Annotated in this window: 56 protein-coding genes and 1 pseudogene (1 of these 57 only partly in view); 23 read left to right on the top strand and 34 right to left on the bottom strand. The window is 69.8% G+C overall.

Features of this window, described 5'->3' with window-relative positions; translation table 11 throughout:
• Positions 1-2,156, top strand: the 3' portion of a protein-coding gene (locus BM355_RS07595; RefSeq protein WP_091696842.1) for a S9 family peptidase. Its footprint begins 4 nt before the window's first position; 2,156 of the gene's 2,160 nt are visible here — the last part of the coding sequence; its start codon lies beyond the left edge, outside the window; it ends in the stop codon at positions 2,154-2,156.
• Between the two features lie 9 nt (positions 2,157-2,165).
• The gene (locus tag BM355_RS07590) at positions 2,166-4,385 is read left to right on the top strand and encodes an NADPH-dependent 2,4-dienoyl-CoA reductase (RefSeq protein WP_091696839.1); all 2,220 of its coding nucleotides are present in this window, start codon (positions 2,166-2,168) and stop codon (positions 4,383-4,385) included.
• Between the two features lie 6 nt (positions 4,386-4,391).
• On the opposite strand, the gene BM355_RS07585 is transcribed toward BM355_RS07590, so the two are convergent.
• From BM355_RS07585 to BM355_RS07575, 3 genes are read right to left on the bottom strand one after another with little or no spacing between them, the layout of a single operon-like run.
• Positions 4,392-5,552, bottom strand: a complete 1,161-nt coding sequence (locus BM355_RS07585; RefSeq protein ID WP_091696836.1) for a MalY/PatB family protein — start codon at positions 5,550-5,552, stop codon at positions 4,392-4,394.
• A gap of 39 nt (positions 5,553-5,591) precedes the next feature.
• Complete coding sequence (locus tag BM355_RS07580; RefSeq protein WP_091696834.1) at positions 5,592-6,380, bottom strand: DUF4259 domain-containing protein; 789 nt, start codon at positions 6,378-6,380, stop codon at positions 5,592-5,594.
• A gap of 42 nt (positions 6,381-6,422) precedes the next feature.
• Positions 6,423-6,764 (bottom strand): single-stranded DNA-binding protein, encoded by a 342-nt coding sequence (locus tag BM355_RS07575; protein ID WP_091696832.1) that lies wholly within the window; start codon positions 6,762-6,764, stop codon positions 6,423-6,425.
• Positions 6,765-6,889: 125 nt separating this feature from the next.
• Here BM355_RS07575 and BM355_RS07570 point away from each other — a divergent pair, with 125 nt between their 5' ends.
• Complete coding sequence (locus tag BM355_RS07570) at positions 6,890-7,309, top strand: GNAT family N-acetyltransferase (protein ID WP_091696830.1); 420 nt, start codon at positions 6,890-6,892, stop codon at positions 7,307-7,309.
• Positions 7,310-7,325: 16 nt separating this feature from the next.
• On the opposite strand, the gene BM355_RS07565 is transcribed toward BM355_RS07570, so the two are convergent.
• Together BM355_RS07565 and BM355_RS07560 are read right to left on the bottom strand one after the other, a co-directional pair.
• A complete protein-coding gene (locus BM355_RS07565; RefSeq protein ID WP_091696827.1) occupies positions 7,326-8,393 on the bottom strand; it encodes an LLM class flavin-dependent oxidoreductase in 1,068 nt (355 codons plus the stop codon).
• A complete protein-coding gene (locus tag BM355_RS07560; RefSeq protein ID WP_091697111.1) occupies positions 8,390-9,013 on the bottom strand; it encodes an isochorismatase family protein in 624 nt (207 codons plus the stop codon). The genes BM355_RS07565 and BM355_RS07560 overlap by 4 nt, the downstream gene beginning before the upstream one ends.
• A gap of 126 nt (positions 9,014-9,139) precedes the next feature.
• Between BM355_RS07560 and BM355_RS07555 the strand changes: the two genes are divergently transcribed.
• The 4 genes from BM355_RS07555 to BM355_RS07540 all read left to right on the top strand — a co-directional run bounded on the left by BM355_RS07555 (position 9,140) and on the right by BM355_RS07540 (position 13,622).
• Positions 9,140-10,114: a GlxA family transcriptional regulator gene (locus BM355_RS07555; protein WP_091696825.1), complete on the top strand. Its 975-nt coding sequence runs from the start codon at positions 9,140-9,142 to the stop codon at positions 10,112-10,114.
• Between the two features lie 587 nt (positions 10,115-10,701).
• Positions 10,702-11,832 carry a tyrosine-type recombinase/integrase gene (locus BM355_RS07550; protein ID WP_091696822.1) on the top strand — a complete coding sequence of 377 codons (1,131 nt, stop codon included), beginning with the start codon at positions 10,702-10,704 and terminating at the stop codon, positions 11,830-11,832.
• Between the two features lie 3 nt (positions 11,833-11,835).
• Positions 11,836-12,168: a helix-turn-helix domain-containing protein gene (locus BM355_RS07545; RefSeq protein WP_091696820.1), complete on the top strand. Its 333-nt coding sequence runs from the start codon at positions 11,836-11,838 to the stop codon at positions 12,166-12,168.
• The gene (locus tag BM355_RS07540) at positions 12,165-13,622 is read left to right on the top strand and encodes a recombinase XerD (RefSeq protein WP_143109448.1); all 1,458 of its coding nucleotides are present in this window, start codon (positions 12,165-12,167) and stop codon (positions 13,620-13,622) included. Before BM355_RS07545 ends, BM355_RS07540 begins: the two co-directional genes overlap by 4 nt.
• A gap of 195 nt (positions 13,623-13,817) precedes the next feature.
• Here the strand turns inward: BM355_RS07540 and BM355_RS07535 are convergent, their stop codons facing one another.
• The 8 genes from BM355_RS07535 to lspA form a co-directional block, all read right to left on the bottom strand.
• Entirely contained in the window at positions 13,818-14,498 is a 681-nt protein-coding gene (locus BM355_RS07535) for a metal-dependent transcriptional regulator (RefSeq protein ID WP_091697110.1), read from the bottom strand.
• 47 nt (positions 14,499-14,545) lie between these two features.
• Positions 14,546-15,787, bottom strand: a complete 1,242-nt coding sequence (locus BM355_RS07530) for an Nramp family divalent metal transporter (RefSeq protein WP_091696815.1) — start codon at positions 15,785-15,787, stop codon at positions 14,546-14,548.
• Positions 15,788-16,330: 543 nt separating this feature from the next.
• Complete coding sequence (locus tag BM355_RS07525) at positions 16,331-16,798, bottom strand: DUF4307 domain-containing protein (RefSeq protein ID WP_091696813.1); 468 nt, start codon at positions 16,796-16,798, stop codon at positions 16,331-16,333.
• A 298-nt stretch (positions 16,799-17,096) separates the two neighbouring features.
• A complete protein-coding gene (locus tag BM355_RS07520; protein WP_091696811.1) occupies positions 17,097-17,786 on the bottom strand; it encodes a vitamin K epoxide reductase family protein in 690 nt (229 codons plus the stop codon).
• 8 nt (positions 17,787-17,794) lie between these two features.
• Positions 17,795-18,559, bottom strand: coding sequence for a DsbA family protein (locus tag BM355_RS07515; RefSeq protein ID WP_091696809.1), 765 nt, complete (start codon positions 18,557-18,559; stop codon positions 17,795-17,797).
• A 50-nt stretch (positions 18,560-18,609) separates the two neighbouring features.
• Positions 18,610-19,527 (bottom strand): cation diffusion facilitator family transporter, encoded by a 918-nt coding sequence (locus tag BM355_RS07510; protein ID WP_091696806.1) that lies wholly within the window; start codon positions 19,525-19,527, stop codon positions 18,610-18,612.
• A gap of 145 nt (positions 19,528-19,672) precedes the next feature.
• Positions 19,673-19,867 carry an ArsR/SmtB family transcription factor gene (locus tag BM355_RS14860; RefSeq protein ID WP_342715251.1) on the bottom strand — a complete coding sequence of 65 codons (195 nt, stop codon included), beginning with the start codon at positions 19,865-19,867 and terminating at the stop codon, positions 19,673-19,675.
• A gap of 218 nt (positions 19,868-20,085) precedes the next feature.
• Positions 20,086-20,601 carry a signal peptidase II gene (gene lspA / locus BM355_RS07500; RefSeq protein WP_091697109.1) on the bottom strand — a complete coding sequence of 172 codons (516 nt, stop codon included), beginning with the start codon at positions 20,599-20,601 and terminating at the stop codon, positions 20,086-20,088.
• 181 nt (positions 20,602-20,782) lie between these two features.
• On the opposite strand from lspA, the gene BM355_RS07490 reads away from it, so the two are divergent.
• The 4 genes from BM355_RS07490 (at position 20,783) to BM355_RS07475 (ending at position 24,751) form a co-directional block, all read left to right on the top strand.
• On the top strand, positions 20,783-22,153 hold the full coding sequence (locus tag BM355_RS07490; RefSeq protein WP_177227885.1) for a phenylacetate--CoA ligase family protein: 1,371 nt from the start codon (positions 20,783-20,785) through the stop codon (positions 22,151-22,153).
• 90 nt (positions 22,154-22,243) lie between these two features.
• The gene (locus tag BM355_RS07485; RefSeq protein WP_091696797.1) at positions 22,244-22,621 is read left to right on the top strand and encodes an ArsR/SmtB family transcription factor; all 378 of its coding nucleotides are present in this window, start codon (positions 22,244-22,246) and stop codon (positions 22,619-22,621) included.
• Between the two features lie 229 nt (positions 22,622-22,850).
• Complete coding sequence (locus tag BM355_RS07480) at positions 22,851-23,600, top strand: cytochrome c biogenesis CcdA family protein (RefSeq protein WP_091696795.1); 750 nt, start codon at positions 22,851-22,853, stop codon at positions 23,598-23,600.
• A 128-nt stretch (positions 23,601-23,728) separates the two neighbouring features.
• Entirely contained in the window at positions 23,729-24,751 is a 1,023-nt protein-coding gene (locus BM355_RS07475) for an acyltransferase family protein (RefSeq protein WP_091696792.1), read from the top strand.
• 344 nt (positions 24,752-25,095) lie between these two features.
• On the opposite strand, the gene BM355_RS07465 is transcribed toward BM355_RS07475, so the two are convergent.
• Together BM355_RS07465 and cmtR (BM355_RS07460) are read right to left on the bottom strand one after the other, a co-directional pair.
• Entirely contained in the window at positions 25,096-25,695 is a 600-nt protein-coding gene (locus BM355_RS07465) for a cadmium resistance transporter (RefSeq protein ID WP_091696786.1), read from the bottom strand.
• Complete coding sequence (gene cmtR, locus BM355_RS07460) at positions 25,692-26,051, bottom strand: Cd(II)/Pb(II)-sensing metalloregulatory transcriptional regulator CmtR (RefSeq protein ID WP_091697108.1); 360 nt, start codon at positions 26,049-26,051, stop codon at positions 25,692-25,694. Before cmtR (BM355_RS07460) ends, BM355_RS07465 begins: the two co-directional genes overlap by 4 nt.
• A 947-nt stretch (positions 26,052-26,998) precedes the next feature.
• On the opposite strand from cmtR (BM355_RS07460), the gene BM355_RS07455 reads away from it, so the two are divergent.
• The 3 genes from BM355_RS07455 (at position 26,999) to BM355_RS07445 (ending at position 30,764) form a co-directional block, all read left to right on the top strand.
• The gene (locus BM355_RS07455; protein ID WP_091696784.1) at positions 26,999-27,973 is read left to right on the top strand and encodes a cytochrome c oxidase assembly protein; all 975 of its coding nucleotides are present in this window, start codon (positions 26,999-27,001) and stop codon (positions 27,971-27,973) included.
• 152 nt (positions 27,974-28,125) lie between these two features.
• Complete coding sequence (locus tag BM355_RS07450; RefSeq protein ID WP_245760666.1) at positions 28,126-28,734, top strand: copper resistance CopC family protein; 609 nt, start codon at positions 28,126-28,128, stop codon at positions 28,732-28,734.
• A 107-nt stretch (positions 28,735-28,841) separates the two neighbouring features.
• A complete protein-coding gene (locus BM355_RS07445) occupies positions 28,842-30,764 on the top strand; it encodes a bifunctional copper resistance protein CopD/cytochrome c oxidase assembly protein (protein ID WP_245760665.1) in 1,923 nt (640 codons plus the stop codon).
• Between the two features lie 120 nt (positions 30,765-30,884).
• Here the strand turns inward: BM355_RS07445 and BM355_RS07440 are convergent, their stop codons facing one another.
• From BM355_RS07440 to BM355_RS07410, 6 genes are all read right to left on the bottom strand, one after another.
• Entirely contained in the window at positions 30,885-32,852 is a 1,968-nt protein-coding gene (locus BM355_RS07440; RefSeq protein ID WP_091697105.1) for a heavy metal translocating P-type ATPase, read from the bottom strand.
• Positions 32,849-33,211, bottom strand: a complete 363-nt coding sequence (gene cmtR, locus BM355_RS07435; protein WP_091696782.1) for a Cd(II)/Pb(II)-sensing metalloregulatory transcriptional regulator CmtR — start codon at positions 33,209-33,211, stop codon at positions 32,849-32,851. The genes BM355_RS07440 and cmtR (BM355_RS07435) overlap by 4 nt, the downstream gene beginning before the upstream one ends.
• 407 nt (positions 33,212-33,618) lie before the next feature.
• Positions 33,619-34,716, bottom strand: a complete 1,098-nt coding sequence (ccsB, locus tag BM355_RS07425; protein ID WP_091696778.1) for a c-type cytochrome biogenesis protein CcsB — start codon at positions 34,714-34,716, stop codon at positions 33,619-33,621.
• A 3-nt stretch (positions 34,717-34,719) separates the two neighbouring features.
• Positions 34,720-36,462 (bottom strand): cytochrome c biogenesis protein ResB, encoded by a 1,743-nt coding sequence (gene resB, locus BM355_RS07420; RefSeq protein ID WP_091697101.1) that lies wholly within the window; start codon positions 36,460-36,462, stop codon positions 34,720-34,722.
• 147 nt (positions 36,463-36,609) lie between these two features.
• Positions 36,610-37,263 (bottom strand): TlpA family protein disulfide reductase, encoded by a 654-nt coding sequence (locus tag BM355_RS07415; RefSeq protein WP_091696775.1) that lies wholly within the window; start codon positions 37,261-37,263, stop codon positions 36,610-36,612.
• A complete protein-coding gene (locus tag BM355_RS07410) occupies positions 37,238-38,074 on the bottom strand; it encodes a class I SAM-dependent methyltransferase (protein WP_091697099.1) in 837 nt (278 codons plus the stop codon). The genes BM355_RS07415 and BM355_RS07410 overlap by 26 nt, the downstream gene beginning before the upstream one ends.
• A gap of 162 nt (positions 38,075-38,236) precedes the next feature.
• Between BM355_RS07410 and BM355_RS07405 the strand changes: the two genes are divergently transcribed.
• Positions 38,237-38,776, top strand: a complete 540-nt coding sequence (locus BM355_RS07405; protein WP_143109447.1) for a QcrA and Rieske domain-containing protein — start codon at positions 38,237-38,239, stop codon at positions 38,774-38,776.
• Here the strand turns inward: BM355_RS07405 and BM355_RS07400 are convergent.
• The gene (locus BM355_RS07400) at positions 38,773-39,693 is read right to left on the bottom strand and encodes an SURF1 family cytochrome oxidase biogenesis protein (RefSeq protein WP_245760664.1); all 921 of its coding nucleotides are present in this window, start codon (positions 39,691-39,693) and stop codon (positions 38,773-38,775) included. The genes BM355_RS07405 and BM355_RS07400 overlap by 4 nt on opposite strands.
• Before the next feature lie 651 nt (positions 39,694-40,344).
• Here BM355_RS07400 and BM355_RS15000 point away from each other — a divergent pair.
• Together BM355_RS15000 and BM355_RS07390 are read left to right on the top strand one after the other, a co-directional pair.
• Positions 40,345-40,548 (top strand): annotated as a pseudogene (locus BM355_RS15000) (four-helix bundle copper-binding protein); the annotation flags it as partial.
• 183 nt (positions 40,549-40,731) lie between these two features.
• Positions 40,732-41,100: a hypothetical protein gene (locus BM355_RS07390; RefSeq protein WP_091696770.1), complete on the top strand. Its 369-nt coding sequence runs from the start codon at positions 40,732-40,734 to the stop codon at positions 41,098-41,100.
• A 553-nt stretch (positions 41,101-41,653) separates the two neighbouring features.
• Here BM355_RS07390 and BM355_RS14330 read toward each other — a convergent pair.
• Positions 41,654-41,809, bottom strand: a complete 156-nt coding sequence (locus tag BM355_RS14330) for a hypothetical protein (protein ID WP_177227884.1) — start codon at positions 41,807-41,809, stop codon at positions 41,654-41,656.
• Between the two features lie 539 nt (positions 41,810-42,348).
• Between BM355_RS14330 and BM355_RS07385 the strand changes: the two genes are divergently transcribed.
• Together BM355_RS07385 and BM355_RS07380 are read left to right on the top strand one after the other, a co-directional pair.
• Complete coding sequence (locus BM355_RS07385; protein ID WP_091696769.1) at positions 42,349-42,726, top strand: ArsR/SmtB family transcription factor; 378 nt, start codon at positions 42,349-42,351, stop codon at positions 42,724-42,726.
• On the top strand, positions 42,726-43,679 hold the full coding sequence (locus tag BM355_RS07380; RefSeq protein ID WP_091696767.1) for a cation diffusion facilitator family transporter: 954 nt from the start codon (positions 42,726-42,728) through the stop codon (positions 43,677-43,679). The genes BM355_RS07385 and BM355_RS07380 overlap by 1 nt, the downstream gene beginning before the upstream one ends.
• 172 nt (positions 43,680-43,851) lie before the next feature.
• On the opposite strand, the gene BM355_RS07375 is transcribed toward BM355_RS07380, so the two are convergent.
• The 9 genes from BM355_RS07375 to arsB all read right to left on the bottom strand — a co-directional run bounded on the left by BM355_RS07375 (position 43,852) and on the right by arsB (position 51,397).
• Entirely contained in the window at positions 43,852-44,565 is a 714-nt protein-coding gene (locus BM355_RS07375; protein WP_091696765.1) for an OBAP family protein, read from the bottom strand.
• A 384-nt stretch (positions 44,566-44,949) separates the two neighbouring features.
• Positions 44,950-45,768, bottom strand: coding sequence for an AAA family ATPase (locus tag BM355_RS07370; RefSeq protein WP_091696763.1), 819 nt, complete (start codon positions 45,766-45,768; stop codon positions 44,950-44,952).
• Between the two features lie 20 nt (positions 45,769-45,788).
• Complete coding sequence (locus BM355_RS07365; RefSeq protein ID WP_245760663.1) at positions 45,789-46,139, bottom strand: hypothetical protein; 351 nt, start codon at positions 46,137-46,139, stop codon at positions 45,789-45,791.
• A gap of 47 nt (positions 46,140-46,186) precedes the next feature.
• Positions 46,187-46,813 carry an arsenate-mycothiol transferase ArsC gene (locus BM355_RS07360; RefSeq protein WP_091696760.1) on the bottom strand — a complete coding sequence of 209 codons (627 nt, stop codon included), beginning with the start codon at positions 46,811-46,813 and terminating at the stop codon, positions 46,187-46,189.
• 23 nt (positions 46,814-46,836) lie between these two features.
• Positions 46,837-48,297: an FAD-dependent oxidoreductase gene (locus BM355_RS07355; RefSeq protein ID WP_091696757.1), complete on the bottom strand. Its 1,461-nt coding sequence runs from the start codon at positions 48,295-48,297 to the stop codon at positions 46,837-46,839.
• Positions 48,290-49,315, bottom strand: coding sequence for a thioredoxin-disulfide reductase (gene trxB / locus BM355_RS07350; RefSeq protein WP_091696754.1), 1,026 nt, complete (start codon positions 49,313-49,315; stop codon positions 48,290-48,292). The genes BM355_RS07355 and trxB overlap by 8 nt, the downstream gene beginning before the upstream one ends.
• A gap of 14 nt (positions 49,316-49,329) precedes the next feature.
• Positions 49,330-49,779 carry an arsenate reductase ArsC gene (locus BM355_RS07345; protein ID WP_091696752.1) on the bottom strand — a complete coding sequence of 150 codons (450 nt, stop codon included), beginning with the start codon at positions 49,777-49,779 and terminating at the stop codon, positions 49,330-49,332.
• A 56-nt stretch (positions 49,780-49,835) separates the two neighbouring features.
• Complete coding sequence (locus BM355_RS07340; protein WP_091696749.1) at positions 49,836-50,288, bottom strand: arsenate-mycothiol transferase ArsC; 453 nt, start codon at positions 50,286-50,288, stop codon at positions 49,836-49,838.
• A gap of 29 nt (positions 50,289-50,317) precedes the next feature.
• Positions 50,318-51,397 (bottom strand): ACR3 family arsenite efflux transporter, encoded by a 1,080-nt coding sequence (arsB, locus tag BM355_RS07335; protein WP_091697093.1) that lies wholly within the window; start codon positions 51,395-51,397, stop codon positions 50,318-50,320.
• Positions 51,398-51,524: 127 nt separating this feature from the next.
• Here arsB and BM355_RS07330 point away from each other — a divergent pair, with 127 nt between their 5' ends.
• From BM355_RS07330 to BM355_RS07320, 3 genes are read left to right on the top strand one after another with little or no spacing between them, the layout of a single operon-like run.
• On the top strand, positions 51,525-51,902 hold the full coding sequence (locus BM355_RS07330; RefSeq protein WP_091696747.1) for an ArsR/SmtB family transcription factor: 378 nt from the start codon (positions 51,525-51,527) through the stop codon (positions 51,900-51,902).
• The gene (locus BM355_RS07325) at positions 51,895-53,064 is read left to right on the top strand and encodes an ArsO family NAD(P)H-dependent flavin-containing monooxygenase (RefSeq protein WP_245760662.1); all 1,170 of its coding nucleotides are present in this window, start codon (positions 51,895-51,897) and stop codon (positions 53,062-53,064) included. Before BM355_RS07330 ends, BM355_RS07325 begins: the two co-directional genes overlap by 8 nt.
• Positions 53,065-53,112: 48 nt before the next feature.
• Positions 53,113-53,538, top strand: a complete 426-nt coding sequence (locus BM355_RS07320) for a heavy metal-responsive transcriptional regulator (protein WP_177227883.1) — start codon at positions 53,113-53,115, stop codon at positions 53,536-53,538.
• Between the two features lie 203 nt (positions 53,539-53,741).
• On the opposite strand, the gene BM355_RS07315 is transcribed toward BM355_RS07320, so the two are convergent.
• A complete protein-coding gene (locus tag BM355_RS07315) occupies positions 53,742-54,377 on the bottom strand; it encodes a hypothetical protein (protein WP_091696744.1) in 636 nt (211 codons plus the stop codon).
• 234 nt (positions 54,378-54,611) lie between these two features.
• Entirely contained in the window at positions 54,612-55,229 is a 618-nt protein-coding gene (locus tag BM355_RS07310) for a recombinase family protein (RefSeq protein WP_143109446.1), read from the bottom strand.
• A gap of 486 nt (positions 55,230-55,715) precedes the next feature.
• Here BM355_RS07310 and cmtR (BM355_RS07305) point away from each other — a divergent pair.
• A partial coding sequence (cmtR, locus tag BM355_RS07305; RefSeq protein WP_091695440.1) for a Cd(II)/Pb(II)-sensing metalloregulatory transcriptional regulator CmtR occupies positions 55,716-56,028 on the top strand: 313 nt, incomplete at its 3' end.

The raw sequence follows: 56,028 nt of genomic DNA, 5'->3' as shown, positions 1-56,028 counted from the left end.
GTCCTGACCAGCTTGAGCTCATCGTCTCCACCGGCACCCCGTCCCTGTCCCCGGATGGTCGTCAGCTGGTGGTGGCCACCTCCCGAGCCGACTTCGGCACTGACGGGTACACCGGACAGCTCTGGCTGGTCCCCACCGACCAGTCGAGTCCGCCACGCCGGCTCACCCGTGGATATGCGGACACCAGTCCTCGGTTCTCCCCGGACGGGTCCATGATCGCCTTCCTGCGCAGCGCTCCCGGATCTGCGCCCCAGCTGGCTGTCCTGCCGGTGGGCGGCGGTGAGGCACGCATCCTGACGGATCGACACCTGGGCGTTCGCGGGTTCAACTGGTCCCCGGACAACTCGTGGCTGTGCTTCACCTCGGCCGAACCGGAGGAGGGACGGTACGGAACAGTGGAGGGGGTCAGCGCCGCGCAGGAGGACCCGCGGCTGGTCACCGGCCCCGACTACCGGATCAACGGGCTCGGCTACACTGCCGACCGGCTGCCGCGCCTGTTTGAGATCGCCGTGCCGGACCTGGACGAGGAGCCGGTCTTCGAGCCCCGTGGCAGGGCCGCGAAGGCACGGTCCGAGGAGAAGGACAAGGACAGGCACGACGACGGCCGGTTCCCGAAGGCGCGTCAGCTCACAGAGGGTGAGCGTGAGGCCCACGATCCGGTCTACGCCGCGGACTCCCGGCACATCTTCTTCACCACCACTCCGGCCGCCGGATTCGGCAGGGATCTGCGCTCAGCCGTGGCCGTCCTGGAGGCGCGCCCCGCCTCCGGCGGGGCGGACGCGGCAGGTGAGGGGCCGTCGTCGGGACCGGTGCGACTGGTGGCCGGCGGGACGGCGGGCACCCTCTCCTTCGACGGTCCCTGCGTCTCCCGCAACGGCGAATGGCTGTACCTGCTGGGATCCGATCTGGGGGAGTCCGGCCAGGAGTTCGTGGCCTCGAACACCGGTGTCTATGTGCTCTCGGCCGCGAATGCCGTGCGGCAGGCGGCCGAGGGGTGGGAGCAGCCGGCGCAGGGGCTGGCTCCCCGCCTGTTGACGGATCTGGAGACCATGAACTGCTCCGGCGGGCCGCTGCGCCTGTCCGGACAGGACAATGTGCTCGCGCTGGCCGAGGACCGTGGACGCACCGTGCTGGTGTGGATGACCCACCACGGCCAGCCTGAGGTGCTGGTGGAGATGCCCGGGTCCGTGGTGGGTGCCTCCGAGGCCGGTGGCACCCTGGCCGTCTCCTACGCCACCCCGGATTCGCCGGGCCAGGTGGGCATCCAGCACCGGGGGACCGGACTGACCACGCTGTTCGATCCGAACGGACCGCTGCGGGAGCAGACCACGGTGGCTCTGGGGCAGGAACGGACCTATGCCTCCGCGGACGGCTCGGGGGTCCACGGCTGGGTTTTCGTGCCGGAGGGGCAGGGGCCGCATCCGGTGCTGCTGAACATCCATGGCGGCCCCTATGCGCAGTACACGCACGACTGGTTCGATGAGACCCAGGTGCTGGTGGAGGCCGGGTACGCCGTGGTCATGTGCAATCCGCGCGGCTCCAACGGCTATGGAGCCGCCCACGGTGCAGCCGTGAAGCACGCCATGGGCACCGTGGACCTGCAGGACATCCTCGGGTTCCTGGACGGGGCCCTGGCCGAGTTCGGCTCGACCGGTGTGGGCGTGATGGATGAGAAGCGGCTCGGGGTGATGGGCGGCTCTTACGGTGGACTGATGACCGCCTTGGTCACCGCGCACGACCACCGGTTCACGGCAGCGATCGTGGAGCGGGGCTACCTGGATCCGCTCTCGGCGCTCGGCTCCAGCGACATCGGCTGGTTCTTCACCCCCGAGTACTTCGGCACGGACCGTGCGACCGTGGAGCGCCAGAGCCCTCTGGCCCAGGTCCACCGGGTCCGGACACCCACCCTGGTGATCCACTCCGAGGACGATCTGCGCTGTCCGCTCGAACACGCCCAGCGGTACTACCACGCGCTCTGGGCCCAGGGCGTGGAGTCTGAACTGCTGATCTTCCCCGGTGAGAACCACGAGCTCTCCCGCTCCGGCACCCCGTGGCACCGGCAGGCGCGGTTCGAGCATCAGCTCAGGTGGTGGGCTCGGTTCCTGCCGACCGCACGCAACGGCGGGGAGGCAGACACGTCGGTTACCAGTGAGTAACATAGCCGCATGACCTCCACCGCATACCCTCACATGTTCACACCCATCCGACTGGGCGGTGTGGAGCTGCCGAACCGTCTGATCATGGGCTCGATGCACATGGGCCTGGAGAACCGGGGGCAGGACTACTCCAAGCTGGGCGCGTTCTACGCCGAGCGTGCACGCGGGGGAGTGGGGCTGATCGTCACCGGCGGGTTCTCCCCGAATCTGACCGGTCTGCTGGATCCGACCTCGGGGACCATGAGCTCGGCACGCGATGCCCGCAAGCACCGGGTGATCACCGAGGCCGTGCACCAGGCCGGTGGGCGGATCGCCCTGCAGCTGCTGCACGCTGGCCGGTACGGATACCACCCGTTGATCGCCTCGGCCTCTCGCCGGAAGTCGCCCATCACCCCGTTCACTCCTCGGGCGCTGTCCACCCGCGGGGTGGAGCAGACCGTGAAGGACTTCGTGCGGGCGGCCGGATTCGCCCGGCAGGCCGGGTACGACGGCGTGGAGATCATGGGCTCGGAGGGCTATCTGATCAATCAGTTCCTCTCCCCTCGCACGAATGACCGTACCGATGCCTGGGGCGGCACCCCCGTACGGCGCCGACGGCTGGCCACCGAGATCGTCCGCCGCATCCGCGCCGCGGCCGGGCCGGACTTCCTGATCACCTTCCGCATGTCCATGGTGGACCTGGTGCCGGACGGTCAGACCCTGGAGGAGACCCTGGACCTGGCCCGGGGGCTGGAGCACGCCGGGGTGGACCTGCTCAACACCGGCATCGGCTGGCATGAGGCGCGCGTGCCCACCATCGTCACCTCCGTGCCGCGGGCGGCGTTCGTGGACTTCACCCGCCGGGTCAAGGAGGTCGTGTCCGTCCCGGTGGCCGCCTCGAACCGGATCAACATGCCCCAGACCGCCGAGCAGATCCTCGCCGAGGGCCAGGCCGACCTGGTCAGCATGGCCCGCCCGTTCCTGGCCGATCCTGACTGGGCGCTCAAGGCGCAGGCCGGGTCCCCGGAGCGGATCAACACCTGCATCGCCTGCAACCAGGCGTGCCTGGACCACACCTTCCAGCACAGGAACGCCTCCTGCCTGGTGAATCCGCGGGCCGGACGCGAGACCGAGGAGCCGTTCCGGAAGCTGCTGCCGGTGCGGCCGATCTCCGGCACACCGGCACCAAGACCCACGGGCCGCCGCATCGCCGTGGTCGGAGCCGGCCCGGCGGGTCTGGCCGCCGCCACCACCGCTGCATCACTGGGCCACCAGGTGGACCTCTTCGAAGCGGACGCACAGATCGGCGGCCAGTTCCGGCTGGCTCGGCAGATCCCCGGCAAGGAGGAGTTCGCCGAGACCCTGCGGTACTTCCGGCAGCGGATCGAGGACACCGGGGTGGCCCTGCATCTGGAGCGGCGCGTGACCGCTGAGGAACTCGCCGGGGGTGGGTATGACCATGTCATCCTCTCCACCGGGGTGCTGCCCCGCGAGGTGGATATCCCGGGCGCTGACCGGGCGAATGTGCACTCCTACGCGGACGTGGTGGACGGCAAGGCGGTGATCGGGCCGCGCGTGGCGATCATCGGCGCCGGCGGCATCGGATTCGATGTCGCAGAGCTGCTCACTGAACCGCATTCAGAGGACCGCCCGTTCCAGGCGCACACGTCCGCCCACGAACCCCAGGAGCTGGGGGAGTGGCAGCGCGACTGGGGCGTGGACGCCTCCTTCAGCACGGCCGGCGGAGTGCAGAAGCCGCATCCGGAGCCCTCACCGCGTCAGGTGTACCTCGTCCAGCGCAAGACCTCCAAGATGGGGGCCGGGCTGGGCAAGACCACCGGATGGGTGCACCGGGCGGCGGTCAAGGCTCGAGGCGTGGAGTTCATCACCGGTGCCACCTACGAACGGATCGACGATCTGGGGCTGCACCTGACGGTCCAGGCCGAGAGCTCCCGACGACGGCCGGCTGGCCTGGCAGGTCAGGCTCAGCGGGTGGTGGAGGCGGGCAAGGCGGCCATCGCCGATCTGCCGTTCGTGTCCGCTGAGTCTCTGAGCACTCCCGGCGAGGTCAGGGTGCTGGAGGTGGACGACGTCGTGATCTGTGCCGGTCAGGTCTCCTGCCGGGAGCTGACCGCAGGACTGGACCAGGCCGGGGTGCCGTACACCTTGGTGGGCGGGGCGGATGTGGCCGCGGAACTGGACGCCAAGCGAGCGATCGAGCAGGCCACCCGCGTGGCCGCCGAGCTCTAGGCTCGGTCAGTTCCGGTGGTCGGCCCAGGCGGTGCCCATGGCTGCGATGATCCGTTCGAGACGCTCCCTCGAGGTCCCTATGTTCAGCCGGACCCGGCCACGGCAGGAGGGGTCGAAGATCTCGCCGGGGGAGAGCATGACCTGCGCGTGGTCCAGGAAGAACTGCGCGGGGTCCTCCAGTCCGAGCGGGCTGAAGTCCAACCAGGCCAGGAAGCTGGCCTGCGGCGGGAGGCAGCGGACTCCGGGCAGATGCTTCTCGAGTAGGGCGACCAGGTGCTGGGACTGGTCTTCGAAGTGCTGCACGACCTCGTCCAACCACTCAGTTCCGTCCTGGAACGCGGCCTCGGCGGCCAGGACACCCCAGTGGCCTGCCTCGGTCTGAGTGATCGCCGGGTCCACCTGCTCTGGCCAGGGGCCCTGCGGAGAGCGCACGAGCAGTCCGCACTTCAGCCCGGCGATGTTCCAGGACTTGGACGCTGAATGGACGGCGATCCCGGTCGTCCGGGCCGCATCCGAGACGGTGAGGTAGGGGACGAACTCCACGCCCGAGTGGACCAGGGGAGCGTGGATCTCATCGGAGATGACCGTGGCGTGGTGCTCTGCGGCCAGCTCGGCCAGCGCGGCGAGCTCCTCACCGGTGTAGACCCGGCCCAGGGGGTTCTGAGGGCTGCACAGCAGGATGATCCGGGTACCGTCCTCCAGCGCCTGGCGCACACCCTGCAGGTCCATTCGCCCACCCGTGGCGACATCGAGCAGGGGAACCTCCACCGGGTGCAGTCCGGCGTGCTCCACCCAGGTGTAGAAGTTGTTGTAGACCGGAGGCATGATGACCACCCCGCGATCCGAGCCGGCCAGGTGGGACATGACGGTGGCAGAAGCACTGGCCACATCCACGTGGACGGTCACGTCCTCAGGGCGCGGAGACCACGTCCAACGGTCGGCGGCGAAGCGCGCGAAAGCCGACTGAAGGCCGGCTACCTCGCCGGGGTATCCGGTGTCATGGGCGTCCAGGGCCTGCTGCAGCCGCTGGGTGATGGCCGGGGCGATCTTCACATCCATCTCGGCGACCCAGGCCGGGATCACTTCCGATCCGACGGTGCCCCATTTGACGCTCGCCCGTGAGCGCAGCTGGACATCGGTCAGGTCGAAGAGGGGAGTGGCTGTCATGCGTCCATCGTGTCAGAGAGTCGGCGTGGTGCGGGTGCTTCAGCTGCCCAGGCGTTCCTGGGCGAACGAGTGTTCGAACTGCGTGGCGTAGAACGCCCAGTTCGCGAAGGAGTAATGGGCGTCGTCGACTGCCGTCCAGTCCTCCTGCCGACCCAGGTGCTGCAGGTCGATGCCCTGCCAGTCCGGGTCCTTCGTGCGGCCGCTGCCCGCGCAGATGCACCAGTCATCGACACTTCCGTCCGGCCTGGGGGCACCAGGATGGTCCGGCAGGGCCACCGCCTGGTCGAAGGTCGGTGCGGTGTGCTCGGACCAGTCCAGACGCTGCATGACCGGTGCCTCGAAGTGCCGGTTGCTCTCGACGCCGATGACCCGGAACACCAGGGTGGCGCCCTGCGCAGGGGTGTAGGACAGCAGGTCTCCGGGCACCAGGTCAGTGGTGGGCCGGTACGGCCGACGGATCTTCTTCCGGGACGGCTGGGGCCCGGTCAGCTTCGTGCGCAGGGCCTGCAGGGCGGCCTTGCGCTTCTTCAGGTCCGCCCCGTCACCGTCGTCGGCCTCCTCAGCCCAGTACTCCAGGCCCTCGCCGGTGTCGATGATCCGCAGTGCCTCGTCCCTGACCCGATCCTCGAGGCGTCCCGCCTGCTGCTGCGCGGCGGCCAGGGCCAGCCACAGGACATGCACCTCGTCGTCGTCGAGGTCCTGGTAGCGGTGGAGGATCCGCTGTGTGGCCTCTTCGTCCGGCACCTGGTCCTCGAGCAGCTCGCGGTACTCGCTGCGGATGTCGCTGGCTGTGTCGTCCGAGAAGATCGCTGGTCCCCATACACCCATCTGGCCAGGCTAGAGCAAGCTCAGCCCGAGTCAACGGGCCCGTCAACGCCGCCGGACCCGCACCGCCTCGACCTCGTAGCGGGAGGCCCGTCCGGCCCCGGTGGCGAAGAAGCGTCGGCGCAGGGCGCCCCTCACCTCCACCTGCAGTCCGTCGGTGAATCTCACTGCAGATGCGCGTGTGCGAGCCGTCCAACAGGCGATGTCTATGGTGTCCACGGAGGCGCGTGAGCCGGCGTCGGGCCCCTTCTTCCGCTGCGGGCGGGGGACCACCAGGCGGAACTGGACCAGAAGGTCCCCGCTGGGCAGCTCCCGTTCAGTGGGCTCGCCGCTGACCTTGCCGGCCAGGCGAACCTCGTTCACGGGTGGTGTCGGGTCAGATGTCATGGCATCAGCGTGACGCAACGAGACTGTGCGCGGGAGACGCGGAGGCGGAATTGGTGACCACTCCAGGTCGCCGGGACCCTGTGCAGGAAGGGCGGGCCGGGGAGTCGCCCGATACAGCGGCACCCATGACCTTCGCCCTCACCACTGACGCCCCTCCGATGGAGAGCGTCCTCGCCCGGTACGACTCCGTGGGCTGGAGTGCCTACACGAGCGATCCTGAGACGCTGGGTCGTGCGCTGCACGGTTCTTCGCACGTGGTCTGCGCGTGGGACGGGGACCGACTGGTCGGGCCGGCACGGGTGATCAGCGACGGCGCCACCATCGCCTACCTGCAGGACGTGCTGGTCCACCCTGGCCTGCACCAGCGCGGCATCGGCAGAAGACTGGTCCAGGCCGCGTTCGAACCCTTCGCCGCTGTGCACCAGAAGGTGCTGTTGACCGACGACGATGACTCCCAGCGCGCCTTCTACACGGCGCTGGGCTTCACCGAGACCCACGACGTCGGCCCGTCGCCGGTGCGTGCCTACGTCCGGTTCGACGGGTGAGACACCCCGGAGAGACTCAGTCCTCGGGCAGGCTGTAGTGGTCTGCGATCAGCTCGAGGGTGCGGGTGTGGACCTCACGGGAGTGGCCACCGGTCACCAGCATGACTTCATCCACCTGGGTGTGCTGATGCAGCGCCTCCAGTCCGTGGGCGACATCCGCTGCCGTGCCGTGCAGGGTGCGTTCCGTCCACTCCCGGATGAACTGTCCCTCGCGCACCCCGGAGGCCATCCTCTCCACGTCGTCCGGATGGGGGATGGAGAAGCCCTGGCCGAGGAACATCCGCATCATGCCCATGGCCGAGGTGGCGGCATGTCGGCGGGCCTCAGCCGGGTCGTCGAGGGCGATCGTCCCGATGCTGAGCAGGCTGTACGGCTCCTCCAGCACAGATGAGGCACGGAACTGCTCGCGGTAGATCTGCATGGCGCTCACCACGTCCGCACTGCCGAACTGCAGGGCGAACGCATAGGGACGTCCCAGCCGCGCGGCCAACTGGGCGGAGTACACCGAGGATCCCAGGATCCAGATCTGGGGGAGTGAGTCCGAGCCCGTGACATGGTTCTGCTCAGACTGCCAGGGCCCCGGCACCGCATGGACTCGCCCGTAGGGATGCCCTGGGGGATGCGTGTCCTCCAGGAAGGCGAAGAGTTCGTCCACCTGATCCGGGAACTGCTCGTTGGCTCCCTGGTGGCGACGCAGGGCCGCGGCGGTGGCACCGTCCGTCCCGGGAGCTCGGCCCAGTCCCAGATCGATCCGTCCGGGCGCCAGGGCCTCGAGCATGCCGAACTGCTCGGCGATCACCAGCGGGACGTGGTTGGGCAGCATGATCCCGCCGGCGCCCAGACGGATGCGCTCGGTCTCTCCGATCAGCCGAGCGACCATCAGCTGCGGGGACGACGTGGAGGCGCCCGGCATGGCGTGGTGCTCAGACATCCAGAACCGCTCGAAACCTCGACGGTCAGCGGCGCACGCCAGGTCGATCACCCCGGTGAAGGCCTCCTGCGCCGTATGGCCCTCGCCGGTGATCGCATTGTCCAGGACGGAGAGGACGAACGGAGCCGTGCCCTGCGGATGCGGCCGGATCATGCGCGACCCTGGGCAGCAGACTCGACCAGGTTGCTCGTGGCCAGAGGCGCACCGACCTCCAGGGCAGTGGCCCAGTCCGAGGTGGAGGCCACGGCGGCGAAGTTGGAGTGCAGGAGTGCCATCAGCGTGGTGTGGACGGTCTCTGCCTTCACCGCACCGGCGGCGTTGGCCAGATCGATGGCCCCGGTGGCGTCCGAGAGGACCTCCACGGCCAGGCCGTGGACCTCGGCGTCGCTGGCGGAGGCGATGATGCAGTTGTTGGTCATGTATCCCACCAGGGTGATGGTGTCGACCTCCTGCTTGCGGAGCCAGTCCAGCAGATCCGTCCCCGGGAAGACCGAGCCGAACTGCTTGACCACGGTCTTCCAAGCCTCCGATCGCAGCTGCTCGACGGCATCATGCAGCTGTCCCTCGGGCGCCTCCAGATTGAAGACCGGCGCGCCCGCACCTGCGAAGTGCTGGACCACAGCCACCGGGATTCCGTGCTGCTCGGCCGCGCGGATGGCGTCGGCGATCCGCTGGATCGACTCCTCCCGCGGTGGGTACTGGATGGGCAGCAGTCCGGTGAAGTACTCCTGCTGGGCATCGACCACGACTAGGGCGCGGCGGGGTGCAGTCATGGGGTGGGACCTCCAGGTCGTCAGGGTGCGGATCTCACGCAGTCCATCCAGCATCCCGGGGTCCACCCCCTGACTGCCAGTGGCACGCGTGCATACCTATGATGGATTCGGGCCACAGAGAGGGGAATGAGCGTGCGGATCGCGGTCTATGGCGTCGAGGGCGTGACGATGTTCCACCTGTCGGTGCCTCAGATGGTGTTCGGCGAGGTCGCACGTCTGGCGCTGGCCCCGTGGGAGACGGTCCTGTTCACCGAGGACGGCGGATCGATCCGCACGGCTGAGGGGTACCGGGTGGAGGGCCTGCAGGACCTGGGTGCAGCGGCGGCTGCCGACGTCGTCGTGATCCCTGCCTGGCATGAGGACCACAGGCCGCCCTCTGCCAGGTTGGCCCAGGCACTGCGTACAGCTCATGGCCGGGGTGCCTCCGTGGCGGGGCTGTGCCTGGGGGCCTTCGCCGTGGCCGAGGCTGGACTGCTGGACGGACGCCCGGCGGTGACCCATTGGCAGGCGCTGGAGGACTTCAGCAGTCGGCATGCTGAGATCGCAGTGGACCGGACCGTCCTCTACATCGACCATGGGGACGTGCTGACCTCCGCTGGGACGGCCGCGGCTATTGACGCCTGTCTCCACCTGGTGCGCACCCGGCTCGGCGCGGAGGCCGCCAATCAGGTGGCACGGAGCCTCGTGGTGGCACCGCACCGTGGGGGAGGGCAGGCCCAGTACATCGACCGCCCGGTCCTGCCGAAGAAGGAGTCCAGCCCGATCGCCGAGACCCTGGACTGGGCGTTGACGCACCTGCAGGACCCCCTGACGGTCGACGACCTCGCTGCCGCGGCCCACATGAGCAGGCGCACCTTCATCCGGGCCTTCAGGCAGGTGACCGGCACGACGCCGGCCGCCTGGCTGCGTGCCCGCCGCCTGGACGAGGTCCGGCGACTCCTGGAATCGACGGACCTGCCGATCGACCAGGTCGCGGCCGAGTGCGGGTTCTCCAGCCCGATCACCATGCGGCAGAACTTCGGTGCGGCCTTCTCCACGACGCCCTCGGAGTATCGGCGACGATTCACCGCCCGGTCTGATCACCGCAGGGATCCTGAGTGATCAGCTCAGCGTTGGCCATCCCAGCGCCCTGCGTTTGAATGATGTAAAGCTAGACGTGAGAGAACGCACCTGGCTGAGTGCAGAGCGAAGGGCAGGATGACCAGCCTGCCCCTTGAGGCGGTGCTGACGCTCGAATGGGCTGAACGCTGGTGAACCGCAACGTTCCTGACCGAGCGTTCGTATCGGCCAGGGCTTCACTCAGCGCCGCACGTCCGTGGAATGCCCCGGAGAACCACCCGGCCTGACGCGACCAGCACCCACGTCCACCAGGACGGCCGCCCGTCACTCGCACTGCATCAGCAGACCACCGCGACACACTGGTCCACCCAGCCCCTGTCCGGACCCGTTCCCAAAGGCCGATAATCGACATTACGTCAACTTGACCATGGCATGTTGGCGATGTCTGCGAATCCGCCGGTTGGGACGACTCCCCCATGACGGAGCGCTGGAGATCGGTTTCTGAGCGGGCCGCGGAGCACTTGCAGTACACCGATGTCCGGACACAGGGGCCAAGAACACCGGGCTGACCAGCGGTTTACGGCAAGCATTGACGGTGGTTCGCGGTTAGTGCGAAGATTTCGCTCATTATGCGAACGCCTGAGGTGGGTCCGGTCGGCAGTGTTCCGCCGGTGCTGCGCTGCGGGACGGGCGTGCTGAACGAGGCCGAGACGGTGTGGGTGGCGATGCTGGACGGGTGGGCGGCCCAGCAGTTCGCCCGGAACCTCTCGGCGGGCACGGTGGAGGGCCGCCGGTCCACGGTGATGCGGTTCCGGCGGTTCGCCGAGGCCTATCCGTGGCAGTGGACGGCCTCGGTGGTGGACGAGTTCTTCCTGGAGCTGCGGGCGGTCAAGGGTGCGGCCCGGTCGACGGTGCTGGGGTACCAGAACGCGCTGAGGATGTTCTTGGAGTACCTGACGGACCCGGCGTATGGGTGGGGCGAGCAGTGCTGGGAGCGGTTCGGTGAGCACCCGGCGCAGGTCTTCCACGAGTGGAACACCGCCCGTCACGCCCAGGATGCGGTGGCCACCCCGGGCAAGCGCCCGTACACCCGGGACGAGCTCGAGGACCTCTTCGACTGCGCCGATGACCGGGTGCTGCGCATTCGCCAGGCCGGGGCCAAGGGGTGGATCCCGGCGTTCCGCACCGCGACGATCATGAAGGTCGCCTACGCGTGGGGGCTGCGCCGCAACGAGGTCCGCTGCCTGGACCTGGTCGACATCGCCACCAATCCGCGGGCACCTCAGTTCGGCAACGCGGGAATTATCTACGTCCGGCACGGCAAGGCCATGCGCGGTTCCCCGCCGAAGCGGCGCAGCGTGCTGACCGTGCCGGAGTTCGACTGGGCCGTGGAATGCCTGCGGCAATGGACCGATCAGGTGCGCCCGTTGTACGCCCCGGCCCGTTCGACCTGGTTGTGGCCGAGCGAGCGGGGCACCGCAGCGATCGCCGCGGACTCGCTGAGCCGGGCTTTCAATGAGGTCAAGCGGGAGGCCGGGCTGGATGATGACCTGGACTTCCACTCGCTGCGCCGGTCTTACGTCACCCACCTGATCGAGGCCGGCTACGACGCGTTCTTCATCCAGCAACAGGTCGGCCACGAGCACGCCTCGACGACCTCGATCTACACCGGCCTGTCCCCCGATTACCGGGCCCGGGTCGTGGACGGGGCCATCCACCGGATGGCCGCGACCGCAATGACCACCAGCAAGGAGTACTGACCCATGAAACGGCACGTGGAGTACACCTGGCGGCTGCGGGAGGTCATGGCCGCCCGGGGGATGAACAACCTCTCCGAGCTCATCCCCCACCTGCACGATCGCGGGGTGAGCCTGTCGTCTTCCCAGCTCTACCGGCTGCTCGGGGCCACCCCGGAGCGGATGAACCTGACTCTGCTCGGGGCGCTGCTGGACGTGTTGGAGTGCAGCTTCGAAGATCTCTGCCCCACCACGGTGGTGGCCACTCCGGTCCGGCACCAGGCCACCGGCACCGAGGCCAGCACCGCGAAGAGAGACGCCATCCGCCCGATCAGGGCCCGCATTCACCGGCCCGAATGAGCCGGCCGGCCTTCATCGGGCCCTGCGCCCGCTGCGACCGCACTGGGGTGAGGTTCGCGGCCACTTGGCCCGGGGGGCGGATCTGCCGGCGCTGCTACCAGCGCGCCACCCGCCTGCACGGCACCTGCCCCGGCTGCGCCCAACACCGCCTACTGCCCGGGCTACTCGACGGCGCCCCGGCCTGCGCCGACTGCACCGGCATCCCGGCCGACTTCCACTGCACCCGGTGCGGGCGCGAGGACGAGTTCGTGCGCACCGGACTCTGCGCCCACTGCTGCCTGGCCGATGACCTCACCGTGCTGCTCGACGATGGCACCGGGGCCATCGCTGCACCACTGCTCCCCCTGTTTACCGCCCTGACCGGCCAGAAGCACGCCCGTAGCGCCCGGATCTGGCTCACCATTAACCGGCACGCCGAACAATTGCTGCGGGATCTGGCCCAAGGCCGGCTGCCCCTGACTCACCAGACCTTCCAGGAGCACCCCTGCCCCGGCAAAGTCGCCTTCCTGCGCGCCTTGTGCCTCGAGCACCAACTACTGGAGCCGGTGAACCTGGACATCGAACGCTTCCAGTCCTGGCTCGAGACGAAGGTCAGCGCCTTGCCCGCCGAGGACGCCCGGATCATCCGGCAGTACGCCCTCTGGGTGCACCTGAACCGGATACATCACCTTCAGGCCACCGAGGGCCTGAAGAAGGGCACCTTCCTGGCCGCCAAGCAGTCCATCACCATGGCCATCGGCTTGCTGGGACACGTCAGGGCCCGCGGACACAGCCCCGCGGAATGCACTCAGCACGACGTGGACGCCTGGCTGGCCGGTGGGCCCACCACCCGGAGTCTGGCTCGGGGCTTCGTGCGTTGGGCCGTCGAGCACGGGCACCTGCCCACCGTGGATTTCCCCTACCGCATCGCCCAGGCCACCCCTGTCATCAGCCAGGCCCAGCGGCTGGAACACCTCCGGACCCTCACCGAACCCTCAACTCAGATCCCGGGCACACTGCAAGTCGCCGCTCTGTTCCTGCTGCTCTACGGTCAATCGCTCACCCGCATCTCGCGGATGCGCCTGGCACAGATCCACGACACCGAGGGCAAGCTCACCGTGAGCTTCACCGACGACCGACTCCAGATCCCGCCCCCGTTCGACAGGATCGTGCGGGCACATCTTGACGCGCTGCCGCACACGAACACCTCCGCGCACCGGGCCAACACCTGGCTCTTCCCCGGCATGAGGCCCGGAGAACACCTGCACCAGAACACCATCATGAGCCGCCTGCGTGAGCGAGGCATCGACCTGCTCGGCGCCCGCAACGCCTCTCTGCGGGCCCTGGTCCTGGAAATGCCCGCGCCCATCGTCGCCGACGCCCTCAATTACAGCTACCAAGTCACCGACAAACACCGCCGCGACGCGGGCGCCACCTTCACCGACTACATCAACCACCGCAGCACCGATCTCTGACCTTGGGCTCCCCGCGTAGCCCGCTCCCGCTCTGGAATCGAGAGAATACGCCGGTCACGAACACGTCAGGCCAGCACTTGAAGATTAACCATGTGCATTTCTGGCACATCGTGAAGATGCGGATCACGCTGCTGGGGTCACTCGGGCCAGGTCCTGAGCAGGAGGTCGTCTGCCTGGCTAGTGAGGTGTCGTTCGTCAGGGACCGGGAGCGGGTGTCACCCAGATGGCGGTGGTTTCCTCGAGACCCAGATCGATCGGTCCGCTGGGTCGGCCGAGCAGTCCGGTGAGGGTGCCATCGGGGTGTCGGTCGGTGATGTGCAGGACTTGGCCCGGCAGGAGGTTCTTCTCCCGGAAGCGGGCGAGCCGGCCCGGGTCGGCGTCGGAGACTCGGGCCACGGTGTAGGGCCCCGGAGTGGCGTGGCTAAGCCGGGTGGCCTGAGCGGGGCGGTGGACGTGTCCAGTGGCGGTGGGGATGGGGTCCCCGTGCGGGTCGGTGACGGGGTGGTCGAGCAGGGCGTCGATGCGCTCGATCAGGGTCTCGGAGGCGGCATGTTCGAGGCGTTCGGCCTCCTCGTGGACCTCGTCCCAGGCGTAGCCCAGGGCGATGACCAGGAAGGTCTCGAGCAGTCGGTGGCGCCGGACCATGGCCACGGCGTAGTCGCGTCCGGCCGCGGTGAGGGTGACCGGCTTGTACGGGCGGTGCTCGACCAGCCCCTGGCCGGCCAGGCGCTTGACGGTGTCGGTGACGTTCGGGGCGCTGGTGCCGAACCGGGCGGCCAGGGCCGTGGTGGTGATCGGAGGGTCCCCCCATTCGGTGGCCGACCAGATGACCTTGAGGTAGTCCTGGGCCACCGGGGTGAGCTCGCTCGGATCCATGCCGGCCACGCTACCCAACACCCGGTCTCGGCCCTGTCCGGCGATCATCAGCCCTGGCCGGTGGCCATCAGCCCGATCAGGGCCAGATTCAGTGCCACGATCAGGCCCACCACCACCCAGGCCGCCACCCGCAAGGCCCTGGCGTTGGTGAAGGACCCCATCAGGGTGCGGTTGCCGGTCAGAGCGACCAGCGGGATCAGGGCGAAGGGGATGCCCAGGCTCAGCACCACCTGGGAGAGCACCAGCGCCCAGGTCGGGTCCGCCCCGGCGGCGATGATCACCAGCGCCGGGATCAGGGTGACGGCCCGGCGGGTCACCTGCGGGACGTGCCGGTGCAGCAGCCCGGCCATGATGGTGGACCCGGCATAGCAGCCCACCGAGGTCGAGGCCAGCCCCGAGGCCAGCAGTCCCAGGCCGAAGGCGACGCCGACCACCGGGCCCAGGGCGGTGGCGATCGCCGCGTGGGCGCCGTCGATGCTGTCGGTGCCGGGCACCCCGGCGAGGTTGCCGGCGGCCAGCAGCAGCATGGCGATGTTTACCGACCCGGCCACCAGCAGCGACAGCACCACGTCCCACCGGGTCGCCTTGAGCAGTCGCGGCAGGGCCGCCGGCGGGGGCGGGCTGCCGTGGCGGTCCCGGGCCAGGGAGGAGTGGGCGTAGATGGCGTGCGGCATGACGGTGGCCCCGAGCATGCTGGCGGCCAGCAGCACGGTCTGGGTGCCCTCGAATCGCGGCACGATCCCGGCCACCGCCCCGCCCCAGGAGACCGGGCCGAAGAACAGCCCGGAGACGAAGCCGAGGGTGACGATGACCAGCAGCCCGGTCACCACGAACTCAAAGGGCCGCTGCCCGTGCCGGGACTGGAGGGCCAGCAGCAGCATGGACACCGCCCCGATGATCAGCCCGCCGGCCAGCAGCGGGATGCCGAAGAGGATGTGCAGGGCGATCGCCCCGCCGATCACCTCGGCCAGGTCGGTGGCCGCGGCCACGCCCTCGGCCTGCACCCAATAGGCCAGCCGCCGGCCCCGCGGCAACCGCTTCCCCAGCAGCTCGGGCAGGGAGGAGCCGGTGACCAGCCCGAGCTTGGCTGAGAGGTACTGCACGAGCACGGCCATGGCATTGGCCGCCACCAGCACCCACACCAGCAGGTACCCGTACTGGGCCCCGGCGGTGAGGTTGGCCGCCACGTTGCCCGGATCCACGTAGGCCACCGACGCCACGAAGGCCGGTCCCAACAGCCAGGGCAGCGGCTGGCGCCGTACCCACTCCTCCCCCGACGGCGCCCGCACCGCCTGAGTGAACTCGTGTCGCGCGCCACTGTCCGCTATGAAAAGTTAAGGTACACGAACATTCACTTTGGCGGGACGATCGAGTCTCGGTAACCAGGCACCGTCGCCCGGGTTTCCGGGCCGGCCACGGCCTGGGCGATGCGGGGGCCAGCCGGGCGGCGCCGGCGGAGACGAAACCCAGCAGGACCGATCAGCAGGTGCAGGTCGGCGTGCCTCAGGGAATGCCCGATTGCCTGCCCGGAGGGGCCAAGGCCGGAGGCCTCCTGGTCACTGCGGTGATGCTCCGTGCGTGGTGGTGCAGCCGGTGGCGCCTCAGGTCGCCAGAGCTGTCGACGCGACGTCAGCGCTGTTGTTCGCTGACGACGCCGACTCGCCGCCTGCCAGGGCAGCTCCCGGGAAGGCGGCCGAGGGCGCCATCGATGTGGCTGAGACAAGAACTCCTGTTGACGGTTGGTGGCGCCGATGCCTCGAGCCGGGCTCCGGAAGTGAGTCGCGCAGAACCGCCTCGCTTTCCCAGCGGGAGTTCCGGCCATCTGGGGGGCGTCACGCGGGGTCGGGAATCCAGCAGGAGTTCACGCCGCCGGTGACGCCGAGCGCATCGGTGCGCAGGTCGACGTCGTAGTACTTCGTCTTGTCCGACGGGGTGTTCTCCGCGGAGGGGGTCTCGGGGCCGATGGTGATCGTGCGCCAACCGACCACGGCATAGTTTTCGGACAGCACCTGGATGGCGCACTCGACCGTGTCTTCGTAATCCTTGGTGAGCTGGAACGTCACCGACGCCTGGGTGGGGGACTTGATGTTGTACCCCACGTCTTTCCAGTCCAGGGTCTGGCCGTTGGTGGCCGCGGTGAACCACACCGCGAGACTCACGGCCACGGCGAGGGCCCCGGCGGCGATCCACTTGCCCCAGCGGGCGGGGAACGACGGCCCCGAGCTTGGGGGGCGCCCGTACCGGTTCGCCAGGCCATTATCCGGCGCAGGATCCGCCGGCGCCTGGGGTGTGGAAGTCATATCTCTCCATGATATCGCGGGGCGCCGCTGACCATCCCGAAACGTCCGGGCCCTCGAGGTTCGCTGTTTGTCGTCCCGAAATCCCCGGGTTCGCCGTCAGGGACCAGGGGTCAGGGGGCGGGAGAACAGACGAGAGCGAATGAGCAGTACCTCCGAACAGCACCGGGACGAGCCGGACGCCGACCACGGGACCGGCACTCCGGAATCCGGCGTCCCGTAGGCCAGGCCGCCTACGTTTTGGTCGGCTCCTGTGGGCCCGCCGCGGTGGTACCGAGAGTGCGGTGGTACGGCCGGGGTCTCAGTAGCCAGTGAGGGCGGGGAAGAAGGCCCAGAACACCGAGCCGGCCACGACCACGTACACGACGGCCACCAGGGTCCCGGCCCAGCCGGTCGCAAACCGCACCACCGCGGCGGGGGCGGGGATCACCCCGTGGGCGAGGTTGCGCACGGTGAGCAGGATGAACAGCGGGATCATCGCCGCCCACACGATCATGCAGTACAGGCACAGGATGTGGATCACGAACAACGCCTGGAACCACAACCAGGCCACGAACACCGCCCCGGCGGTGACCCCGACCTGCAGCCCGGCCCAGTACCAGCGCCCGGGCCGGGCCCCGGAGAGCACCACCATCGCGGTCGAGATCACCACGGCGAAGGCCACGATCCCAATCAGCGGGTTGGGGAAGCCGAACAGCTCGGACTGCCAGGTGCCCATCACCCGCCCGCAGGACACCCACGGATTGATGTCACAGCTGGTGATGTGCCCGGCATCCTCGTACAACTCCAGGCGCTCGAGCACCAGGATCGCCGAGGCCACCCAACCGACCACCCCGGTGACCAGCAGGACCAGACCGAAGGGGCGGTGCCGGGCGACAGCCGGCACCGGCGCCGGGGCACTCGGATCAGGATCGGCTGCGCGCTCGGTGGGGAGGTCGGTGAGGGGTTCAGTCTTCACGGGTGAGTCGGTGTCGGTGGCAGGGGTGCGCATGGTGCGGCTCAGTTGCTTGCGGCCGCGTCGACCTCGGCGCGGAACTGCTCCAGGGAGGTGAGGGTGAGCATCTCACCATCCAGGAAGAAGGTCGGGGTGCCCTGCACCCCCAGGGCGATGCCGTCGGCCACGTCCGCCTCGACTCGGACGCGGGTGGCCGGGTCGGCCACCGCCTTGTCGTAGGCGGCCATGTCCAGGCCCAACTCCTCGGCATAACCGCGGAACACCGGGCTCTTGTCCTCGGTGGCCTCACCCCACTGGGCCTGGGTCTCGAACATCCGCTGGTACATCGCCTCGTACTCACCCTGCTGGGCGGCGGCCTCCACCGCCACGGCCGCGGGCATCGCGTTGCGGTGCCCGGGCAGCGGGAAGTAACGGGTCACGAAGGTCACCGTGTCGGCGTACTCGGCCCGCAGTTCCTCCACGACCGGGTAGGCCGCCCCGCAGCCCTCGCACTCGAAGTCCAGGAACTCCACCAGCACGGCCTGCTCGTTCGGGGCCTTGGACAGCACCCGGCTGTTCGGGCGCACGACGAGCTCTCCGGCTTCCTCCGCGGTGGTCGGCCCGGACCCCTGGGCGGCGCTTTGGCCGGCCTGCGTCGCGGCGGCGTCCGGGGTGGCGTTTCGAGCGGCGCCGACGGCCACCACCCCGGCGATCACCCCGGCGACCACCACGGCGGCCAGCACGACCCAGACGATGGTCTTGGCCTTGCGGGACGTGGTGCCCGAGGTTGAGGAGTTGGCGGGGGTGGGATTGCGGGTCGGTGTGCTCACAAGGGTTCCAATCGGGTAGGGATGGCGGTGGTATCAGGGTAAGGGGCGGGTCAGGGGTGGTGGGTCTCGGTGTGGCGGTGGGCGGCCGGTTCGATCTGGAAGGTGGAGTGCTCGATGGCCACGTGGAAGTCCTCGGCCACGCACCGCTGCAGATCGGCCAGCACGGTGCCCAGGTGCCCGGCGGTCAGGCACTCATCGCGCACGGTGACGTGGGCCGAGAGCACGGGGGTGTCGGAGTCGATGCGCGAGGCGTGCAGGTCGTGCACCTCGACCACGTGCGGCAACTCGCCCAGCCGGGTGCGGACCGCCTCCAGGTCCAGGCCCTTGGGGGTGGTCTCCATGAGCACCTCGATGGTGTCGCGCAGCAGGATCAGGGACCTCGGCACGATCAGCGCGGCGATCAGCAGGGACACCACCGCATCGGCCCGGGTCCAGCCGGTGGTGGCGATCACGATCGCCGAGACGATGACCGCGACCGAGCCCAGCGCGTCGTTGAGCACCTCCAGGAACGCGGCCTTCATGTTCAGGTTCTGCCCCCGGGCCGAGGCCAGGATCGCCAGCCCGATGAGGTTGCCGGCCAACCCGATCACCCCGAACCAGAGCATGGTGGTGGATTCGACCGCCGGCGGGGCCAGGAGCCGGCGCACGCCCTCCACGGCCACGAACCCGCCCACGGCCAGCAGTACCGCCGCCTGCGCGGCGGCGGCGAGGATCTCGGCCCGCTGGTACCCCCAGGTGCGCTTGTCCGTGGCTGGTCTCAGCGCCAGGGACGCGGCGGTCAGGGCGATCAGCAGCCCGGCGGAGTCGGTGAACATGTGCCCGGCATCGGCCAGCAGGGCCAGGCTGCCCGAGGCCAGGGCGCCGATGATCTCGGCGACCATGATCGTGGCGGTGATGCCGAAGACCACGGCCAGCCGGCCCCGCCGGCCCGCCGCCGGCAGGGCATGGGCATGATCGTGTCCGCTCACACCAGCGTCTCTCTTCCACTCGATGGGTCATCCACTCAGCCCCCTCAGCTTGCCCGGGGAGGCTGGAAGCATGCTCAGTCCCGCCAGCGGGCCCGGTCCGGGCAACGCTCGGCCGAGACGGGCGTGGACCTCCGGGCCGGGGCGCTCATGCGCAGGTGCACCCCTGGGCGGAGCAGCAGTCCGGGTCGATGGCCGCGGTCAGCTCCAGCAGGTCTCCCAGGGTCTGGCCCAGGCGGGGGTCGGCCAGGGTGTACCAGACGTTGCGGCCCTCGGCCGTGCTGGACACCAGCCCGCAGCCACGCAGGCAGGCCAGCTGGTTGGACATCACCTGCTTGGACACCCCCAACTCCTGAGCCAGCTGGGAGGGCCGGGCCGGCTCGCAGGGCCAGCAGGATCCAGGTCCGGGTGTCGTCCGCCAGGGCATGGCCCAGCCGGGACAGCGCCGAGACATGCGTCGGAGTCATGGTGCGCATGCCCCCAACGGTACATCACAACGTGTATCGTCGCCGGGGGTTGCCGGGGGCATGCGGGCGTCGAAGCGGGCATGGCCAGGGGCTGTTACGGCTTCGGTGTGGGGTCGGGTGTCGGACGCCACATCGTTCCCAGCGCCAAGGCGATCACCCCGGAGGTGACGAAGACGTCGGCGAGGTTGAAGGTGGGGAACCAGGTCGTGTGCAGATAGTCCACCACCCCGGTCCCGTCGAGCCGGTCGAGGAAATTGCCGAGGGCCCCGCCGAGCAACACGGTGCCACCGGCACGTGACAGCGCGGTGAGGGTGGGCACCGAGGACCACAGGTACCAGAGCAGCCCGGCGATGACCAGCCCGGTGCCGGTGATGATAACCCACGAAGGCAGGGTCGCGCCCATACTGAACGCCACCCCGGGGTTGTAGTAGAGGCGCAGATTGACCGGCCCCAGGTCCACCGTCTGCCCGCCCGAGAGCCCGGCGACCGCGGCGGCCTTGACCACCAGGTCCACTGCGGCCAGCGCGAGGGCCGTCACGAGCAGGGACGCCCTGGCCCGACACCTGCCGCGCGCCCGGGCGTCGGCCGGGCGGGCCGGGACGGCGCTCATGTCCCCGGCTTCCCGGTCACTGTGGGCCGGACCGGCCCGCGCCGAGGCGGCATCGCATCCCATGTGATCGTCACATCGCGATATTAGCGCAATAATGGGTGATCTCCGGGGAGGCGCCCCACCCGCCGACCGCCAACCATGGCGCCCCGGAGCACCTGCCCTTGCGGCCTTGGGATGTGACATGCCAAAACAGGCCCTGCGCTTGCTGCTCGAGGCGCGTGCGGCCCGCCAGGGCGGCCCCCAAGCCCTGGTGCGCCGGCAACGGGACCGCCTGGCGGTGATGGTGGCGCACGCCCGGACCTGCTCCCCGTACTATCGCCGCCGCTACCAGGGGCTGCCCGAGCGCATCACCGACCCGCGGGTGCTGCCGAGCACCACCAAGGCCGCGCTGATGGCCCACTTCGACGAGTGGGTGACCGATCCGGCCCTCACCCTGGCCGATGTCCAGGCCTTCGTGTCCGATCCCGCCCTGATCGGCCACCGACTGCTGGGCCGCTACACCGTGGCCACCAGCTCGGGCACCACCGGGGTCCGGGGACTGTACCTGCTCGATGACCGGTCCAGGGCCGTGACCGCCGCGATGGCCGGGCGGATGCTCCGCGACTGGCTCACCCCGACCGACCTGGTGCGCATCTTCACCCGAGGTGGACGCCTGGCCGTGGTGGCCGCTACCGGCGGGCACTTCGCGTCCGGGGCAGTCACCGCGGGACTGCGCCGGGGGCCGGCCGCCGCCCGCATCGGCGCCTTCTCGGTGCACGACCCCTTGCCGCAATTGGTAGAACAGCTCAACGCCTTCGACCCGGCCGTGCTGGCCCCCTATGCCGCCACCGGGGAGCTACTGGCAGCCGAACAGGACGCGGGGCGGTTGGACATCCATCCGGTCCTGGTCGTGCTTGCGGCCGAGGGGCTGGCCGAGGGCGGATACGCCCACATCGCTGAGGCTTTCGGCGCCACGGTGCGGCACAGCTACGCCGCCACCGAATGCCCCTTCCTGAGCTACAGCTGCGCCCAGGGCTGGCTGCATGTCAACAGCGACTGGGTACTGCTCGAGCCGGTGGACGCCGACCACGCGCCCGTGCCCGCCGGGCAGCCCTCACACACCGTGTTGGTGAGCAACCTGGCTAACCGCGTCCAGCCGATCCTGCGTAACGACCTCGGCGACAGCGTGCTGGTCCGCCCCGACCCCTGCCCCTGCGCCAACCCGCTGCCGGCCCTGAGGGTCCAGGGCCGCACCGCGGACCTGCTGCCCTTCTCCCGCCTCGACGGCACCACCGCCACGCTCACCCCGCTGACCCTGAGCTCGGCCCTGGATCGCGTCCCCGATGTGCAGCAGTCCCAGATCATCCAGACCGGCCCAGCCAGCCTCGCTCTGCGGCTGCGCCCGGCCCCCGGCACAGACCCCACCCGGGCAGGGCGGGCAGCCTGCGACCAGCTCAGGCGCGTGCTGATCGACCAGACGCTGGCACACGTGCGTGTGACCCTTGACCCTGAGCCCCCTCAGCTGTCCGCCGGGGGCAAACTGCGCACCGTCATCCCCTGGAAGCCGTCCTAACGGCGCACCGATCGCCGGGCCCCACCGCGGCGCACCGGGCCGGTCACCGCGGGAACCGGGACGGCAGGCCCCCCTTGTTATGATCGGTAGATGGCGATCATCTCTGGCTGTGCCGGGCCCGGCCTGGATCCGGCCGCGGCCCTGTTTCATTCCCTGGGGGACCCCAAGCGCCTGGCCATCGCTCAGCGGATGGCCAGGGGGGAGGTCCGCGTCGGGGACCTGGCCGGGGAACTGGGGCTGGCCCAGTCCACCGTCTCGGCTCACGTGGCCTGCCTGCGGGACTGCGGACTCGTGCAGGGCCGCACCCAGGGGCGCAGCATCTACTACTCTCTGGCCCGTCCCGAGCTGATGGACCTGCTCGCTGCCGCCGAAACCCTCCTGGCCGCCACCGGCAGCGCGGTGAGCCTATGTCCGAACTATGGCACCGCCGCCCGGCAGCACCACCGGGACCCTGCCCTCACCCGGTGACCAGCACCGGCCCAGGTGTACTGCTGTACTGCGTCCGGAGCAGTGACACCCCTGTGGTGGGCAGCCGGTCCCACCGGTGAACCCCACTCCCCGCTCTTAGGAGATTGCCCGTCGTGCCCCGTCCTTCCACCATGCCCTCCTCGATGACGAGGCCCGGGCCCGCTCTCCGCCGACGCCCCCACGGTGTCTGTGCCGGCCCGATGGGCCGCACCGACGGGCGGGGGTCGGTGTGAGCATCGGGAACTACTTCGCCGAGATGGTGAACTCCGGGGCGCTGCTCATCGCGGCCCCGCTGGCGATGATCGCCGGGATCGTCTCGTTCCTGTCCCCGTGCATCCTGCCGCTGGTGCCCGGCTATCTCGGCTACGTCTCCGGGCTGTCCAACCCCACCCACCCGGACAACCGCCGCCGGGTGCTGACCGGGGTCGGGCTGTTCATCCTGGGCTTCGCCGCGGTCTTCACCCTCTACGGGGCCGCCTTCGGCACCATCGGGCACTGGCTGGTGCGCTGGCAGGATCCGATGATCCGCGTCCTAGGCGTGTTGGTCATCGTCATGGGCCTGGTCATGGTCGGCAAGTTCTCCCTCTTCCAGCGCACGCTCAAACCCACCCTGGCCCCCCGGACCGGGCTGGCCGGGGCCCCGCTGCTCGGGGTGGTGTTCGGCCTGGGCTGGACCCCCTGCATGGGCCCGACCCTGAGCGCCGTGCTGGCGCTGAGCACCACCACCGGCGATCCCTGGCGCGGGGCCCTACTGGGCTTCCTCTACTGCCTGGGCCTGGGCATCCCGTTCCTGCTGGCCGCGGCCGGGATCAACTGGGTCACCACCGCCCTGAGCTACATCCGCCGCAACATCCGCGTGTTCAACATCATCGGCGGCTCCCTGCTGGTGGTCGTCGGGGTCCTGATGGTCTCCGGGGTCTGGATGCTGTGGATGTACCAGCTGCAGAACCTGGCCGGCACCTTCACCACCCCCGTCTAGGACCGAACCCACCCACCGGCATGGACCCGAACACCGGCCCCGCGGGACACCGGCACCGAAAGGCCCGTATCTCTCCCCCACTGAGCCCGGCGGCGTCGCCGCAACCGCGTCCCCGCCGGAACACCGGCGTGGACGTTCTGCGTATCGTCTCCATCGTCGCCGTGGTCGCCGGCCACGCCTACGGGCCGCGACTGCCCGGCGGTGAGTACCTGGAGATCTGGCGGATGCCGCTGTTCTTCTTCCTCACCGGCTACTTCTGGACCCGAGGACGCCCTTTCGGGCACGAGCTGCGGGCCCGGTGGACAAACCTTGCGGTGCCGTACCTGAGTTGGGCCGTGATCATGAGCGTGGCCGCCTGGGCGTGGACCCGGGACGCCCCCGACGGGTTCTGGCCGCTGATGGCCAACGGCTGGTACGGCGGCTCGGACCAGGCCCCGCCGTGGTGGGCGTTCTGGTTCATCTCCGTGCTGTTCTTCGTGGTGCTGCTGCGCCGCTGGTTGGAACGGTTCCCGGCGTGGGTGGCCTGGGCGGTCTCGGTGGCCGGGCTCGCCCTGGCCCTGCTCCCGGACTCCCTGCTGGGCCGCACCCCCCTGGGGCTCGGGCTGGCCCTGCCGTGCCTGGTCTTCGTGCTGGCCGGTGAAGGGTTCCGCCGCGGTGTCCTGCCCCGGATCCAGCGCAATCGGGCCCTGATCGGGACCGGATGCGTCGGCGTCGGGCTGCTGGCCGTCCGGCTCGGGGTGGAACCGCTGAACATCAAGTTCGCCGGCTTCGGCACCTTCCTGCTCACCCCGGCGGTGGGCGCCCTGACCGCCGCCGGCCTCGTGCTGATCTTCAGCACCGTGGTGGACCGGATCACGCGGGTCCCGTCCCGGCCGGTCAACGCCGTGGTGCGGACCGGCACCGTGGTGGTCCTCTTCCACGGGTGGCTGCTGGAAACCCTCGTAAACGTCGGCATCCTGCACGACGGCGCCAAACTCGTCCTCACCGTGCTCATCAGCTGGGCCCTGGGAATGGTGATCAACGCCACCCCACTGTCCCCGGCGCTGGCGGGGGTGCCCACTCCGCTGTGGCGGACGCGCGGGTGGGCGCGGCGTCAGGAACGCTCAACGGTCGGTCAGCCCTTACCTCACTTCGCGGGCAGAACCAATTAGGAGCGACCGGCGTCTCTACGGCGCGCTTCGCTGGGGGCATGACCGGTACAGGCTGGACCCTTCCCCGTCCTGGCCGCCACGGCCGGCATCAACGGGGTCACCACCGCCCTGTCCTTGCATCCGCTGCAACATCCGGGTGGTCACCGTCATCGGCGGCTGTCTGCTGGTGGTCGGGGTCCTGATGGTCTCCGGGGTCTGGATGCTGTGGACGGACCAGCCGCAGAACCTCACCGGGACCTTCACCACCCCCGCCCGAACCCGCGCCCGGCCGGCCCGGTCGCCGTGTGGTGACCGGGCCGGCGGGGTGTGGGTCAGCGGGTTTGCGCGGCCGGGGGCCGGAGCGGTCAGAGGCCGAAGGCGCCGCCGCTGATGAGGATGAAGACCCCCAGGCCGATCAGCACGATGGGGAACAGGATGTGCTCCCAGCGTTCCAACACCTCGGCGATCGGCCGGCGGGTGGCGACAAATTTAGCCAAGCCCACCAGTACCGCCACCAGCGCGAGGAACACGATGCAGTAGGCGACCACGGCGCCCGGGCCGACGCTGAGGAAGACCGGGACGTAGACGCCGATGTTGTCCCCGCCGTTGGCGAAGGTCACCCCGGCCACGGTCCAGACGCCGACCTTCTTGCCCTCGATCTTGGCATCGTCATCGTCATCGTCGTCCCCGCGCCAGGCCTTCCAGGCTGCCCACAGACCCAGCCCCAGCGGGATCAGCCCGAAGTACGGGATGACCTCCGGGGGCAGGAACGCCCCCGCGCCCAGGGTCACGAGCACGGCCGCGCCCAGGATGCCGGCAAAACCCAGGTACTGGCCGACCAGGATCCGGGCGGTGGTCCCCCGTTGACCGGCGCCGCGGGCGAAGAACAGGGAGAGCACGATGATGTCATCGATGTTCGTGACCAGAAACAGGCCGATCGCCTGCAGGACTGAAGACAGGATCATGCCGCAGCCTCCGTATCGTCGCAGCCTGGCACCGAGCACGCCGGGTCCAGGCACGGGGCGCTCTCATCCACCGCCAGGGTGATATCGACCAGGCCGGTCAACGCCCGCGTCAGGTGCGCATCGGCGATCTCATACCGGGTCTGCCGGCCCTCGGACACGGCGACCGCGATCCCGCAGTCCCGCAGGCACGCCAGGTGGTTCGACACGTTCGAGCGCGTCAATCCCAGGTCCCGGGCCAGCTCGGCCGGGTAGGCCGGTCCCTGCAGCAGGGTCAGCAGGATCCGGGACCGGGTCGGGTCGGCCATCGCCCGGCCCAACCGGTTCATCACATCCACACGAGAGGTAATAGTCATCATGTACTGAACTATACAGTGTCCGCTGAACACTGCGGGTCAAGCCGACCTCAGCGCACCCCCACCATCAGGCCCACGCAGACCGCCACGCTGCCCTCCGTGGCGTTGTGGCCCCCGGCGGGCGAGACGACCGGTGTCCACTGAGGCCGGGGTGGCGGATGCACCGATCCATCGTCATCCGCGGTCGCCCCACAGGCCGGAGCACGGGAGGCCCCCCGCCCCGAGGACCGCCGGCAGATCTCCGGCCGGCGCGGCAGCCGGTGGCGGATCGATAGGGCCGGCGATACGGACGCCCAGGGATGCCTCGCCTGAGTTTCTCGCCGTCCGGGACCGCCTCCAGGGGCGCTCCGGCGGCGAGGAGGAACCATCGAGCGTATCCAGGCAGTAATGCCCCGCCCCAGCGCCGTCCAGGACGTCCCGCGCCGGTTGCGGATTGCCAGGGAGCTGTCAGTCGCTGTGCGGGTGGTGCCCACCGGGGGTTCCTATGCTGAGTACATCTCACCAAGGCACAGGAGATGCTGACAGGGGCCCCGGGCCCGGCCAATGCGTTTTTATTCCTCTTCTCACGCAGGCCGGATCACCCGGGGCCCCGCCCTGTCCAGGCCCGGGCGCGGCGCCCTGCCGCTGAGGACCCCTGGGCCCGACCTCGTGAGCGGACCGCCTTCTGCGGGGCGGTGGCAGCAGGGTCGCAGTGTTACCCGCGACGTCGGCACAGCCGGACTGGCGCGCCCGAGGAGCCCTGGGGTGGGGTGCTCCGAGGTGAGTTGAGCCTCACGGGGCGAGCCCGGTGCGCGATCCGCCCGCGGGGCGTGCCCCTGAGCCTCGCCGCCGGCGCCGCAGGGCGCTGCGGGGTGGAGGGAGCACGCCCCGGGGGGTCTCGACCCGGGAGGCGAGGTCCCCGGTGGGGGTGTGGGAGACTGGGACGATGATGGTCGAGGCTCTTTGTACCGATGGGTGAGCGCAGCATGGACGGGCCGGTGTGGATCCCCACGGAGCCTCCCAGCATGGAAAACTTCTTGGCGCCCACGCTGCAGCCGATCCCGTTGATCCCCGCCATCGCCGTGGTGCTGGGCGTGCTGTACCTGGCCGGGGCGCTGCGGCTGTGGAGCGCGCGGCGGCGGTGGCCGGTGTGGAGAACCCTGTGCTTTCTGGTGGGATGCGCCGCCATCGCGGTGACGATGGGCGCGGGCGTCGAGGGCTACGGGCTGAAGATGTTCTCGGTGTTCATCTTCCAGCAACTGACCTTGATGATGGCCATCCCACCGCTGCTGGTCTTAGGCAGTCCGGGCACCTTGTTGCTGCGGGCCACCCCCCACCGCGGACCGGGCGCGGTGGTGCTGCGCTGGGCCCATGCCGGTCTGCGGTCCCGCTGGGGCCGGGTCGCCCTGCACCCGGGTTTCACCATCCCGCTGTTCCTGATCACCTACTACGGGATCTACCTCAGCGGCCTGGACGACCGGTTACTGCCCACCTGGTACGGCCACACGGGGCTGGAGTTGGTGTTTTTGGCCTCGGGGGTCCTGTTCACCGTCCCGCTGCTGTCCAGTGATCCGCTGCCGGCCAAGCAGGGTTATGGCGGGCGCCTGCTCGACGTGGCCATCGAGATGCCGCTGCATGCCTTCTTCGGGGTGGTGCTGATGATGGCCACCACACCGATCGTGGAGTTCTTCGCCACCCCGCCGGCCAGCTGGGACCTGGACCCGATGGCCGACCAGAAAGTCGCCGGCGGGCTGGCCTGGGCCTATGGTGAGTTGCCCACCGTGCTGATCCTGGTGTTCATCGCGCACCAATGGTTCCGCGCCGATACCCGCCAGGCTCGCCGGGCCGACGCCGAGGCCGACCTCCATGGCACCCCGGAGCTCGATGCGTACAACGCCTACCTCGAACAACTCGCCACCGAAACGCCCTCCGGCTCCTCCCGGTAACCACCGTCTCCGGCCCGTGCTCCGGCCCGAGGTTACTCCTCCGATGCGCTACCGGTCACACCTGACGGCGGAGGCGGGGCCCCGTTGGTAGGCTGGGGGGCGTTTTCTACAGGAGGTAGAAGTTGTTGCGTCCATACGCGGTGCGGCCCGCCATGCCCATCCTGACCGTGCTGGCCGCCCTGGTGCTGGCCCTGTTGGGGCCCGTCTCTCCGGCCGTGGCCCATGATGTCGTGACCGGCACGAACCCGTCCGACGGGCAGGCCCTGGAGGCGGCGCCGGAGGCCATCGAGGTGTCCTTCAGCAACACCCCGCTCGCCCTGGGCGCCGAGATCCTGGTCGAGGACGCCCAGGGCACGGATTGGACCACCGGGGAGGTGCAGATCGTCGGGAACAGCGCCGCCCAGCCGCTGCGGCCCGAGGCCCCGGCAGGAGAGTACACGGTGACCTGGCGCGTGGTGTCCTCGGACTCTCATCCGATCGAGGGCACCTTCGACTTCACCGTGACCGGGACGGAAGCTCAAGCGTCCCCGTCCGGCACCCCGGCCACCGCGCCGGCCCCGCCGGTACCCACCGTCTCTGAGCCGTCACAGGCAGCGCCCACCCCCGCGGCCGGGACTGAGCCGGCGACCGCGGAGGAGTCCACCGCGGGGTTCCCCGTCGGCTTCGTCATCACCCTGGGGGTCATCCTGGTGCTGGCACTGGTGATCGTCGTCGTGGCCCTGCTGGCCCGCCGCCGCGCGGACGCCACGGACCCCCAGTGAGCACCGCCGGCACACCGACAGAGGCGCCGATAGGCCCTCGACCAGGCTCGGACGCTCCGATCCGCCCTGTTACCTCTAACCGGTCGGGGCGGGCGGCGGCCTGGTTGGTGGCCGCGTTCGTCCTGGCCGCGGCCGGCGTCGTGGCCAGTGCTGCGTTCACCGGGGCCCTCGCCGAACGCGAGGCCCTGGACCCGGGAGCCCTGGCCCGGTGGGTGTTGCCGATCGCGGTGACCGTGCACCACCTGGCGCTGGCCGTGGTGGTCGGCTGTCTACTGTTCGCGACCACTCTCCTGCCGCCCCGGCGCGCCGGCGCCCGGGACCGCGGGGATCGGCAGGGCACGCGCGAGGCCCATCCGGCGTTCACCCGGGTGATGACCGCCGCCTCGGCCGTGTCCGTGCTCTGGGCGATCTCGGCGGTGATCGTGCTGGTGTTCACCTATGCCGACCTGTCCGGCCAACCGGTGTCGGGCAGCGAAGCGTTCGCCCGGGAACTGGCGTACTTCGTCACCGACCTGGTCGTGGGCCAGGCCTGGGCCACCGTCGTGGTGATCGCCTTCGTCGTGTCCACCCTGACCTTCCTGATCCGCTCCCCGGCCGGGCTGGGCGCCACGGCCGGGTTGGCCGCAGCAGCAACCATCCCGATCTCCCTGGTTGGCCACGCCGCCGGCAGCGACGATCACTACGCCGGTGTCGGAGCCCTGGTCGTGCACTGGCTCGGCGTGCTCCTCTGGGTGGGCGGGGTCGCCGCCCTGACGATCATCGCCCCAACCCTGACCCCCTCCCGGCCCGGGGACACTGGGGCTGAGGGCCGGCTGTCCCAGACGGTGCTGGAGCGCTTCTCGGCGATGGCCGGGGTGGCGTTCTTCCTGGTGCTGGCCTCCGGGGTGGTCAACTCCGCCATGCGCTTGGGCTCGTGGGAGGGGCTGGTCACCGCGTACGGCCAGCTAGTCCTGCTCAAGGCCGCCGGAACCGTGCTGCTCGGGGCCATCGGGCTGGCCCACCGCCGGTGGGCCATCGGCCGGCTCGGCACCGTCCCGGCCGACCGGACCGCCTGGCGGCTGATCCTGGCCGAGCTGGGCATCATGGCCGGCATTATCGGGGTCACCGGGGCCCTGGGACGCACCGCCCCCCCGGTCCCGCAAGAGCTCAAACCGGCGATCACCCCGGCCGAGGTCCTCACCGGTTACCTGCTACCCCCCGAGTTGACCTGGGTTCAGTGGTTCACCGAGTGGCGGTGGGACTGGATTTGGGTCGCCCTCGCGCTCACCGCCGCCGTCGTCTACCTCCTGGGGGCGCGCCGGGCGCGTACCTGGCCCTGGCCGAGGACCGCCAGCTGGCTGGCCGGACTGGGACTGCTGCTCTACGTGACCTGCGCGGCGCCGACGATCTACGGGATGGTGCTGTTCAGCGCCCACACCCTGATGCTGCTGGCCCTGGCCGTGCTGGTGCCGCTGTTGCTGGCCCTCGGGGCCCCGCTGGACCTGGTTTCCCGAACCGTGGCCCGGCGCACCGACGGCAGCCGCGGACCCCGGGAGTGGCTGGACGCGGCCCGTCCGGCCCTGGCAGCCCCGGCCCGCAGCGCCGCGATACTGGCCGTCTCGCTCGGGCTGCTTTACTACACCCCGCTCTTTCGGCTGGTGCTGGACTACTGGATCGCTCACCAGCTGGCCAACCTCTACTTCCTGACGGTGGGCTTCTGCTTCATGGCCTCGGTGCTGGGACCCTTCGGCGACCACCCGGTGCCCCGGCCCGTCCGGGTCCGCACAGCTGCGGTCCTGGCCGGCACGCTGCTGGTCTGGGCGGTGGTGCTGGCCACCGGCGTGCTGCCGGTGCTGGAGCCGGACTGGTTCGTCGGCATGGCGCGCACCTGGGGGCCACCGGTCACCCTGGACCAGCAATTGGCCGGCATCTCGGTGCTGACGGCCGGGTTCGCCCCGATGGCCTTCCTGCTCACCGCCCTGGTCCTCTCCCGGCCCCCGCGCCCGGAAGCCGATACCTCGCCTCCGGCCCCCTCCGACGTGGCGGCCTGACCGTTACTCCGCTGCCACGTGCAGCACCGGCTCCGGGTCGGCGGCGCGCGAGACCGGACTTCAAGGGTGTCGCCTGCCCCAAGAGCGACACCCCGGACCCTCCCTCCGACAGGCCCCCAGCTAGGCCGCCGGCACCTGGTCGGCGGGTGTGAGGGCGCTGCCGGTGCGCTGGGCGGTGGGCTGGCGGGGGGTGCGGGCGGCGCGCAGGCCGTTGGCGATCACGATCACTTCGGCCACCTCGTGGACCAGCACGACGGCTGCCAGGCCCAGCACGCCGGTGATGGCCAGTGGCAGCAGGGTGGTGATGATCAGCAGGGACAGGACGATGTTCTGGTTGATGATTGCCCGGCCGCGGCGGGCGTGGGCCAACGCCTGCGGGATCAGTCGCAGGTCGTGGCCGGTGAAGGCGACGTCCGCGGATTCGATCGCGGCATCGGAGCCGGTGGCGCCCATCGCGATCCCCACGTTCGCTCCGGCCAGGGCCGGGGCGTCGTTAATGCCGTCACCGATCATGGCCGTGGGTCGGGTGCGGGCCAGCTCGGTGACGATGCGGGCCTTGTCCTCGGGGCGGAGCTCGGCGCGCACATCCTCGATGCCGGCCAGGCGTCCCAGGGCGTGCGCGGTCCGGGCGTTGTCTCCGGTGAGCATGGTGACGTGTACCCCGTGACGGTCCAGGGTGCGGACGACCTCGGGGACCTCGGGGCGCAGTTCATCGCGGACCCCGATGGCGCCCACGACCGTGCCGTCGCGGGTCACCAACACGCAGGTCTGGCCGTCCACTTCCAGGGATTCCACGCGGGGTCCCAGCGCCCCGGGGTCGATCCATCGGGGGCTGCCGACCGCGATCGGGTGGCCGTCGACCGTGCCGGTGAGGCCGTGACCGGGCTGTTCGGACACGGCCTGGGCCGCGGGCGCGGTGGGGGCCGCGGCGGTGATGGCGGCCGCCAGGGGGTGGGTGCTGTGCTGCTCGAGCGCGGCCGCCCAGCCCAGGACCTGGTCCTCGGCGATTCCGTCGCTGGTGATGACGGCGGTCACGGTCGGGGCGTTGCGGGTCAGGGTCCCGGTCTTGTCCACGGCCAGGTGCCGGATGCCGCCGAGGCGTTCGAAGGCGGCACCGGACTTGATGATCACCCCGAACCTGCTGCCCGCGCCGATGGCCGAGACCACGGTTACCGGCACCGCGATGGCCAGCGCGCACGGCGAGGCGGCCACCAGCACCACCAGGGCCCGGGTGATCCACAGCTCCGGGTCCCCGACCAGCGAGCCGATCACCCCGACCAGCACGGCCAGGATCATCACCCCGGGCACCAGCGGCCGGGCAATCCGGTCCGCCAGCCGGGCCCGCTCCCCCTTCTCGGCCTGGGCCTGTTCGACCAGCTCCACGATCGTGGTCAGCGAGTTATCCGTCCCGCCGGCGGTGGTCTGGATCTGCAGGGCCCCGGCGGTGTTGATCGCCCCGGCCGACACCGCCTCTCCCGGTCCGACCTCCACCGGGATGGACTCCCCGGTGATCGCCGAGGTGTCCAGGCTGCTGTGGCCGGTTCGCACGAGGCCATCCGTGGCGATCCGCTCCCCGGGCCGCACCAGCAGCATCTGACCGACCGTGAGCTCTTTGGCCGGGATCTGCACCGGCGCGCCGTCGCGCAGCACCGTCGCGGTCTCCGGCACCAGCTTCAACAGGGCGCGCAGCCCGCCGCGGGCCCGGTCCATCGCCTTGTCCTCCAGGGCCTCGGCGATCGAGTACAGGAAGGCCAGCGCCGCGGCCTCCTCGATATAGCCCAGGATCACGGCCCCGATCGCGCTGATTGTCATCAGCAGCGCGATGCCGACCTTGCCCTGGGTGACCAGGTTGCGCACCGCACTGGGCGCGAACGTGGACGCGCCCAGCACCAATCCGATCCAGAACACGGCCAGCGCGGCCGTCGGGGCGGCGGACCACTCCAGCACCAGCCCGGTCAGGTACGCGACCCCGGAGAATACCGGGATCAGGATGCTCCGGTCGCGCCACCACGGGGTCTCCACCTCCTCCGCCTCGGTGCTTGCCGCCGACTTCGGGGAGGGTTCATCGCAGCCACATGCCGAGCTCACACCGCACCCCCCGTCCCGGTGCAGCACCCGGCCACGGTGCAGGCCGGGTCCAGGCACGGTGCGGTCTCATCGACCGCGAGGGTCACCTCTACCAACGCGGTCAGGGCCGCGGTCAGGTGCGGATCGACGATCTCGTACCGGGTCTGTCGGCCCTGCGGCTCCGCCGCGACCAGCCCGCACCCGCGCAGGCAGGCCAGATGGTTCGACACGTTCGTGCGCGTGAGCCCCAGCTCGCGGGCGAGCTGGGCCGGGTACCCGGGCGCCTCCAACAGGGACAGCAGGATCCGGGACCGGGTGGGATCGGCCATTGCCCGACCCAACCGGTTCATCACGTCAACCCGCGAAGCAATAGTCAGCATGCGATGACTATACACCAGGGGATGACCTGACTGCCGTGCTCGGCGGAAGACCCACAGAGGGAGCCCGACAAGGGCCGGCCGCCACCGTCACTCCTCAGGACCTCGACGCTGGGGGCCACGGCCGGCGCGCCCCGAGCACATCCACCGCGCGGGCCAGAGGCGGGGAGCACCATCACGGGCTTTTGGCTGAACTCCGGAGGCAGCCTGCCCGCGGGCAGCAGGACCGGGATGAAAACCGGTCCAGCTACCGGCCTGGTCGACGCCGGGAACATCAACATGCAGGGCCGGACCGCGGGGCCCGAACCGGTCCGCTCCCGGGCCGGCGTGGAAGCCTTCAGCAGCCGGCACACCGAGCGACTCGGCGAGCAGTCGGGCCGGTTCGGCGGTACCGGTCCCTCTCCGCGTTTCTATGAGGGCAGGCCGGCATAGGAGTGCAGGCCTGGGAAGTAGATGTTGACGATGGTGAAGTTGAACACCACGCAGGCGTAGCCGATGATCGACAGCCAGGCGGCGCGCTCCCCGGTCCAGCCGCGGGTGGCGCGGGCGTGCAGGTACCCGGCGTAGACCACCCAGATCACGAAGCTCCACACCTCCTTGGTGTCCCAGCCCCAGTACCGGCCCCAAGAGGCCTCGGCCCAGATGGCGCCGGCGATCACGGTGAACGTCCACATCATGAAGCCCACCGCATTGAGGCGGTAGGACCAGTTCTCCAGGCTCAGCGCGGACGGCACCAGGCGCATGAAGACCAACCCGCCGGTGGCACCGGTGGGTGCCTTGGCCTCGCGGCGGTGCTGGATGAGCTGCAGGATGCTCATGGCGAAGGTCAGGGTGAACAGCGCCGAGGCCAGCACGGCGATGGAGACGTGAATGACGATCCACGGGGACTGCAGCGGCGGCTGCAGGTATGCGATCGGGGTGGGGAAGCCCATCGTGGCCGCGGCCATCATGATCACCACGAGCCCGGCCACGAACGTCCCCAGGAAGCGGATGTCCTTGCGGATCAGGAACAGCAGGTAGACCGCGGCCACGAGCAGTGCGCCGGTGGTGCAGAACTCGTACATGTTGCCCCACGGCACCCGGCGCGCGGCCAGGGCCCGGGCGATGACCGCGAAGGCGTGCAGGGCGGCGGCGATGACCATCAGTGCCACCGCGACGTTGGCGGCCGGGCGCCGGGTGGCCCCGGTGTAGTCCATGTCTTCGTCCACCAGGCCGCCCACCGCGTTCCCGGCGGCCGGTGATGCCGTCGTGCCTGGGCCGTGGCCCGGCGTCGGGGTGCTTGCCGCCCCCCCTGCGGCCCCGACTAGTTGCTTGTGGCGGGCCGCAGAGGAGCGGGCCGCATCGGTGCGCTCCTGTTGTTCGGTCAGTTCGGACTCCAGGGCCCGGATGGTCTTGGAGGAGCTGGCCATGTCCAGGGCGAAGGCGATGAAGGCCGCGGCGTAGACGATGGCGGCGATCAGCATGAACAGGTCGCTGTAGGCGGCCAATTGATAGTTGATGGGTTGCATGGGTCACTCCACTCGGTTCTGTGCGGCACCGGCGACGACGATCGGTCCCTCGGTGCTCTCGATGTCTTCTGGTGCCTGCACCGGCCACAACTTCTCAAACTGCCGGCGCAGGGTGAGGTTCTCCTCGCGCAGGCCGAAGTCCTCGCCACGGGCCAGCAGCCCGTACTCGACCATGGTGGACCCGTCGGGGCCCGTGGTGCCACGCACCCACGCGCGGCGGCGGCGCACGAACAGGCTCACGCCGAGGGCCACGAGGGCCAGCACGGCGAAGAAGCCGACGCCCCACTTGCCCGGGTCGTAGAGGATGTCCAGGCCGACGTAGCGCTTAAGCCCGTCGAAGCTGATGGAGCCCTTGCCTTCGGGCAGCTCGTAGGATTCCCCGGGCTTGAGCGTGATGCCGCCGGCCTCGAGGTTCCGGGAGTTCAGTTCGGTGAGGTTCTCGGTGTCCAGCACGTACACGTTCTGTGGGTCGCCCTCGTCCAGGCCGAGGTCGCCGTAGTAGGAGTTCAGGTTCAACTCCGGGTTCAGCGGGGCGGGGTCGATCGAGACCGCCACCCCGTCCTCGCCGGTGTAGGCGGCGGGCAGGAAGAAGCCGACGAAGCCGAGCTGGTCGGGACGGGCGTCCGGGGCCTTGATAGTCATCAAGGAGGTGAAGACATTGTCCTGGACCCGCGCCACCACCGGACCCTGCAAGGCGATGTCCCCGTTGCCGTCCCGGACGGTGACCACCGGGGCGTACCCGTTGCCGACCAGGTAGACCCGGGTGCCCTGGAAGTCCAGTGGATGGTTGACTTTCAGTTCGACCTCTCGGGCGGTGTCACCGGGACCGTCCTGCACGTCCAGTACGGCCGTGTAATCCAGCGGCTGGCCGTAGTGGGTCGGGGACTGCCGGTCATAGACGTACTCGAAACGCTTCAGGGTCATCGAGAACGGAGTGAGCATCTCCTCGGAGAAGGCACTGCCCGGGGTGAAGGCGTCGTAGGCGATCAGGGTGTTGGCGAAGCCCTCCCCCTCGACGAGAATCTTCTGGCCGCGGTAGCTCAGCAGCGAGCCGGTGGCCATGAACACCAGCACCCCGATCAGGGACAGGTGGAAGACGATATTGCCGACCTCGCGCACGTAGCCGCGTTCGGCGCCCACGGAGGCGCCGCCGTCGGGCTCCTGGCGCACCTCGGTGCGGTAGCCGCGCTTGCGCAAGTACTTCGCCGCCTGCTCCACCGCCTCGACGGGTGCGGGACCGGAGGACTCGAGGACGACCCGGCCGTACTCCGGCAACCGGGAGAGCCGGCGCGGGGTGCGCGGCGGGGCCGAGCGCAGCGCCTTGGCGTGCTTGACGGCGCGCGGGGCCACGCAGCCGATCAGCGAGACGAACAGCAGCAGGTAGATCGCCGAGAACCAGACCGAGGAGTAGACATCGAACATCTGGAACCGGTCCAGCCACTCCCCCAGCACCGGGTTGTCGTCGATGTAGTTCTGGACGATTCCCGGCCCGGCCGGGCGCTGCGGGAACAGGGACCCGGGCACCGCGGCGACGGCGAGCAGCAGCAACAGCATCAGCGCGGTGCGCATGGACGTCAGCTGGGTCCAAGCGAACCGCAGCGTGCCCCAGACGCCCAGGGCGGGCAGTTCCACGTCCTGGCGTCCGCGGGGAGAGCCACCGTCCGGGGCGGGAGACTCCGGCGGGGGCGGGGTATTGGCCTGGGCGGCCTCGTCCCGGGCCACCCGCACGTTGTCCTGCTGGCTCACCGCGGCCACCTCTCGTCCCTGGACTGCCTCTCGTCACCGGGGCATTGCGTCGGCGGCGGCGAACCGGCAAGGCCGATCCCATCGCCGGGGCCGACCGCCGCAGTCCCGGTGGCGGTCAGGGGACGTGTCCAGGCGGTCATGGGACGCTCAGGCCTGTTCATCCAGCACGGTGGTGATCAGGGTGCGCAGCGTGGAGGGCTCGGCGATCCCCAGGATCCGGGCCGAGACCCGGCCCTGGCGGTCCAGCACGATGGTGGTGGGCACGGCCTGCGGCGGCACGTAGTCCGTCATCGCCAGCAGCACCTCCCCGCCCCGGTCCTCCACCGAGGGGTAGGTGATCCCGAAATTGCGCTCGAAAGCCTGCGCCGTGGCGATCGTGTCCCGAACGTTGATGCCCAAGAACCGCACCCCCTCGGGGGCGAACTGCTCGTGCAGGGCCTGCAGGTCCGGGGCCTCCACCCGGCACGGGGCACAGGCGGCATACCAGAAGTTCAGCACCGCCGGATCCCCGGCCAAGTCCTCGGTGCTGACCGGCTCCCCGGAGAACAGGGTGGAGCGGAACCGCACCGGCTCCCCGCGCTCGGCCGGGGCGATCTCCAGGACCGACCCGTCACCGGCGATGTAGTTCTTGCCATCGGCGTTGCCGGCCTGGGCGGCCAACGGGTCGTCCGAACTGCAGGCCGCCAGCAGCGGCAAGGACACGACCCCGGCCAAACCGGCCAGCACGCCGCGCCGTCCCGGCCAGCCCGGGTGGTCCGGGCTCCGGCGATCGGACTCACGGGAATGCTGGGCGCAGGACATGGCGTACTTCCGGGACCTCTCCCTCGGGGCAGGACGTCCCCGGAATTCTACAGCCCGTAGAAGGAAGGGGAGAATCCGCACCACGATGCTCCCGTCGAGGCACGGGTTCCAGGCCGGGCGGCGCGGGCGCGGCGCCGCTGGCGCTGGTAGCGCTGATGAGGCCAGGGACCCTCGGTCCGCCCCGCCCGGCTCGGCGCGCTCCCCTGTCGGCACCGGGTTCGGCCTGGACGGTGCCGGGCTTGTGCGCGATGAAACGCAGCACCCGACCACCGCGGGAGACCTGGAGGCGGACCGGCTCCAGGCCGGCATGTTGCAGGGCCGGTCCGAACGCGGCCGGTTCGATGAGCCGGTGCGCCGAGCGGTCGGCCACATGCAGCCAGGCGGCGGCGCGCGAGGCGAGCAGGTCGTAGCCCACGAAGAACCCGCCCGGCCGCAGGACCCGGGACGCCTCGGCCACCGCCTGTTCCCAGTGGATCACGTGGTGGAGCATGAGAAAGCTCAGCACCGTGTCGAAGGACTCCTCGGCGAAGGGCAGGGCGGTGGCATCGGCCTGGCGTACCTCCGCCGCGGACCGGGCGAGGCGCCGTTGCGCGGACCGGACCATCGCCGGGTCCGCATCGGTCGTGGTGAGACGAAGCCGGGGGTGGGCCGCAAGGATCGCTTGGGCCATCGCTCCGCTGCCTGCACCGATCTCCAGCACCCTCCCGGCCAGGGGCACACCCTGCGTCGCCCAGGGAACCAGCCGCCGGGCCACAAGGCGCCACGGCGCACTGCGACAGAACGCGGCCTCCAGGGTGGACATCCTCGGCATGGCCCCCACCTCCCCACGCACCGACACGGTCTGAGCCGAGACTACGTCCCCGAGCAGCAGCATTGAACCGGACGGATGTGGCGCGGCCGCGGTCTGAGCCAACTCGCCTGAACCACGTCACGGGCGTCCACCGATCGGAGACGGACGGCGAATAATGAACGGATGACTTCCGCGATCGATCCCACCGCCCACACCTCCACCGCCAGCACCCCCACCGCTTCGGGTCACCGCGACGGCGAGACCGCCTGTGGCGGGTGCGGCACCTCCCGCAGGGCCTTCCTGGGGCGCGGTGCGGTCATCGGTGCGGTGGGAGTGGCCACCACGGTGGGCCTGACGGGCTGCACGGAGGACCTCCAGGCCGAGGCCAGCGCACCGTCACAGCACCCCGGTGGTTCCCCCACCCCGGCCCTGCCCGCCGCGGACCTGCCGGTCGGTGGCCAGGCGTCCGTGACCATCGGCGGTCGAACCCTGTTGCTGCACCGCGAATCCGAGGACACGGTGCGTGCCTTCTCCGCCGTGTGCACACACCAGGGGTGCACGGTGGCCCCGGGCCAGAATCGGGGCCAACCCACCTTCGCCTGCCCCTGCCACGGGTCGCACTTCGACGTGGCAACGGGCGTGCCCTACGGCGGCCCGGCCCAGAAACCGCTGACCGAGTTCACCGCCTCCGTGGACGGCGACATGCTGATGGTGACGATCTAGTGCCGCGAGTCGACCGCGTCGAGCATCGCGTCCTCGACCTCCTCGTCCGTGGGCCGCCCGCCGCGGCGCTTCACGGGGCGGGCGCGCGGCGCGCGGTGGGCCGAGAGGTAGCCGTCGTCCTCGGTCAGCCCCAGTTCCCGGTCGTCGCGGTCGTTGACCGCGCGCTGCCGGGCCATGTAGCCCCACACGATGAAGCTCATCAGCCCGAACATGAACCACTGCAGGGAGTAGGACAGGTGCGGGCCCTCGTCCAGCGGAGGCTTCGGCGGCTGCTGCAGCGCCACGGCCGGGGTGGGGGACTCCGTCGCGAGCTGCCCGTACGCGGTGTCGGCCACGTCGTAGCCGACGCTGTCCTCGAACGCCGCGAGGTCGATCGACGCGAGCTGGCCCTCGGGGGCGTCCCGGCCCAGGTCCGGCTCACCGGGCTTGATGCGGGTGACCACCGTGACCTCGCCCGCGGGGGGCGTCGGGACGACGTCGGGACGGCCGGGGGTGGTGTCTCCGATGGGCAGCCAGCCGCGGTTGACCACGATCACGTCGCCGGTGTCCGCCCGGAACGGGACGAGCACCTCGTAGCCCGGCTTGCCGGCCAGGGGCCGGTTGCGGACGATCCGGGTGTCCTCCTCGAGGTACTCCCCGTGCATCTCGACCGGGGTCCACTCCTGCTCCGGCCGCACGTCCGTGAACAGCCCGGCGTTGCCGGCCAGCGGCACGGCCGGCTCGTCGTAGTTGGAGAGCACCTTGTTGATCTCGGCGACGGTCTCCATGCGGCGGTCCATCTGCCACTGGCCCAGCAGGGCGCAGGCGAGGGCGAAGAGGGCGCAGAAGACCAGGCCGCCGAGCCACTGGGGCGAGATCAGGAAACGGTAGTCGAGGCGGCCGCGCTTCGCCGGCCGGTCCGTCAGGGTCTCAGTCAAGGGGCAGTACGTCCTTCAGCAGTCCGCGGGACCGCAGGTAGTCGGTGAGCCAGTCCCGGTGCCCAGGGCAGGCCAGCCAGGTCTTGCGCCGGTCCGGGCCTGGTGTGCACGTGCGGCGGGCATGGGTCGGCCCCTCGGATCTGGGTTCGCGACGTGAGGTCGACGTGGGGTTGTTCCCCGGCGGCGAGGAGGCCGGGACCGGGCAGGCCGGCAGTATTGAGCCCACGAGCCCCGGCCCCGGGTGCGAGTAGGGGACTCCTCGGCGTCCGCGGTGCCGTGACCGGCTCACCCCGCGGGGCCCCGGGGCTTCGGTGAGCTGACTCTGTCCCGAGCGGCCGGGAGGAAATGGTGTTCACGGTGGCTCAGCCGCTTTCACGCCTCGGGCCCCGGAAGGAAGCACGGGAGGCCAGCGGGCCTCCGCGCCCCCTCCATGGGCCGGCGTCGGCCCGGAATCCCAGTAACGGCGGGGTTTCCCACCATTGCGGCGACCACGGACGGTGTCCGTGGCGGGCGGCGATCTTCACGAAACCTTCAAGGTTCGGCCCCTCCGTCCGCGGCGCAGGGGCGGTCCGCGGTCGGTGACCGGGCGGGCGTGGGCGTCGATCCCTCGGATCGACGAAGGAGCGCACCGCGACCCATCCCGTGAGCACCATGCTGGACACCTCCCCGATGCAGGTGGGGAGCATCGGCCGGCGGATGTTGGCCGAGTGCATCCAGGCCTGTTCCCAGCGCCCCCAGGCCTGCACGGCTTGCGCGGACACGCACCTGGTCCAGGACATGGCCGGCGGGGTGGCCAAGTGCCGTACTGACGGGGATTGGGCCGACCCCTGTTCGGCCGCCGGCAACGTGCCGTCCCGACGCGCCGGGTGCGTCCCGGACCTGCCTGATGGCGATGCGGTCGGCGGTGCGGATGCGAGACCCCGGCTGGGTTTGCGGCGACAGGCCGGAACGCCATCTCTACTACACTGCGTAGAAGAAGGTTCTACTACAGCGCGTAGAAGTAGAACATGTGTGGGCCCCATCTGCCTAAGGAGCGATATGCCTCGCATCACCATTGGACTCGGCGTCCTGCTCATCGCCGTCGGCGCCATCGCCTATATCGCCACGGCGTTCGCCAGTTGGACGGCGCTGATCCCGGCCATCCTGGGAGCGGTGATCCTGGTCGCGGGCCTCATTGGCCGGAAGAATCAGAAGCTCGGCATCCACCTGGCCCTGGCCGTGGCCGTGCTGGGCATCCTGGGCACCTCGATGAACGTCCTGCAGCTGGGCGCACTGATCGCCGGCACCGCGGAGCGTCCTACGGCCGTGTTCACCAGCACGATCACCTTCGCCCTGCTCCTGCTCTATGTGGTCCTGGGCGTCCACTCGTTCGTCTCCGCCCGCCGGTGGAAGGCCGCGGAGGCCTGATCCCCGGGCCGGCCACCACTGAGGACAGCGCCTACGGTCCTTGCCCGCGCCGCCCAGGGCACCGGCCCCGGTGAGAGGGCATGGTGATGAGGCAGGACGACCGGGCTCCGGAGAATGACCGGGCCGTGTGGCCCCGGCGCCGGCCTCTCAGATTCGGGTCGTCCGTCCTGCTATCCAGGGACACCGCCGGACCGCCCTGCCTCGAGTCGGTGGTGGTGCCGGGCTGGCGCAGGCTGCCTGCCCACCAGTTGTCCCCCGGTCCACGGCACTGGGCGGCAGGGCCGGGCGATGATGGCGCCGCCTGCGTGCTGTTCCCCACCGGCGCTATCCCGCTCTGTCGTGTCCAGCGGTGAGGCGAGGCCTACTGTCTACTGCGGCCCCCACCGGCCGCGCCCCCGGGCCCGACCCTCCGGCCTCCGACGTGAACGGCAATGGGGTATGTCCGCCCGTGGCAGCCGCGCTGAGCTGCAGGTGGTACGTGGAGGTCGGATCATGCTGGGGCCGTGGCCTGGCCACGGGGTGCCCGGGAGCCAACGCGGACGCCCGGTGTGGCCTACTCGGTGCCGTCGGTGGCGGGGCCGCTCAGGTCGCGGCTGATCTGTGGTTCGCCGGAGTCCTCGAAGATGATTTGGACGTCCCGGTGGACGGTGCCGTCCGGCATGGTGACGTCGGCGCGCAGCGCATTGCCGCGCCACCCCTTGTCCTCCACCGATTCGACCCCGTATTTCTTGGCGACGTTCTCCTGGATGTTGTTCTGCGAGGTGATGTCTCCGTAGACCGCATAGGCGACAGCCGCCAGGCCGATGACGAGGGCCCCGCCCCCGCGAACACCTCACGGACGGCATCCTTCGTCCGGTCCGGTCCGGCGAAGCGGGCGTCCTCGTCGTCCAAGTGGGCCTGGTAACGCTTGCGGCGCCACAGCCCGTGGGCGAGGACCGCCAGCCCCACGATGGCCACGAGCGTGCCGACCCATTGGGTGACGAGAGGGGTCTGGAGGTCGATCGGCGCGTACATGACTCCATTGTCTCCCGACTGTCTGGTCCGGGAGGACCGCTGGTCGCGCGCCCCGGGCGGTCGCGGGTCCGCCACTCCTGCGCACGGCGCTGGTGCCGTAGGTCACGCTCACCGGCCTGAGCGCCCCGGCCCTGAGGGCGCCCCCGGGCTTCGGGCAAGGCGGGCGCCCCGACGGCACGCCGATCGTAGCGTTCTCAACCTTGTCAAATCGCCGGTTGTGGCTATCATCGTTGTATGACGATATATCCGATCCGTGACGAGCCCTCGGGGTTCGAGGACCGCGGCGCCTACGCAGCACTGTTCCATGCGCTGGCCGAACCGACTCGGCTGGCGCTGCTGGAGCACCTGGCCACCGGGGAGCACCGGGTCCGGGACCTGGTGGATCACATGCACCTGGCGCAGTCCACGGTGAGCAAGCACCTGGCGTGCCTGCGGGACTGCGGCCTGGTCAGGGTGCGCGCCGAGGGCCGGTCCTCGTGGTTCTGTCTGGCCGACCCGTCCCGGCTGACCGATCTGATGCAGGCCGCGGACGCGCTGCTGGGGGCCTCCGGGGTGTCGCTGTCCCTGCGGGACCACCATGATCACGACGATCTGATCACCGAGGAGGGCTGATGGGCGCCGGACACCAGCACGGCCAGAGCCACAGCCACGGTCAGGTGCCGCAGCAAGCCGATCGGGGGATGCGCGCCCGACTGTTGATCGCCTTCGGCCTGACCGCGATCATTGTTCTGGCCCAGGCGGTCGGCAGCGTGGTCACCGGCAGCCTGGCGCTGCTGACCGACACCGCCCACGCCGTGAGCGACGCCTCGGGATTGCTCGTGGCTCTCATCGCCGCGACCATGATGCTGCGCCCGCCCAGCAGCTCCCGCACCTGGGGCTTTGCCCGGATCGAGGTCATCGCCGCCCTGGGCCAGGCGGCGCTGCTGCTGGTGGTCGGCACCTACGCGGCGGTCGAGGGCATCCGTCGACTGTTCGAACCCGCGCAGGTGCCCGGCACCGAGTTGCTGGTCTTCGGCGTCATCGGGCTGGTCGCCAACGTCGCGGCCATTGCGGTGCTGGCCTCCAGCCGGGGGGCGAACTTCAACATGCGCGCGGCGTTCCTGGAGGTCCTCAACGACGCCCTGGGATCCGTGGGGGTGATCGTCGCGGCGATCGTCATCAACACCACCGGCTTCCAGCAGGCGGACACCATTGCCGCCCTGTTCATTGCCGCCCTGATCGTGCCGCGCGCGTTCTCATTGCTGCGGGAAACCGTGCGGGTGCTGATGGAGTTCACCCCCAAGGGCGTGGACCTCGACGAGGTCCGCGAGCACATCCTGGCACTGGAGCACGTCAGAGATGTCCACGACCTGCACGCCTCGATGATCGGCACCGGCCTGCCGGTGCTCTCCGCCCACGTCGTCGTCGAAGATCGGTGCTTCGAGTCCGGCCACGCCCCGCGAATCCTGGAAGAGGTCCGCGCCTGCGTCAAGGAGCACTTCCCCGTCTCGTTCGACCACGCCACCATCCAACTGGAGACCACCGCCCTGCGGGACCAGGAGGCCGCCTCCGTGCGCCACGCCTGAGGCCCACACCGCGTCCATGCCCGGATGTCCAAACTCTTCTTTGCCAGTCAAGCGGCATCCTGACTAGAGCCTTGACAAGCCCGATCTCATCGCTGCTGGATTCAACGGCCGGCTCGACGCCGGAGACTGTCAATCCCCTGTCGGCACCTTCCTCCGCTGTCATGCGACAGACTCAAGCGTCCTCGACGTCCACGACGCCGGGGATCGGTGAGGTCCCGGTGAACTGATCACGCATCCTGTTCACACTTTCCTGAGGATGCGCCTCGGAGACGAAGGACTGACGTTCGCCCCGCGTCTTGACGGTGTCCAATCCCATCGCCTCCTCCCGGTTCTGCTCCAGCGACGGATCACACTCACCGTCCCGGTTGAAGGACCACATGAGCATCGGGTCGCCCATCGGCAACGGGTGACCCGGATCGCCGTCGTGCCGGCCGGTGTGCCAGGTGTGCCACGTCTTGCCGTAGCTGTTGAGCAGTCTTTTCATGAAGGCCTTCTCGGCGACATCGGGCAGTCCCGGGGCGACAAGCTGTCCGGAGAGGATCTCAAAGTTGTGCGGATGCCAGTAACTGCGCTCCTGCTCCGGCAGGGTCCGGTAGAGCGCTTCGGACACGATGTACTCGATGCCGATGAGGTTAGCCTCGCGGGTGTTGCCGTCGAAGAGAACACACTGGATGAAGTCGTCGTTGACCACCCGGCAGTAGTGGTGGGCCTCCATCTGCATCTGCGGGTCGTCCATGGCCGGATGGAACCCAACGCCGTAGACATCGAAGTCCTTCAGCGGGGCGGTTCCCTGGAAGAGGTTCGCTCCCTGCTCCAGCGCCGCCAGTCCTGCCCCTTTCCCCTGACCCGCCGGGGTGGTCGGACTCTGGCGCACCTTGCTGCTCATGGCGATCTTCCCATCCTCGAGGCCGTGCCAGTGCTCCCTGTCTACTGCGCGGCCCAAGCACACGCAATGGCTGTGGCGCTGACTCGCCGACCCAAGTACGGCCGGCGTGGGCACACACTTCCCTGAACTATGCCCGGAGCGCCTCGCTACCAGGGATGGCAGTCGCTGGCGTGTCGGTGAGGGGTCCCCTTATGGACAGTCCTAGCATTCACAAAGTTACAGTTCGTGCCGGTGACTCCTTATATCCATGCAGCCGACTTCAGCCGCTGCCAGTCAGGATCGAGTGTCCAAGCGGGTATACCCGATTTCACACTTGAGGTCCTGACGTCAGATTGTGACTTCGTCTGCTGAATGGCGGGGTTCTTCGGTCGCTTCGTGGCGGGGTCAGGTGACACCGATGACCAGGGTGCTCTGTGCGGCTTCGATGACGTCGTTGGTGATGGTGTCGAGTTCGTTGATCTTCAGGACCCGCTGGATCTGGGGGAAGAGGCGTTCGAGGAGCCGGAAGTTGCCGCGGGTGATCCGTGCGATGGCTGCGATGGCTTGGGCGTCGGTGAAGTCGTCGGGGTCGAGGGTCTTGCCGAGGGATCGCCAGTGTCGCTCGAGGACGAACAGCAGTTCGTCTTGTCCCAGGGGCCGGTACTGGTGGGCGAAGCCGACTCGGCTGTAGAACTGGGGGTAGTGGCTGAACTGCTTCTCCAGGCCGGGCATGCCGATCAGGATCAGGGCGATGTCGTCGCGGTCGTAGCGATCGCGCAGCAGTTCCAGAGCGGCGGGACGCAGTCGTTCGGCCTCGTCGACGATGATCAGCTCCACGTAGTTCCTGCCGTGTCGCCATCCCCAGGCCTCGGGAGTGGCCGTGCCGGGAGGTACGAGGTGCTGCTCGATGCACATGTTGGTGCGGGTGATGGCTTGGGTCAGCTCGTCCTTCAGGGTCCGCGGGGTGGTCAGCACGCTGGGGGTGTAGAGCACGGTGCGGCTCTGGTTCAAGGCGGCGTAGATCTTGGCGTCGTTGTCGGAGCGCGGCCCCCAGTAGGTCAGCAGGTCATGAGCCTTCTCGTAGTGTGCGTAGCGGCGTGCGGAGAGTGTCTTTCCTACGCCGGCTGATCCGAAGCACAAACCGATGGTGTGCCCGCGGCGCACGGCGTCGGCGAACTCGGTGAAGCGGTGGTGCTCCTTGGTGACGATGAAGCGCTGGCTCACCTGAGGTCCTCCTTGTAGATCTACAACGCCGACCTCGGCGCCGGAGCTGGTGCTTCGGTGATCCGTGGTGTCTCGGTAGGTGCGGCCACGAGGGCGATGCCTTCGGCGGTCATCACCCGGCGCGGGCCCCGAGTGTCCAGGATCCTGCCGACCCGCACCCCGGCGAGGGCCGAGACGATCAGCCCGGCCGAGAAGGCGCCGGTGATCGCGGTGTGGCTCCAGCCGGTGTCCGCGGCGATCGGGGCCAGGGCCACCGGCAGCGAGTAGTACAGCAGCCCCCAGCTGGTGGTCACCGCGATGCACAGGGCGGTGAGGCCACCGCGGGGGCGGTCCGAGGTGAGCCGATCGGTGGCCGTGTCGGTGGCGGCCATCATCCTCCCGATGATCCGTGCGGACCTGCCGCCCGCAGACCCCCGATTCAGTCCTGGAGCTGGGCCCAGAGGTCCCGGACGCGGGCGTCGATGTCCTCGACGATCTCACGGACCCCCTCCACGGTCTGCTCGGCGGGGTCGGTGATCTCCCAGTCCAGGTACCGCTTGCCCGGGTAGACCGGGCAGGCGTCCCCGCAGCCCATGGTGATGACGTAGTCCGCGGCCCGCACCACGTCGTCGGTCAGCGGTTTCGGGTAGGCCCCGGACACGTCGACGCCGCGCTCGGCCAGGGCCTGCACGACGAGGGGGTGGACCTCCGAGCCGGGCAGCGACCCGGCCGAGCGGACCTCCACGCCGTCCCCGGCGTGGTGAGTGAGCAGGGCCGCGGCGATCTGGGAGCGGCCGATGTTCTGCACGCACACGAAGAGCACCTGCGGGACCGGGGAGTGGATCTTGCCCTGCCCCTGGCCCAGGGCCCGCAGCCGGTTGTCGGCGAAGTGCGTGGCGGTGGAGGCCAGGTAGGTGCGGAGCCTCGCGGTGCGCGAGAGGGTCGCGTAGGACTCGAAGACGTAGCGCTCCACCGTCGCCGGGGAGAAGATCCCGACGTACTTCTCGGCCAGGTGTTCGGCGTTGCGTTGCAGGACGTGGGTGTCCAGGGTGGTCGGCTCGGACATGGCGACTCCTCAGGGCGGGATGGTCAGCAGCAGGCGGATACGCGGGTGGCAGGGGCAGTGGACAGGATCGTGATCGGCTCGGGCTCAGCGGCGCAGCAGGCCACGGCCGGTTCCGCGGCCACCGTCGGGGCGCAGCACCCTTGGTCTGCGTCCGGGGTGGCGGGGGCCGGTGCGTCGCAGGATCCGCCGAGGTCGGTGGAGCAGACCCCGGTCTCGGGCAGTTCGAGGCGCACTGCGTCGGCGGCGGCCCGGTCTCCGGCCAGGGCGGCGGCGATGGAGCGGACCTGCTCGTAGCCGGTGGCCATTAAAAAGGTCGGGGCCCGGCCGTAGCTCTTCATCCCCACGAGGTAGAAGTCCGGCTCCGGGTGGGAGAGGACTCGCTCCCCGTGCGGGGCCACGGAACCGCAGGAGTGGAACTCCGGGTCGATGAGCGGGCCCAGCTGCCGGGGGGCCTCCACGGCCGGGTCCAGTTCCAGGCGCAGTTCGGAAAGGAAGCCCAGCTCGGGTCGGAATCCGGTGGCCGGGACCAGCACGTCTACGGCCAGCTCACGGTCTCCGACCGGGGTGTTGGCGTGCACCGTGAGGCCCTGGTCGGTGGGGGTGAAGGCGGTGATGGTGAAGGAGGGGTGCACCTGGATGGTCCCGGATTCGACCAGGTGGCGCAGTCGGGTGCCTAGGGCGCCGCGGGCGGCCAGCTCGTCGCGGTCCTCCCCGCCATAGACCTTCGACGCGTCGGCCGAACGGACCGCCCAGGAGATCCGGGTGTCCGGGGCGTCCTGGGCCAGGGCGCCGAGCTCGAGCAGGGTGTTGGCCGCGGAGTGTCCGGCCCCGACAACCAGCACGTGCTGGCCGGCGAACCGGGCCCGATCGGCCCCCAGGACGTCCGGCAGCGCGACGGTGATCCGTCCCGCGGCGCGGGCCTGGGCCTCGCCGGGGGCCTGGAGCCCGGCCTGGCCCAGCGGGTTGGGTGTGGTCCAGGTGCCGGAGGCATCGATCACCGCGCGGGCGCGGAGGTCTTCCACGGTCCCGTCGGCGTGGGCGACGCGGACCAGGAACGGGGTGTCCTGTCGGCCGGCGGTGCGGGTCTTGTCCATCCCGGCCCGGGACACCGCGACCACCCGGGCGTTGGTGCGGATCCGGTCTGCCAGGGCCTCGGTGGCGGCCAGCGGGGCCAGGTACTGCTCGACGAGCTCGGTCCCGATGGGCAGCGCCTCCGGGTCCGGGGCGACCCAGCCGGTGGCCTCCAGCAGGCGGGCCGCGGCGGCGTCGATGTTGTACCGCCAGGGTGAGAACAGCCGGGTGTGGCCCCAGTCCCGGATCGCCGCCCCGACCTCGGGGCCGGCCTCCAGGACCAGCGGGGCCAGGCCGCGCTCGATCAGGTGGGCGGCGGCGGCCAGGCCCACGGGCCCGGCCCCGATGACCACGACCGGCAACCCGGGGGCGCCGGCGGTGTCCGTGCTGGTTGTGGTGGTGGTATCAGCCATGGGTGGGCTCCTCGACGAGTGCAGTGGCGATGCTGTCGGCATCACTCAGGGCGGCCAGGTAGCGTTCGGCGTCCAGGGCCGCGGCGCAGCCGGTCCCGGCGGCGGTGATGGCCTGACGGTAGCGGTGATCCACCGCATCCCCGCAGGCGAACACCCCGTGCAGGTTGGTGTGAGTGGTGCGGGCGTCCACCACGATGTACCCCTCATCGTCCAGCTCCAGCTGGCCGGCGACCAGCTCGGTGCGGGGCAGGTGCCCGATCGCCACGAACACCCCGGTCGCGGCCACCTCACGGGTCTCGCCGGTGACGGTGTCGGCCAGGGTGACCCCGGTGACCTTGTCGGCACCGTGGATGGCGGTGACCTTGCTGTTGTAGGCAAAGCGGATCTTCTCGTTGTCCTTGGCGCGGGCGGCCATGATCTTCGAGGCCCGCAGCGCATCGCGGCGGACCACGACGGTGACGGTCTTGGCGAAGCGGGTCAGGAACAGGGCCTCTTCCATGGCCGAGTCCCCGCCGCCGATGACGATGATGTCCTGGTCGCGGAAGAAGAATCCGTCGCAGGTGGCGCACCAGGACACCCCGTGCCCGCTGAGGCGCTTTTCCTCGGGGAGGCCGAGTTCCTTGTAGGCCGAGCCGGTGGCCACGATCACCGCCGGGGCCCGGTACGTCTTCCCGGCCAGGGTGGTGACCTGCTTGAGGTGCCCGGTGAGCTGGACGGTGGCGGCGTCGTCGTACTCGATGACCGCGCCGAAGCGGGTGGCCTGTTCGGCCAGTCCGGCCATCAGTTCCGGGCCCTGGATGCCGCCGGGGAAGCCGGGGAAGTTCTCCACCTCGGTGGTGGTCATCAGCGCCCCGCCGTGGGTGACGGATCCGGCGATCACCCGCGGGGTGAGCCCGGCGCGGGCGGCGTAGATCGCGGCGGTGTAGCCGGCCGGACCGGAGCCGATGATGATCAGCTGGTCGGTGGCCTCAGTACTCGTGGCCTCGGTGCTGGTGGTGTTCGTGGTCGTGGTGTCCATGGGGTGGCCCGCCGTCAGTTCGTGGAGGTGCCGGCGGGGAGCAGTTCGGTGATGAGCTGCTGGATGCGGGTCTTGATCTCGTCCCGGATCGGGCGGACGCCCTCAATGCCCTGGCCGGCGGGGTCCTCGAGCTTCCAGTCCTCGTAGCGCTTGCCCGGGTAGAACGGGCAGGCGTCCCCACAGCCCATGGTGATGACCACGTCCGAGTCCTGGACCGCCTCGTCGGTGAGGACCTTGGGCTGGTTGGCGCTGATGTCGATGCCCTCTTCGGCCATCGCCTGCACGGCGGCCGGGTTGACGGTCTCGGCCGGGGCGGAGCCGGCGGAGCGGACCTCGATGCGTCCGTCCGAGAGGTGCTGGAGGTAGGCGGCGGCCATCTGGGAGCGGCCGGCGTTGTGCACGCACACGAACAGCACCGAGGGCTTCGGGGTCGTGGCGGTCTCGGGGGTGGTCTCTGCGGTCATCAAGTCATCCGTTTCTGTTAGGAGGCGATTAGGGGGAGGTAAGCAGCCAGAGGGTGTCAGGAGGGGGTGCTGTCGCCGGCCCCGGTGAGCTCGGTGAGCAGGGTGCGCACCCGGGCGTCGATGTCGTCGCGGACCAGGCGCATCCGCTCGATCCCCTCGATGCCGCGGGTGGAGGGCTCGTCGGTGTGCCAGGTCTGAATGGTCCCGGCCATCCCCTTCACGGGGTCGACGCGGGCCTCGTCGCCGAGCACGATGACGCGGTCCACGCGGGCCAGCAGCTGCGGGTCGATGGGCTTGGGGTGCCCGGCGGACATGTCCGCCCCGACCTCGGCGATGACCTCGGCCGAGAGGGCGTTGATCGACTCGCCGGGCTTGGTGCCGGCGGAGTGGACCTCGACGGTCCCGGCGGCGTGGTGTTCCATCAGGGCCGCGGCCATCTGGGACTTGCCGCCATTCTTGGCGCAGACGAACAACACGGACGGCCGGGACGGGGACTCTGGGGTGGTCATCTCTAGCTCTCCTGTCGGGGTGTGGGGGTTCAGTGGCGGCGCGCGGCGGCGGTCTCGGGCCGGGCCGGGACGGTCGGGTCGCCGGGGAAGAGCTTACGTCCGGCCCACAGGCAGACGTAGATGAGCCCGACGAGCACGGGGACCTCGATCAGGGGGCCGACGACGCCGGCTAGGGCCTGGCCGGAGGTCACCCCGAAGGTGCCGATGGCCACGGCGATGGCCAACTCGAAGTTGTTCCCCGCGGCGGTGAAGGCCACGGTGGTGGACTTGGCGTAGCCCAGGCCCACGGCCTTGGAGGCCAGCAGCGCGATGCCGAACATCAGCACGAAGTAGGCCAGCAGCGGCAGGGCGATGCGGGCCACGTCCCAGGGGTTGGAGGTGATGGCCTCGCCCTGCAGGGCGAAGAGCAGCACGATGGTGAACAGCAGCCCGTACAGGGCCCACGGTCCGATCCGCGGCAGGAACGTCTCCTCGTACCAGGTGCGGCCCTTGGCCTTCTCGCCCAGGGTGCGGGTGAGGAACCCGGCCAGCAGCGGGATGCCGAGGAACACCAGCACGCTGAGCACGATCGCCCAGACGGAGAAGTCGGCGGACGTGGTGGGCAGGCCCAGCCAGGACGGCAGCACCTGGAGGTAGAACCAGCCCAGGGCGCCGAAGGCGATGACCTGGAAGACGGAGTTGATGGCGACCAGCACGGCGGCGGCCTCGCGGTCCCCGCAGGCCAGGTCGTTCCAGATGAACACCATGGCGATGCAGCGGGCCAGCCCGACGATGATCAGCCCGGTCCGGTACTCCGGCAGGTCCGGCAGCAGCATCCAGGCCAGGGCGAACATCAGCGCCGGGCCGACGACCCAGTTCAGCACCAGGGAGGTGATCATCAGCCGCTTGTCCCCGGCCACCCGGTGGGTCTCGTCGTAGCGGACCTTGGCCAGCACCGGGTACATCATCACCAACAGCCCGATGGCGATCGGCAGGGACACCTCCCCGATCTTCACCGCCTCCAGGGCGGTGTTCAGTCCCGGGATGAACCGGCCCAGCAGGAGCCCGGCGACCATGGCCAGCCCGATCCAGGCCGGCAGCCAGCGGTCCAGGAAGGACATCTCCTTCATCACGCCCTGCTGGGCGGGCGGCGGTGCGGTGGTGGTGACGCTCACGGGGAACCCATCTGTTGTATCGACCAATATCGATATGGACGCTACATGGGCATATCGATGTCCGTCAATGTAGGATGGGGTGATGGCCCCGACAGTCACCCTCTCCGCCCCCTTCGACACCGACCGCGACCAGCCCGGCGCCGGCGTCCTGGAGTGCTGCCCCCTGTCCGAGGGGCCGCTCGACGCCCCGGACGCGCAGCGGCTGGCCGGGATGCTCAAGGCCCTGGCCGAGCCGATGCGCCTGCGCCTGCTCTCGCACGTGGCCGCCCAGGGCTGCGCGGCGGTGTGCTCCTGCGACCTGACCGAGGAGCTCGGCATCAGCCAGCCCACCGTGAGCCACCACATGAAGAAGCTGGTGGAGGCCGGGCTGGTCACCCGGGAACAGCGCGGCACCCGGGCCCACTACAGCGTCATCCCCGAGGCCTTCGCCGAGCTGCGCCGCGTCCTGGACCTTGGCTGACCGTCCCGACGTATCCATCGGGCCTGCCCGGCAGGTCGACGTCCTGGTGATCGGCGGCGGACAGGCCGGCCTGGCCGCCGGGTTCTACCTGCACCGCCTGACCCGCGACGCCGCCCGGGGCCGCGGCGGACCGGCGCCCAGTTACGCGATCCTGGACGCCAACACCCAGCCCGGCGGGGCCTGGCAGCACTACTGGGACACCCTGGAACTGTTCTCCCCGGCCGCCTACAGCTCCCTGCCCGGCTACCGGATGCCGCCCTGGACCGGGGCGGGCAACCCCTCCGCCGAACACGTGGTGTCCTACCTGCGCACCTACGAGGACCGCTACGAGCTGCCGGTGCACCGACCCGTCACCGTCCACGCCGTCGAGGACCACCCCGCCGGCCCCGACGGTGGCTACCTCACCCGGACGGACCGGGGCACCTGGGAGAGCACAGTCATCATCAACGCCACCGGCTCCTGGCGCCGCCCCTTCGTGCCCCGGCTCCCCGGCGCGGAGGAGTTCACCGGGACGCAGTTGCACACCACCGGCTACCGCAGCCGCACCCCTTTTACCGGGCAGCGGGTGGTGGTGGTCGGCGGGGGGAACTCCGGGGCGCAGATCGCAGCCGACCTGCTCCCGGCCGCCAAGTCGGTGACCTGGGTGACCCGCCGGTCACCGCGCTACCTGCCCGACGAGGTCGACGGCCGGGCCCTGTTCGCCCTGGCCACCGAGCACGTCCAGGCCGTGGGCCGCGGCGAGCCCAGCTCCGGCGGGGTCGGGTCCCTCGGGGACATCGTCGCCGTGCCCCCGGTGCGCGCGGCCCGCGACGCCGGCCGACTGGAGGCCGCCCCGATGTTCACCGGCTTCACTCCCACCGGCATCCGCTGGGACGATGGCCGCACCCTGGAGGTCGATACGGTGCTCTGGTGCACCGGCTTCCGCCCCGACCTCGGTCACCTGCGCCCCCTGGGCCTGAGCATGGACGGCACCACCCCGGCCACGGACCGCGACCTGCCCACCCGATCCGGTGACCGCGCCGGGATGTTCTTCCTCGGCTACGGGGACTGGTGCGGCCCGGCCTCGGCCACCCTCATCGGGGTCGGTGCCCCCGCCCGGGCCACCGTCACCGCTGCCACCGAGCACCTCACCCACACCCTGGAAAACGGTCGAAAAAAATAGTCCGCAGGTCTTGACCTTGGAGTGGACTCCAAGGTTTATCGTCAGTGCATGACGACCCAGACAGCGCTCCGGCAGGGCATGCGGATCGGTGAACTCGCCGAGGCGGCCGGCCTGAGTACGGACACGATCCGGTACTACGAAAAGGCGGGCCTGTTGCCCCCGACGGCCCGCACCCCGGGCGGGTATCGCGCCTACGGCCCCGAGGCGGTCGACCGTCTGCACTTCATCCAGGGCGCCCAACGACTGGGCCTGCGGCTGGAGGACATCGGCAACCTGCTGACCATCAGGGACACCGGCACCTGTCCTTGCGAACCCGCCGCCGACTTCCTCACCCGGCGCCTGGCCGAGGTGGACGCCCAGATCCAACGCCTCGAAGCCCTGCGCACCGAGATGGTCACCATGCTCGAGGGACTGCCCGCCGGGGACTGCCCCCAACCGGCCCCCGGAACCTGGCTCCAACAGAACGGGAGGTGATCCAAGATGAACGACTGCTGCAACGACCCGACCTGCCGGCCCGAGAACTGCGGCTGCGGCTGCTAGAACACCAAGGGTGGGGGCCAATGGCCCCCACCCTTCTTTAAGAAGTTCCCTGCCTGTGGATTTGATCGCTAAATGGCCTTCTGTGATCGCTAAATGGCGGCTCCGACCATGGGCTCAGACGTGTCCGTTAGGGATCGCTAACCAGATGCCGGTGGCGCGTCGTCGAGACGGCGAGGAGGCCGGTCATTGGAGCGCGACTTGTCGCTAGGGCGCAGCGCCACCCGTGAAGCTGTCGTGAAGGCGTCTCGTGCAGCTTTAGCACGTAAGACGGCATCGGTTACGACGTCGAATGCTTGATAGCTCTCCAAACCGCCGGCGGCGTCCCATAGCGCTTCGTGCAGGCCCTGGGCAGAGCGGACTTCTTCGACCGTGCCTACGAGGGCAATCTCAGCAACCATCTCTTCCAGCGCATCGAGACGCTCGAATGCGTCCTCTACGGCCTCCACGAGAATGGACCGAGTCACGGCGTCGAATACTCCGGGGATCCCCTGCTCGGGCGTCAGCAGGATCGTGCTGTGTGCAGGCATACGCACCGGCCGATCATCATGGTCGAGCTGCGCAGCTGCGGACCATAAATCCCGTTCGAGCCTCAGAGAACCGGCCAAAAATCGCGTGTTGACGCGGAGGGAGTCAGTCAACCACCGAGACCGATCCTCTGCGAGACGGCGCTGCCGCTCAGCCTTGCCCGCCAGCAACTGGCTCAACAAGGCTCCAGCAAGTGCTCCGAACACACCGACAGAAGCGACCAGCAGCTGCACCGTCATATCGTCCATCGCATCATCGTGCGACTTAGTCGCAATGGAACCACGCAGACCCGCTGGAGGAACCACCGCCGGACACACCAGAAGCTCACGTGGATCAACGGTGGTCCGCCGCGGGCCGCGTCCCGTATGACCGGTCCGGTGGTCCGTCCCGATGACGGGGCGCCATACGGCGCGCCCCTGGACGGGTCATCATCGGCGTCGCGGTCCGGACTCAGCGGAGCATCGATCCGTGGCCCGCGGTGGTCATCGGCGTTGGGCCAGCACCTTCTGTCCGGCCTCGCGCAGTTCACCGGTGGGTGAGACGTGGCGGTAGAGGGTCTGGCGGGTGATGCCCAGCTCCTTACACAGCGCGCTGACGTTGGTGTCCTTCTTGCCCATCGAGGCCATCGCCAGGCGGATCTTGGCCGGGGTCATCTTGTAGGGGCGGCCGCCGTTGCGGCCCCGGGCCCGGGCGGAGGCCAGTCCGGCCTTGGTGCGTTCGGAGATCAGCTCGCGTTCGAACTCGGCCAGGGCCGCGAAGATCCCGAACACCAGCTTGCCCGAGGCGGTGGTGGTGTCGATGGCCGCGCCCTGGCCGGTAAGGACCTTCAGTCCCACGCCCCGCTCGGTGAGGTCGTGGACGATGTTGACCAGATGGCGCAGGTCCCGACCGAGCCGGTCCAGCTTCCACACCAGCAGAGTGTCCCCGGACCGGAGGGCCTTCAGGCAGGCAGCCAGGTGGGGGCGGTCGTCGGTCTTGCCGGAAGCCTTGTCCTCATACAGTGCCTCGGGGTCTACGCCGGCGGCGAGCAGGGCATCGCGCTGCAGGTCGGTGGTCTGGGAGCCGTCGGCCTTGGACACTCGCATGTACCCGACCAGCACCGTGCACCTCCACTGTCATTTATCCGTTCGTTTACGTGACAGAGGACTCGCAACCCGCGAAGTTTTGCAAAGTTGTCCCATAACCTGTCATCTATTCTATGTGCCGTAGACGGCCACGGTGAGGATTAATGTGACATGGACTCTGGCGGACGCCGACCCCGTCGCATTCGCCTCGGACTTGTGGACGGCCTTCGTCGTTCCTGCGTCCCTTTCGAGAACAGGACTATTGAGCAAAAGCGGGGTTAGTGCATAGGACTCTTGAGCAACCGGAGTTCAGAAGCCAACAGCACCACCCGCAGGATCACTGCCCTGAGAGTGCAGTCGGGTTCTGAAAGTGACAACGGGTCTTACGGGACAGCCCGCCAGGCGTGCCGTCGTTCCTCTCGATAAGTAGCGGTGGTGTCCGGTGAGGGTTCCCCTTACGGGCATGCGATCTGGGCGGACGCCTGTGACCGAGTGTTCAGTGCGCGCTGTATAGTTCAGTCCATGCTGACTATTGCTTCGCGTCTCGACGTGATGAACCGCCTGGGTCGTGCACTGGCCGACCCCACTCGATCCCGGATCATCTTGACCCTGCTCGACCATCCCGCTTACCCGGCGGAACTGGCCCGAGATCTGGACCTGACACGCCCGAACGTGTCCAACCACCTGGCATGCCTGCGCGATTGCGGGATCGTCGTCTTCGAGCCCGAGGGTCGTCGGACACGATATGAGATCGCCGATTCGCACCTGGCGCAGGCGCTGACGGCACTGGTCGATGCCACCCTGGCAGTGGACGAAGACGCCCCGTGCATCGATC

Source organism: Micrococcus terreus (assembly GCF_900116905.1).
In the GTDB taxonomy this organism is placed as follows: Bacteria; Actinomycetota; Actinomycetes; order Actinomycetales; family Micrococcaceae; genus Citricoccus; species Citricoccus terreus.
Note: the sequence above shows the minus strand (reverse complement) of the source record. Positions and strands in the feature narration are given on the sequence as shown.

Coding starts and splice junctions, on each gene's coding strand:
- BM355_RS07535 (WP_091697110.1), bottom strand. CDS start 14,498: ATGGATCCGAGCGAGCTCACCCCGGTGGCCCAGGACTACCTCAAGGTC.
- BM355_RS07570 (WP_091696830.1), top strand. CDS start 6,890: ATGACCTTCGCCCTCACCACTGACGCCCCTCCGATGGAGAGCGTCCTC.
- BM355_RS07415 (WP_091696775.1), bottom strand. CDS start 37,263: ATGTCCTGCGCCCAGCATTCCCGTGAGTCCGATCGCCGGAGCCCGGAC.
- BM355_RS07540 (WP_143109448.1), top strand. CDS start 12,165: ATGAGCCGGCCGGCCTTCATCGGGCCCTGCGCCCGCTGCGACCGCACT.
- BM355_RS07380 (WP_091696767.1), top strand. CDS start 42,726: ATGGGCGCCGGACACCAGCACGGCCAGAGCCACAGCCACGGTCAGGTG.
- BM355_RS07465 (WP_091696786.1), bottom strand. CDS start 25,695: ATGATCCTGTCTTCAGTCCTGCAGGCGATCGGCCTGTTTCTGGTCACG.
- arsB (WP_091697093.1), bottom strand. CDS start 51,397: ATGAAGGAGATGTCCTTCCTGGACCGCTGGCTGCCGGCCTGGATCGGG.
- BM355_RS07375 (WP_091696765.1), bottom strand. CDS start 44,565: ATGAGCAGCAAGGTGCGCCAGAGTCCGACCACCCCGGCGGGTCAGGGG.
- cmtR (WP_091696782.1), bottom strand. CDS start 33,211: ATGCTGACTATTGCTTCGCGGGTTGACGTGATGAACCGGTTGGGTCGG.
- BM355_RS07330 (WP_091696747.1), top strand. CDS start 51,525: ATGGCCCCGACAGTCACCCTCTCCGCCCCCTTCGACACCGACCGCGAC.
- BM355_RS07575 (WP_091696832.1), bottom strand. CDS start 6,764: ATGACATCTGACCCGACACCACCCGTGAACGAGGTTCGCCTGGCCGGC.
- BM355_RS07520 (WP_091696811.1), bottom strand. CDS start 17,786: ATGCGCACCCCTGCCACCGACACCGACTCACCCGTGAAGACTGAACCC.
- ccsB (WP_091696778.1), bottom strand. CDS start 34,716: ATGCAACCCATCAACTATCAATTGGCCGCCTACAGCGACCTGTTCATG.
- BM355_RS07360 (WP_091696760.1), bottom strand. CDS start 46,813: ATGTCCGAGCCGACCACCCTGGACACCCACGTCCTGCAACGCAACGCC.
- cmtR (WP_091697108.1), bottom strand. CDS start 26,051: ATGATGACTATTACCTCTCGTGTGGATGTGATGAACCGGTTGGGCCGG.
- BM355_RS07365 (WP_245760663.1), bottom strand. CDS start 46,139: ATGGCCGCCACCGACACGGCCACCGATCGGCTCACCTCGGACCGCCCC.
- BM355_RS07455 (WP_091696784.1), top strand. CDS start 26,999: ATGGGTGAGCGCAGCATGGACGGGCCGGTGTGGATCCCCACGGAGCCT.
- BM355_RS07390 (WP_091696770.1), top strand. CDS start 40,732: ATGCCTCGCATCACCATTGGACTCGGCGTCCTGCTCATCGCCGTCGGC.
- BM355_RS07355 (WP_091696757.1), bottom strand. CDS start 48,297: ATGGCTGATACCACCACCACAACCAGCACGGACACCGCCGGCGCCCCC.
- BM355_RS07550 (WP_091696822.1), top strand. CDS start 10,702: ATGCGAACGCCTGAGGTGGGTCCGGTCGGCAGTGTTCCGCCGGTGCTG.
- lspA (WP_091697109.1), bottom strand. CDS start 20,601: ATGAGCGCCGTCCCGGCCCGCCCGGCCGACGCCCGGGCGCGCGGCAGG.
- BM355_RS07315 (WP_091696744.1), bottom strand. CDS start 54,377: ATGGACGATATGACGGTGCAGCTGCTGGTCGCTTCTGTCGGTGTGTTC.
- BM355_RS07385 (WP_091696769.1), top strand. CDS start 42,349: ATGACGATATATCCGATCCGTGACGAGCCCTCGGGGTTCGAGGACCGC.
- BM355_RS07320 (WP_177227883.1), top strand. CDS start 53,113: ATGACGACCCAGACAGCGCTCCGGCAGGGCATGCGGATCGGTGAACTC.
- trxB (WP_091696754.1), bottom strand. CDS start 49,315: ATGGACACCACGACCACGAACACCACCAGCACCGAGGCCACGAGTACT.
- BM355_RS07485 (WP_091696797.1), top strand. CDS start 22,244: ATGGCGATCATCTCTGGCTGTGCCGGGCCCGGCCTGGATCCGGCCGCG.
- BM355_RS07560 (WP_091697111.1), bottom strand. CDS start 9,013: ATGACTGCACCCCGCCGCGCCCTAGTCGTGGTCGATGCCCAGCAGGAG.
- BM355_RS07340 (WP_091696749.1), bottom strand. CDS start 50,288: ATGACCACCCCAGAGTCCCCGTCCCGGCCGTCCGTGTTGTTCGTCTGC.
- BM355_RS07345 (WP_091696752.1), bottom strand. CDS start 49,779: ATGACCGCAGAGACCACCCCCGAGACCGCCACGACCCCGAAGCCCTCG.
- BM355_RS07565 (WP_091696827.1), bottom strand. CDS start 8,393: ATGATCCGGCCGCATCCGCAGGGCACGGCTCCGTTCGTCCTCTCCGTC.
- BM355_RS07585 (WP_091696836.1), bottom strand. CDS start 5,552: ATGACAGCCACTCCCCTCTTCGACCTGACCGATGTCCAGCTGCGCTCA.
- BM355_RS07580 (WP_091696834.1), bottom strand. CDS start 6,380: ATGGGTGTATGGGGACCAGCGATCTTCTCGGACGACACAGCCAGCGAC.
- BM355_RS07545 (WP_091696820.1), top strand. CDS start 11,836: ATGAAACGGCACGTGGAGTACACCTGGCGGCTGCGGGAGGTCATGGCC.
- BM355_RS07555 (WP_091696825.1), top strand. CDS start 9,140: ATGAGCGTGCGGATCGCGGTCTATGGCGTCGAGGGCGTGACGATGTTC.
- BM355_RS07405 (WP_143109447.1), top strand. CDS start 38,237: ATGACTTCCGCGATCGATCCCACCGCCCACACCTCCACCGCCAGCACC.
- BM355_RS07590 (WP_091696839.1), top strand. CDS start 2,166: ATGACCTCCACCGCATACCCTCACATGTTCACACCCATCCGACTGGGC.
- BM355_RS07490 (WP_177227885.1), top strand. CDS start 20,783: ATGCCAAAACAGGCCCTGCGCTTGCTGCTCGAGGCGCGTGCGGCCCGC.
- BM355_RS07410 (WP_091697099.1), bottom strand. CDS start 38,074: ATGCCGAGGATGTCCACCCTGGAGGCCGCGTTCTGTCGCAGTGCGCCG.
- BM355_RS07450 (WP_245760666.1), top strand. CDS start 28,126: ATGCCCATCCTGACCGTGCTGGCCGCCCTGGTGCTGGCCCTGTTGGGG.
- BM355_RS07525 (WP_091696813.1), bottom strand. CDS start 16,798: ATGACTTCCACACCCCAGGCGCCGGCGGATCCTGCGCCGGATAATGGC.